The following is a 54,804-nucleotide window of genomic DNA, read 5'->3' as shown; positions in this document are numbered from 1 at the left end:
GTGTACCCGGCGACCGAGAACCTCTCGATCGCCGTCGACACCGAGCGCGGGCTGCTCACGCCGGTCCTGCGCGACGCGGCGTCGAAGAACATCGCCGAGATCGCTCACGAGATCGCCGACCTCGCCGCGCGCACGCGCGACAACAAGCTGAAGCCGGATGAGCTCGCGGGCGGAACGTTCACGCTGACCAACACCGGTTCGCGCGGCGCTCTGTTCGACACCCCCGTGGTCTTCCTCCCGCAGTCCGCGATCCTCGGCACCGGAACGGTCGTCAAGCGCCCCGGTCTCGTCAAGGTCGGCGGCACGGACGCGATCGCGGTCCGCTCGTACGTGTACCTCGCGCTCTCATACGACCACCGCATCATCGACGGTGCGGACGCGGCCCGCTTCCTCGGCGCCGTCAAGGCACGTCTCGAGTCGGCGCAGTTCGCGGCGCAGCTCGGAGCCTGACCGCACACGCATCATCATCCTGGCTGGTCCGCGACGTCGTAGGCGTCGCGGACCAGCCATTTCTCGTCCATGCGGACGAGCACCAGCATCCGGTCGTATCCGGCGACTCCCGCGCCCCCAGCGCCGGTGTCTCCGCCGCCGACACCGTCACCGCCCGCTGACAGACGCACGACGACGGCGCCACCGTAGTCGTCGACGAGAGCGATGCTCTCCTCTCCCCCGGACGGACGCACATCATCCGGTGAGCTCTGGAAGAGCTCGACGACGTGATCTGCCCCCGCGACCACCGCGCCTGCGCACGACGCGTCGTCTGCGACGGCGCAGTCGCGGATGACCGCCACCAGCCGCGCCGCCTCCTCCTCCATCACCGACGCCGGTCGGTCACCGGCTCCGTGCCCGAGCGGATGGTCCTGGTCATGCGGTTCCGGCGGCACGGCGTCGGGTGAGCTGACTGCCGCAGCCGTCGGCGAGTCCGTCGGCACGAGGGAGCGTCCGCCCCCAACGGACTCAGCCGGCGCCACCCCGCTCCCGACCGTGGGCTCATCCGCCTGCCCGCCGGGGTCCGACGGCCACAGCAGACCCGCCACAAGCACGGCGCCGGCGGCAGCCAACCCCACTGCCAGTTTCGGCATCCGACGCCGGTCACCCTCTCGAGGGCGTTGCCGGTGCGCCTCTCCCGTGCCGACAGACGCCGCGGCACGCGTCGGCAGCGGCAGCCCGCGCACCGCGACCAGGCCCCGCGCAGCGGCCGCGCGGACGACAGCCACCAGGCCCTCTCCCCTCGGCGTTCGCACCATCGGGTGACGCCGACCCCTTCGCCTCTCCTCGGCTCGCGTCACTCGGCCCTGCGGGCGATCAGTCACTGCTGCGCGCAGGGCGCCGATCTCCCGCCCGGCACTGCGCGGCGCCCCGCTCCCCTCGGGGGCATCAGCACTCACGAGCGGCCTGGGCGCGGCCACGGAGAGGAGCTCCGCCTCCCAGGCGTCGAGCTGTCCTCGTGGAACCTCGGGTCGTTCGGAGTGCCGGCGCAGCCCCTCTGCGACCGCCTCGAGCACCCGCCGTTGCACGCGGTCGGCGCTCTCGGATGCCACCGCCTCCAGAAGCACTGCCGCGGCGATACGCGCGTCCTCCCCCTCGCCGATCACGAGCACCGGGCATCCCGCATCCGTCAGCCACCACTCACCGCTGCGCGCGTCCGTGGGATCGACGCCCAGTTCGCCGATCCCACGCAGCAGGCTCACGGCCAGTGTGCTGACCTCCCCACCGGACAGCGCGCTCCCCTGCCCCGCTCGGCGTCCGAGGAACACGGCCACCTTCTCCGTGCACCACGGCAGCAGGACGTCGTGCCCGTCGACACGACGCACCACGTCCAGCGGCGCCGCGACATGCCTCGCCCCCGCGAGGGACCAGCCGCCCCACCCGGCCAGCCCCTCCGCATCCCGCAGCACCGCCATGGAGTCCCCATCCGCGACGAGCACCCCGGGGAACGGCCCTTCTCCGGCCCCCAGACGACGCACGACCCGATGCGCGCCCGGAAGCAGCGCTCTCGTCCTCCGCATGGCCGTCTCGCTCGTCGTCATGGCGTCCATCAGAGCGCATCCCGCGGCGCTGCGGAGCACGATCGAGGGGTTGTGGACGGATCCGGCCACGCCCCGCGGATGTGGAGGACGAGTCAGCGAATCCGCCCGACGCGAACGGCGTCATGACGGCATCCGGGAGTCGGTATCCTGGGAGCATGGCAAACCGTTCGTCCGCACCCGAGAAGCGCCCGGGGTTCTTCTCCCAGATCAAGTCGCTCTTCCGGTTCACCCGTGAGGTGTACCCCTGGCTTCCCTGGGCCCAGATCGCGATCCTGATCGCCGGTGTGCTGGTCGGCCTCATCGCCGGCTTCCTGATCCCGCCGTTCCAGGTGTGGACCTTGATCCTCTGGGGCATCTCCGGCCTGATGCTCGGTGTCCTGGGCGCCATGTTCCTCATGACGCGACTCTCCACCTCCGCGATGTACCAGAAGATCGACGGCATGCCCGGCGCCACCGGCCACGTGCTGAGCACGAGCCTCGGTCGCAGTTGGCAGGCCTCCGAGACCCCCGTCGGCATCAACCCCAAGACGCAGGACGCGGTCTACCGCACCGTCGGCCGCGGGGGCGTGGTCGTCGTCGGCGAGGGCTCGCGCGGACGTCTGACCCGTCTGGTCAACGACGAGCGCAGCAAGGCCGCCCGCGTCGCGCACGGCGTGCCAGTGACCGTTCTCTACGTCGGACACGGCGACGACGACGTCGCGATCGCCGACCTGTCGAAGACCATCAAGAAGCTTCCCAAGGCGATCGACAAGGCCACCATGGCCGCCGTCATCAAGCGCATCGAATCGGTGTCGCAGTCGATCTCCTCGCTGCCGATCCCGAAGGGCATCGACCCCACGAAGGTCCGCGCGCAGCGTCCGCGTTGATCCGGATCCTCTGACATACGCGAAGCGCGGCCGTCCCCTTCCGAGGACGGCCGCGCTTCGTCGTGCCGTGCGCTACTCCGAGAGCGGCTGACGAGGCAGCCGACGCACCTTGGCTCGGCGACGACGGCGCTCGGGAACCATGGAGCGCATCTCGTCGAGCTTGCCGAAACAGAAGAGCCGATCGTCCGCCTCGAGCACCACGTGCTTGCGCGGGTTCGGGATCACGGTCACACCGCGGTGCAACGTGAGCACGGTGATGTCACGCTCCCAGAGCCCGGCCTCACCGAGCGTCTTGCCGACCAGGTCCACCGCCCCGTGCACCATGAGCTCCGCCACGCCGTAGCCGGTGGAGACGGTGAGACGCTGGCGCACGTCGATCTCGGGGAACGCGACCTGCCCGGCGATGTAGTCGATGATCGCACCGGCGACGTCGAGCTTCGTGGCCGTCTCGATCCCCTGCAGGCCGGGCGAGGAGTTGACCTCCATCACCAGCGGCCCATCGTCTCCCTCGAGCATGTCGACGCCGGCGACGCGCAGTCCCATGATCTGGGCCGACCGCACGGCTGCGCGCTCGTACACGGGATCGAGCTCGATCGCCTCGACGGACCCTCCCCGATGGACGTTGGATCGGAACTCGTCGCCCGCGGCGGACCGGCGCATCGCCGCGACCACCCGGTCGCCGACGACGAGCGCGCGGATGTCCTTACCCCGGCTCTCGGAGATGAACTTCTGGATGAGCACGTTCTGCTTGGTGGAGTGCAGCGTCTCGATGATCGCCTCGGCGACCTTGACCTGCGGCGCGAGGATCACGCCGATCCCCTGGGTTCCCTCCAGCAGCTTGATGACGACCGGTGCGCCGCCGACGCGCTCGATGGCGGGGCGCACGTCGGCGCGGTTGCGGACGAACGCCGTGGGAGGCATGGCGATGTTGTGCCGCGACAGGATCTGGTTCGCGCGGAGCTTGTCGCGCGCGCTCGAGATGCCGTTGGCGGTGTTGGGCGTGTAGACGTCCATCTGCTCGAACTGGCGGACCACGGCCGTGCCGAAGTACGTGATCGAGTTGCCGATGCGGGGAAGGATCGCGTCGTAGTCGCTCAGCTGCCGACCGCGATAGTGCAGATCCGGTTCGTCGGAGGTCAGATCGATCGCGAAGCGCAGGGTGTTCAGCACCTTGACGTTGTGGCCGCGCTGGAGGGCGGCGGCACGCAGTCGTTGGGTGGAGTACGCCTGGGGCGCGCGAGAGAGCACTGCGATCTTCACGAAGGATTTCCTGCCAGGATGGTCGGGTGAGTAAGTCATCCCATTCAAACACTCTTATCGGGTGGCGAGAATGGGTGAGCCTGCCCGATCTCGGCGTCGACTGGCTCAAGGCCAAGATCGACACGGGAGCGCGCACGTCATCGCTGCACGCCTTCGACATCCACGAGTTCGAGCGCGACGGCGTGTCGTGGGTCCGCTTCCGAGTGAAGCCCTGGCAGGACAGTCAGGAGGATGCCGTCGACGTCGAGTCGCCCGTGCACGACCGCCGCGCGGTGCGGAGCTCCTCCGGCCATGCGCAGGAACGTTTCGTCGTCGAGCTGCTCATCCGGCTCTACGACCGCGAGGTGCTCGCCGAGGTCACGCTGAGCAACCGGGACGAGATGGGATTCCGGATGCTGATCGGGCGCGAGGCGCTCAAGCACGGCTACGTCGTCGATCCGTCGCGATCGTTCGTGGGCGGACGCGCGCCGCGCGAGGCGAGGCGCCGCAACCGCGGCAAGGAGTGACCCCGCTCAGGCGCGGATGAGCACCAGGCCCGCGGCCTTGTCGTGCAGACCGCGCTGATCCGTGTCCCAGATCACGGCGGGGATCACGACGACGAGCAGGAGCGTACGCACGATGGGCCGCCAGATGCCAACCCAGCCGCCGCCGAGTCGCACGACGCGCATGCCGAGGATGCGGTGTCCCGGGCTGCCACCCGCCGTGGGGATGAACAGGATCTGCAGCACGGCGAACACCGCCATGGGCGCGAACTGGGTGAGGCCGGCTTCGGACGGCAACGCGAACTGGTCGAATCCGAGGAACCCGGTGGCGATGATCGTGGCGGCGACGTAGTCGATGAGCAGCGCGCCGATGCGGCGTCCCGGACGGGCGATGCTGCCGGTCCCGGCCTGCGGCATTCCGAGTCGTTCACCGGGGTACGTGTTCACAGCATCCGTCACACATCAACCCTACCGGCGTGTAACACGCTGGAAACAAAGCGGATACCGTGGAGTAACGCCCCGGCCGTACTGTGCAGAATGGCCGTGAAGCCATCGACCCGCAATCCAGGAGCTTTTCATGTTCAAAGATTCGTCCGAGGTGCTCGCCTACATCAAGGAGAACGACGTCAAGTTCCTTGACATCCGCTTCACCGATCTCCCGGGTGTGCAGCAGCACTTCAACATCCCCGCCGCGACCGTCGACGAGGACTTCTTCACGGACGGCCAGCTGTTCGACGGCTCCTCGATCCGCGGCTTCGCGAGCATCCACGAGTCGGACATGCAGCTGATCCCCGACGTCACCACGGCCTACATCGACCCCTTCCGCGAGGCCAGCACCCTCGTGATGATCTTCGACATCTACAACCCGCGCACGGGTGAGATCTACTCGAAGGACCCGCGTCAGGTCGCCAAGAAGGCCGAGAAGTACCTCGCCTCCACCGGCATCGCCGACACCGCGTACTTCGCCCCCGAGGCCGAGTTCTACATCTTCGACGACGTCCGCTACTCGGTCACGTCGGGCGAGAGCTTCTACAAGGTCGACTCCGAGGAGGCCGCGTGGAACACCGGTCGCGAGGAGGAGGGCGGCAACCTCGCCAACAAGACCCCGTACAAGGGCGGCTACTTCCCCGTCAGCCCGGTCGACAAGACCGCCGACCTGCGCGACGACATCACGCTCAAGCTCATCGACGCGGGCTTCACGCTCGAGCGTTCGCACCACGAGGTCGGCACGGCTGGTCAGCAGGAGATCAACTACCGCTTCGACACCATGGTGCACTCGGCGGACGACATCCTGAAGTTCAAGTACATCGTCAAGAACACCGCCGAGGAGTGGGGCAAGGTCGCGACCTTCATGCCGAAGCCGCTGTACGGCGACAACGGCTCGGGCATGCACACGCACCAGTCGCTGTGGAACGACGGCAAGCCGCTGTTCTACGACGAGGCCGGCTACGGCCAGCTCAGCGACATCGCGCGCTGGTACATCGGCGGCATCCTGGCGCACGCGCCGGCGCTGCTCGCCTTCACGAACCCGACGCTGAACAGCTACCACCGTCTGGTCAAGGGCTTCGAGGCTCCGGTCAACCTGGTCTACTCGGCCGGCAACCGCTCCGCCGCGATCCGCATCCCGATCACGGGCTCCAACCCCAAGGCCAAGCGCATCGAGTTCCGCGCGCCGGACGCCTCGGGCAACCCGTACCTCGCCTTCGCCGCGCAGCTCATGGCCGGCCTCGACGGCATCAAGAACCGCATCGAGCCGCACGAGCCCGTCGACAAGGACCTCTACGAGCTCCCGCCCGAGGAGGCCAAGAACATCCCCCAGGTCCCGAACTCGCTGCTGGACTCGCTCGAGGCCCTGCGCGAGGACCACGCCTTCCTCCTCGAGGGCGGCGTGTTCACCGAGGAGCTCATCGAGACCTGGATCTCCTACAAGTACGAGAACGAGATCCTTCCGATGGCTCAGCGCCCGCACCCGTTCGAGTACGAGCTGTACTTCGGCGTCTGATCCCGACGCGGCCCGCGGACTCGATCCGCAGGACCACACAGAGCGCCCTCCCGGCCGTGGCCAGGAGGGCGCTCTGCGCGTCCGGCACGTCCGCCGTCACCGAGTCGCGCGTGACCTCGTGCGGAACGCATGAAGATCGAGGTCCCCACTGAGGATCTCGCTCGCCCGGTGTCCACGGACGCTCGTCCCCTGATCGTCGAGCGGGGGACTGATCACGGCCGCACCGAGAACACCGGGCGAGGAGAGGACTATCGTCCCGGACACGCCGGACTTCGCAGGTACGCCGACCTGGCGCATCCACCGGCCGGAGCCGTCGTACACCCCGCACGTCGCCATCACCGAGATCACGTCACGGGCGACCCCCGCGCTCACGACCTCGGTGCCGGTCACCGGATTGCGCCCACCCGCCGCGAGCGTCGCGCCCATCAGCGCCAGGTCCCGGGCGTCGACCAGCGTCGCGCAGGCGCGGGCATAGACGGCTACGGTGTCGTCGACGTCGAGTTCGAGCGTCCCCTCAGAGCGCATGAGATGAGCCAAGGCGTGATTGCGATCGCCGAGGAGGTGCTCGTTGCGGGCGATCTCGTCGTCGACGGCGAGCTCACGGCCCGCGAACGCCGAGAGTCCCACGAGGATGCGCTCGCTGCGAGCAGCCGCATCGTGCCCGTCGACGAGCGACGCCGTCAGGAGCGCGCCGGCGTTGACCATCGGGTTCGGCGGTCGCCCCGTGCCGCTCTCGAGCTTGATCGCGTCGAAGGCCTCCCCTGTCGGCTCGATGCCGACCTGGTCCAGCGCGTCGCCACCCGTGTCCTGGAGAGCGAGCGCGAACAGGAACGGCTTCACCGCGGACTGGATGCTGAGCTCGGCGTCCGCGCACACGCTGGAGTTCACGACGCCGTCGACCGTGACGAGCGCGAGAGCGACGAGATCAGGATCGGCGCGCGCGAGCTGAGGGATGCTGCGATCGACCGTGCCCTCCGCTTCGGTCAGGATCCGGGCGCGCAGTGCGTCCAGGTCGTATGTGCGTGGATCGGCGACGGAGTCCATACCGCCAAGCCTCCCACGGGCGCGATCGCGCTCAGGCGCTCAGCTCGAGGGCCCACTCGTTGACCGCGAGCTCCGCACCGCGGAACTGCTCTTCGAACGAGCCGACGAGCGCGAAGCCGTTGCGGCGGCAGACGCCGTTGGAGGCGGCGTTGTCGACACCGGGGAACGCCACCAGGTGCCGACGGTCGCCGCGATGCTCCCGTGCGATATCGATCAGCAGCGCCAGGGCCGCAGACGCCACGCCCCTGCCCTGCGCCTCCGGCAGCACGAACCACCCCGTCTCGAACGCCGGCTCGCCGCGCCAGTCCTCCGTCCAGTAACCGATCGCACCGAGCGCCCGGCCCTGTCCGTCGTCGATCACCAGCATCCGCGCCTCGGACGGGTCGGTGAGGCCCAGATAGCGCGCGTGGCGCTCGTCGACCTGCTGCGCGCTCTCCGGACCGTTCAGGTGAGCGGTCATCGCCGCACTGTTCGCTGCACGCAGCATCGGCAGATCTTCGTCGGTCCATGCGCGCAGCGTCAGCGTCTCCATGCGCCGAGCCTGGCACACACCACCGACATCCCCGCGCACGGCCTAGCACCCGCAGACCTGTCGCCGCCACCCCGGCGTGCCCTGCTTGACCGTGGCCTACGCCGGTGGTCAACTGAGAGGTCGGAAAGATCCAGAGGGGGCATCATGCGTCGGAAGACGATCAAGGCGCGGGTGGCGGCGGAGACGCAGCAGAACCAGCCGAAGACCGCGGCAGCGGCGATCGCCCGCATCAACCCGTTCATGTTCGGCCTCCTCGGAGCTCTCGGCGTGCTCGTAGCGCTCGTGATCGGTGGGATCGTCGATCAGCTCGCCACCGTGCTCGTGTACATCGGGGTCGCGATCTTCCTGGCGCTCGGGCTCGACCCGATCGTCACCTGGATCGAGAAGAAGCTTCCCCGCGGGGCCGCCGTGGCGATCGTCGTCGCCGTCGTGGTGCTCGCCTTCGCCGGCATCCTGCTCGCGATCGTCCCGATCCTCGTCGAGCAGATCACCAATCTCGTGAAGGACGGACCCAAGATGGTCCAGGACTTCATGAACAGCGCCTGGTTCAAGGACGTGAGCGATCAGTTCGGCTCGACCTTCGAGGACGCGGCACAGGGCGTGCTGAGCTTCATCCAGGACCCCGGCAACATCCTCAACATCAGCGGCGGCGTCTTCGCGGTCGGCGCGGGTATCGCCGGTGGATTCACGGGCGTCACGATCGTGCTGATCCTCACGCTGTACTTCATGGCTTCGCTGCGCGGCATGAAGAAGGTCGCCACCCGCTTCGTCCCCGCCTACCAGCGCGAGACGTTCAGCGGTCTTCTGGAGGACGTATCGGGTGCTGTGGGCCGCTACGTCATGGGGCAGGCGAGCCTCGCCGCCATCAACGGCATCCTCAGTCTCATCATGCTGAGCATCATCGGGGCTCCCGTTCCCGCGCTGCTCGCGCTCATCGCCTTCATCGGCTCGATGATCCCGCTCGTCGGAACACTCACGGCCTCGATCATCAACTCCCTGATCTGCCTGATCGTCAGCCCGATCACCGCGCTGATCGCCTTCATCTACTACCTCGTGTACATGCAGATCGAGGCATACGTGCTCTCGCCGCGCATCATGAACAAGGCCGTGGCCGTACCGGGAGCACTGGTCGTGATCGCGGCTGTCGCGGGCGGTGCGCTGGGCGGGATCCTCGGCGCCCTGGTGGCGATCCCGGTCGCGGCGAGCATCATCATCATCGTGCAGAAGGTCGTCTTCCCGTCGCAGGACAGCAAGGTCGTCCCACCGGGAACGCTCAGCGCACGATGAGCGCGGCGGGCTGGACCCGCACCGCGAACTCGGACACCTCGCCCACCTCTTCGCCGTCGATCTCGAAAGTCTGTGGCGACGACAGGGCGACCGCGATGCGCTCCGCGGCGACATGCGTCGTGGAGTCCGTGCTCACGGCCTGGTCGACCGCGCCGAAGATCCGACGGATGCCGTTCTCCCACACCACCGACCGGACCGTGTCGAGCCACTGCAACGGTCCGTCCGCGCTCACGAGCAGCATGTCGAGCTGGCCGTCGTCGATCACCGCGTCGGGCAGCAGGCGGATGCCGCCCTGCAGCATGCCGCAGTTGCCGATCAGCATCGTGTGACCGCGCAGCTCCTGCGCCTCGCCGTCGTCGAGCGTCATCGAGATATCCGTCATCTCGGTGCCCGCGACCGCGCGCCCCATGGCCTCGACGTACGCCAGCCAGCCGGCCTTGCTCTTGAGGTCGTCGTCGGTCTCGACGAGCATCTGGGCGTCGATCCCGAAGCCCACCATCACGACGAAGGCATGCTCTTCGCCGTCGCGCTCGACCCAGCCGATGTCGATCGTGCGGGGTTCGCCGTCGCGCACGCGTCGCAGCGCCGCCGCGACGTCGTTCAGGGGCACCTCGAGGTTGCGTGCCAGGAGGTTGCCCGTGCCCTTCGGGACGATCCCCAGCGCGACGTCCGTCCCGGCGAGACCTTCGGCGACCGCGCGCACGGTGCCGTCACCGCCCGCCGCGATCACCACCTCGCACCCCGCCGCAACAGCCTGCGCGGCCATCCCGTGTCCCGGGTCCTCCGGCGTGGTATCCCACCACTGGACGTCGGGCGCACCGGCATCCGTCTCGAAGACCTCGGCGACGGCCGACTTCAGCTCGTCCCCTCCGGGCTTGGACGGGTTCCAGATCACACCGAGCTTCGAGATCGTCATGAGGTCAGCCTGTTCCAATCCCGTCCGCTTGGCAACTCGACACGGTGCCCCTTGCTTCTCCGGCAGCTCAGCCGTAGAACAGCTGCTCGAACGCGCGCCGCGCGCGCCGCGTGACGCCGAGGTAGTCGTCCTCCAGCACGCTCGCCGAGCGGTCGGGATACCCCAGCAGCCGCCCGATCGCATCGAGGTCGCGCGGGTCGGTGGGCAGGACGTCGCTCGTGCGCCCCGTGTAGAGCGTGATCGCCGAACGCAGGCGGCTCGACAGCAGCCAGGCGGCACGCAGCAGGTCGGCGGAGTCCGCCGGCACCAGGCCCGCTTCGACGGCCGCGTCGAGCGCGGCGATCGTCGACGTGGTGCGCAGATCCGGCACACGATGCGCGTGCTGGAGCTGGATCAGCTGGACGAGCCACTCGACATCGCTGAGCGTCCCCGGACCGAGCTTGAGATGCCGCCGCGGATCGACCCCCTGCGGGAGCCGCTCCCCCTCGACCCGGGCCTTGATGCGCTTGATCTCCCGGGTGCCCTGCAGATCGATCGACGCCGGATAGCGGATGCTGTCGGCGAGTTCCGTGAACGACGCGATGAGCTTCGCGCTGCCCGCCACCCCGCGCGCACGGAGCAGGGCCTGCGCCTCCCACGACAGCGACCAGCGACGGTAGTACTCGGCGTAGGCCTGCAACGTCCGCACGAGCGGTCCGTTGCGTCCTTCCGGGCGCAGATCCGCGTCGAGATCGAGAGGGACCCGATGGTCCGTGAGGTGCTCGCGGAGACCCGCGACCATCCTCGTCGCGAGCGTCTGCGCGCGCTGCGGGTCGATGCCGTTCGCGTCGTACACGTAGAGGATGTCGGCATCCGACCCGAATCCCAGCTCGGCGCCGCCGTAGCGCCCCATGCCGATCACGGCAAAGTCGAACGCGTCGTCCTCGTCGGGCACGATCTCGCGTCGCACAGCGCGAAGCGCCGCCTGGATCGCCGCGTCCGTGATCTCGGTGAGGGAGGTCGCGACCTGCTCGATGGTGAGCACGTCGAGGACCCCGCCCATCGCGGTGCGCAACAGCTCCCGACGACGCAGCGCACGCACGGCCTGGAGCGCGTCGGAGATGCTCGCGTGCCGGGTCTGGATGGCCCGCGCCTCCTCGTCGAGCGCGGCGCCGCTGCGCGGACGGAGGAGGTCACTGCTGTCGAGCCACGCGACCGACTCGGGGATCCACTCCATCAGCTCGCCCACGTACCGCGAAGACGACAGCAGCCGGGTGAGACTCTCCGCCGCGCCGGAGGAGTCCCGCAGCATCCGGAGGAACCAGGGGGTGTTGCCGAGCCGTTCACTGATGCGCCGGAACGCGAGCAGCGCATAGTCGGGGTCGCTGCCGTCGGCGAACCACTTGACCATGACGGGCATGAGGTGTCGCTGGATCGTCGCCTTGCGGCTGAGCCCGATCGTGAGCGCGCCGATGTGGCGCAGGGCGCCGGCGGGGTCGCGGAATCCGATCGCCATGAGACGGTCGTGCGCCTGTGCGGTCGACAGCGTCCGCTCCCCCTCCGGGAGCGCAGCGACGGCGCTGAGCAGAGGACGGTAGAACAGGCGTGTGTGGATGTCGCGCACCTCGCGCCGCACGCCCTCCCATCGCGCCCAGACGCCCTCTCCGGAGTCGGCGAGACCCGTGCTGCGCGCGAGCACCCGCAACCCGGCCGGTGTACGGGGCATCAGGTGCGTGCGACTCAGCTCGCGCAGCTGCAGACGGTGCTCCATGAGACGGAGGATCCGATAGTCATCGGCGAAAGTTCCCGCCTCGGCGCGCCCGATATACCCGCCCTCCACGAGGGCGTCGATGCTCTCCAGCGTCCCGCGGGTGCGCAGGCGCTCGTCAGTGAGCCCGTGCACGAGCTGCAGCAGCTGCACTGTGAACTCGATGTCGCGCAGTCCGCCAGCGCCGAGCTTGATCTGGTACGGCACGTCCTCGGGGTCGATGTACTCCATCACCCGCTCGCGCATGCGCTGCACGCTGTCGACGAAGTTCTCGCGCGCCGCACTCGAGAACACCTTGGGCTGCAGAGCGGCGATGTACTCCGCGCCGAGCTCCGCATCGCCCGCGAGCGGTCGGGCCTTGAGCAGCGCCTGGAACTCCCAGCTCTTGGCCCACCGGTCGTAGTACGCGACGTGCGAGGCGAGGGAGCGCACGAGGGCGCCCTGTTTACCCTCGGGGCGCAGGGCCGCATCCACCTCCCACAGCGGCGGCTCGACCTCGATCCCACTGAGACCGCGCATCGTCTCGCGCGCGAGACGGGTGGCGATGTCGATCGCCCGCGGCTCGTCCACCACATCGTCGTCGAGCGTCCCGCCGACGAAGATCACGTCGACGTCGCTCACGTAGTTGAGTTCCCGCGCACCCGACTTGCCCATGCCGATGATCGCGAGCCGGGTGGCGGCGACCTGCTCTTCGCGCATCGTCTGCGCGAGCCGCCGTCGAGCGACCGCCAGCGACGCCTCGAGCGCCGCCCCGGCGATGTCGGCGAGAGCGGCGGCGACATCCGCCACGATCATCACGGGGTTGTGCGCGCTGAGATCGAACGCGGCGATCGCGGCGAGGCCGCGCCGATAGGCGACGCGCAACGCCACGATCGCGTCGTCGTCACCGGAGGCGGCGAAACCGTCGCGCGCGTCCACCGCGCCCAACAGGAGCGCGTCGAGCTCGGATGCCGTCGGCAGAGCGTCGCGCGGCTCACCCAGCACCGAGAGCTCCTCGGGATGCCGCAGGAAGAAGTCCGCAAGCCCCTCGGACGCGCCGAACACCCGCCACACGCGCCTGCGCGCCTCCTCCTCGCGGAACAGTGCGACGAGCGGAGCCGCGTCGCGCCGTGCGACGCGCAGCATCCCTTCCACCGCGGCGTCGGGATCGGCCGCGGTCGCGCCCGCGACGAGCACACCGCGGTCGAGTCCGAGGATGCCGGCGAGCTCGGTCAGGTTCGCCGAGGCCTCACTGAGTTCGGCGAACCCGAGCCTGGCCAGAGCGGAGAGGGAGACGGAGTCGTCCGAACGGGCCATGCGCGACGCTCAGAGCAGCTCGAGGTTGTTCTTCAGCTCCAGCGGCGTGACCTGTCCGCGGTAGGCCTCCCACTCCTTGCGCTTGTTCAGCAGCACGTAGTTGAAGACCGACTCGCCCAGGGTCTCGGCGACGAGCTCCGAGCCCTCCATGTACTCGAGGGCATGGTCGAGGCTCGCGGGCAGCGCCGCGTAGCCCAGCGCGCGACGCTCGGCGTCGCTGAGCGACCACACGTTGTCCTCGGCCTCGGGCGGGAGCTCGTACTCCTCCTCGATGCCCTTGAGTCCGGCGGCGAGCATGAGCGCGTACGCGAGATACGGATTCGCCGCCGAGTCGAGGGCGCGGTACTCGACCCGCGAGGAGCCGCCCTTGTTCGGCTTGTACATCGGCACCCGCACGAGAGCGGAGCGGTTGTTGTGACCCCAGGTCACGAAGCTCGGGGCCTCGTCGCCGCCCCAGAGTCGCTTGTACGAGTTCACGAACTGGTTCGTGACCGCGGCGATCTCGTTCGCGTGCTTGAGGAGGCCGGCGATGAAGTGCCGGCCCGTCTTGGAGAGCTGGTACTTCGCGCCCTCCTCGTAGAACGCGTTACGCTCCCCCTCGAACAGCGACATGTGAGTGTGCATGCCGCTTCCGGGGTGACCGCTGAGCGGCTTCGGCATGAACGTCGCGTACACGCCCTGCTCGATCGCGACCTCCTTGATGACCGTGCGGAACGTCATCACGTTGTCGGCCATCGTGAGCGCGTCCGCGTAGCGCAGATCGATCTCGTTCTGCCCTGGTCCGCCCTCGTGGTGGCTGAACTCGACCGAGATGCCGAGGTCCTCCAGCATCCGCACCGAGCGCCGACGGAAGTCGTGCGCCGTTCCGCCGGGCACGTTGTCGAAGTAGCCGGCGGAGTCCACCGGCACCGGCCCCTCCGGGCCGAACGACGAGGACTTCAGCAGGTAGAACTCGATCTCGGGGTGCGTGTAGAACGTGAACCCCGCATCCGCCGCCTTCGCGAGCGTGCGCTTGAGCACGTGACGGGGATCGGAGACCGCGGGACGACCGTCCGGCGTCGTGATGTCGCAGAACATCCGCGCGGTGGGGTCGATCTCGCCGCGCCACGGCAGGGTCTGGAAGGTCGTGGGGTCAGGCTGCGCCAGCAGGTCCGACTCATAGCTGCGGGTGAGGCCCTCGATCGCGGAGCCGTCGAATCCGATGCCCTCCGCGAACGCGCCCTCGACCTCCGCGGGCGCGATCGCGACCGACTTGAGCGTGCCGATCACATCCGTGAACCACAGCCGCACGAACTTGACGCCGCGCTCCTCGATCGTCCGGAGGACGAAATCCCTCTGCTTGTCCACGGTTATTCGGAGTCCTTCGCGATGCCGACGTCCCAGCCGTCCTCGGCGGCGTCCTCGTCAGCCCAGGCGCGAGCGCGCTCCTGCAGCTTCTCGGGCGCGTGAGCGGCCTCGGCCTCGGTGTCGAAGGGCCCGACACGATCCGCCGAGGGCGAGATCATGCCGAACTCGACCTGCTTGGTGTTCACGTTGTACCAGTACTTATCGTCGCCGTTCGACATGGCCGACCCCCTTCATCACGTGGTGTCATCGATCCTATCGGCGCGAAGCTCGGTCGCTAAGCTATCGAGCATGGCAAAAGCGATCGGCGTCGACATCGGCGGCACGGGAATCAAGGCAGGCATCGTCGACCTCGAGCACGGCACCATGGCCTCCGACAGGGTTCGGGTCCCCACTCCCGAGGGCGCGTCCCCGCAGGACGTGCTGCAGGCCGTCAAGACCGTCCTCAAGACCCTCGACGTGCACGAGTCGAATCTCCCCCTCGGCGTCGCGTTCCCCGCGATCGTCAAGCGCGGCAAGACGCTCTCCGCCGCCAACGTGTCGAAGGAGTGGATCGGCTTCGACGCCGAGCGCTTCTTCCGCGACGGGCTCGGCCGCAACATCGTCTTCGTGAACGACGCGGATGCCGCGGGAGTCGCGGAGGCCCGCCACGGTGCGGCCCGCGACGTGGTCGGCTTCACCCTTCTCACGACACTCGGCACGGGGATCGGGTCGGCCTTCCTGTACGACGGCGTCCTCGTGCCGAACACGGAGCTCGGGCACCTGAACTTCCGCGAGTACGAGTCCGTCGAGACCTATGCTGCGACGTCGGCGCGCGAGCGCGAGAACCTCAGCTGGGCCGAGTGGGCCGAGCGTCTGCAGGACTTCTACACGCACATCGAGTTCCTGTTCAGCCCCGATCTGTTCGTGGTCGGCGGCGGCGTGTCCAAGAACGCGGGCGACTTCCTGCCGCTTCTCGACCTGAAGACGCCGATCGTCCCGGCAATCCACCGCAACAACTCGGGCATCATCGGCGCCGCATCTCTCGCCGGCGACTGACACCTCGAGACAACAGCCCGAAGGCCCCGTCGGATACGGCGGGGCCTTCGTCGTCCTTCCGGGCTCGGTGTTCCGGGTCAGGCCGAGCGAGCGGAGCGCACGCGGAACCACAGGGTGAGCTCCGACAGCGCGCGCAGCGCCGTCTGACGGTCGGAGTCGGCGTCGAGATCGGCGAACGAGTCCCGGTACCCCGCCGGTGCGAGTCCGGGGTCGCCGTGGAAGGCGCGGTACCCCATGGTCCAGTCCGCGAAGCGACGGCCCTCGACAGTCTCCTCCACCAGGATCCGCATGTCGTGGTGTCGCGCATCGTGGCGGATGCGCTCGACGAGTGCGTGCACGGTGTCGGGGTCGCCCTCCAGCACCTGAATGAAACGGCCGGAGCGGTACAGCAGCATACCCGTGACCTCGCGTTCGGCGTTGAGCCGACGACACTCGACGAGGAGCTGCTCGAGCGCGGTCTCACGGAAGGGGTGGGAGGCGGTGCTCGTGTAGACGAGGGACAGCAGACCGTCGGGCGCGCTCACCGGACCGTCCCCTGCAGACCCTCGGTCGACGGCGCGTCGTCGTCCGGCACGCTCGCGGCGACGGCGGCGGTCGCCTCAGCGAGAGTCGGGTGATCGCCTATCATGCTCGATCGGGCATCGAACGCGCGATACGCCCCGTCCGGCTGCCGATCGACGTAGCCGAGGAAGTCGCCGCCACGGCTGCCCACGTGGAACCCCTCTTCGACGCACGCCCAGAGAACGTGTGCGGACTCGGGTCGGTTGTCGTGCATGGGCGCTCCCGTCGGGAGAAAGAAGAGGTTCCGGTCCCCCGAACCCGATTTCGAGGGACCGGACAGTCGGGAGGGAGTCCGTCGAGGACTCCGCCGCTGCCGAGCAATGTCCACGGAACCGAGAGAATCCGCGTGCGCCGCCGGGCCGACTGACGAAGGGCGGCACAGGAGCGGCCCGTTGTGCTCCCAGCCTAGGTTCCGGTCGTCATCCGGCGCCTCCCATTGACGGACGACGCGGCCTGCTGGTAGGCGCGGTTCGACGCTTCGACGGCGGGCGGGGCGAATGGGCCGACCTGTACGCCGGGTTCTGTTCCGGGGTTCTTCGCCCCTTCGACGGTCATCTCTCTCGGCGACACGTTGCCGTGGCACTCTAGCGATCTACCCGAGGACTCGGCGAGCCGCGTCATCATCCTCTGTCTGATCTTGCTCCGGACGAGGTTTACCTGGCGGGCCATGTCACCATGGCCCCCGGTGGTCTCTTACACCACCCTTTCACCCTTACCCCTTGCGGGGCGGTCTGCTCTCTGTGGCACTGTCTCGCGGATTGCTCCGGGTGGGCGTTACCCACCGTCCTGCCCTGTGGAGCCCGGACGTTCCTCGGTGCGGTCTCCCGCCACGCGACCGTCCAGTCGACCCATTCGCACGTCCAGTCTACGGGGACCTACTTCTCGGCGGACTCCGCGATGCGAAGGTCGAGCGGCACATCGATCGGGAAGTCGCCGAACAGGCGTCGGGTCGCCACCGCCGCGGCATCGCGCACCGCCTCGGCGGCCGCCTCGGCCTGCTCTGCCGGGGCGTGCAGCACGACCTCGTCGTGCAGGAAGAAAGCGAGGTGCGCGCGTGCTGCGAACGGGCCGGATGCCGGGGCGCGATGCTCCGCCTCCGGCAGCTGCGCCAGGCGATGGCGGATCTCGGCGAGCCAGATCAGCGACCATTCGGCAGCGGTTCCCTGGACGACGAAGTTCCGTGTGAAGCGGCCCCAGTCCCGTGCCCGTCGCCGTGCCACCGCGACCTCGGCGGGATCCGCGTCGGCGTCCGTCGCGCGCGCCTGCATCCGCTCCCACTCGGCGGAGGGACGGGGCGAGGAACGGCCCAGCCACGTGGACACCACGCCGCCGTCCTCGCCGATCCGCGCAGCGCGGTCGACCAGCGCCATGGCGCGTGGGTACACCTTGCGCAGCCGCGGCACGAGACGCCCGCTGTCGCCCGTGGTCGCGCCGTACATGGCGCCGAGCACGGCGTATTTGGCCTCTTCCCGCGTCGAGACGGCTCCCGACTCGACGACGCCCGCATACAGGTCGGCTCCCTGCGCGGCGCGAGCCATGGCTCGGTCGCCGGCCATCGCAGCGAGCATGCGCGGTTCGAGCTGAGCCACGTCGGCGACGACGAGCCGCCAGCCCTCGTCGGCACGCACCGCTGCGCGGAGGTTCCGCGGGATCTGCAGTGCACCGCCGCCCGCCGACGCCCAGCGACCCGTGACCACTCCGCCGGGGATGTAGACGGGGCGGAACCGACCGTCTCGCACCCACTCGGAGAGCCACCCCCAGCCGTTCGCGCTCAGTAGACGGGCGAGCTTCTTGTAGGCGGTGAGCGGCCCGATCACGGGGTGGTCGTGCTGCGCGAGCTCCCAGCGTCCGGTCGACTCGACCGGCACACCCACCCGGTGCAGTGCGCGCAGCAGCTTGGGCTGACTGTCGAGATTGAGTCCCGGATCCCCGAGGATCGACCGCACACGCTCCGCCTCGGCGACCATGCGGCTCGGCATCCCGCCCGCGATCGGACGCGCTCCGAGGATCTCGGTGAGGATGCCGTCGTGGATCCGCTCGTCCCAGGGGAGCCCGGCGGCGCGCATCTCCTCCGCGACCAGCCCGCCCGCGGATTCGGCAGACGTGAGCAGCGCGAGGCGTCCGTCCGCGCCGTCGTCGATCACGCGACGCTGGAGTCGGAACTGCGCGAGCACGTCCTCGACCGGGTCGGTGTCGTCCTCGCGCTCGAAGACGTCGAACAACGACGGCGCCTCGTCGACGACCTCGGTGCGCACCCAGTCGGCGGAGGGAGCGAGCGGACGAGCGACCGCGTCCGTGTCGCGGAGGATCGCATGACACAGGATGAGGTCGTGCGTGCGCCCGAGGCGCACACCCGCGGCGAGGAGCGGCGGATACACCTCGCGAGCGCTGCGGATGATCCACCGCGGAGCGTTCTCGCTCTCCTGCGCCGTCACCCAGTCCGGGAGTCCGGCAGCGCTCAGCCGTTCACGACCGCGCTCCGCCCCTGCGGAATCGAGCTCGACGGCCGTCCAGTCCCCGGAGCGGTCGGCCACCAGGGCGATCCATCGCTCCGGAGTCCGCCGCGAGCTCACCGCCGGCGCGCTCGCGGCGCGCAGATCACAGCCCGGACTCCTCGGTGCGGACGAGGATGCAGCCGCACTCGGGGCACGAGACGACCGCGTCTTCTGCGGCCCGGCGGATCTCGGCGATGTCGGTACCGGGCAACAGGATGCGGCAGCCCTCGCAGGTGCCGCGCGTGAGGAGAGCGGCACCGGCGCTGTTGGCGGCTCGGCGCGTGTACTCCGCCAGGAGCGGGGCGGGGATCGTCGCGGTGACAGCCTCGCGGTCGCGGGCGAGCTGCGCGCCGAGGTCGGTGGCCGCGGCCACGTCCGCCTTGGCCTGCGCGGTGAGCGCACTGCCCTCGCTGGTCGTGGTGTCGAGGAGCGCCTGCTGCGCCGCGACTGCGGCGTCGGCATCCTCCATCCGCCCCATGACGTCGAGCTGCGCGTCCTCCAGATCGCTCTGCCGGCGGATCAGGCTGGCGATCTCGTGCTCGAGCGCCTGCGCCTCCTTCGGGTTGGTCGCCGCGGCGAGGCGGTCGGCGTCGCGCGCACGGCGCTGTTCGACGAGGGCCACGTCGGACTCGAGCCGCGTCAGCTCGGTGCGCACGTCGTCGCGTGTCCCGGTGAGAGCCGTGAGCTCGCGCAGCTGCTCCTGGCGGATCGCGACGAGCTCGGTGATGCGGGCGGCCTGGCTCGGCTTGGTGCGCGCGCGCTCCGCCTGCGCGATGCGGCGGTCCAGGTCGGCGACGTCGAGAAGGATGCGCTGGTGTTCCGGGCTGGCGTTCACGCTCTCAAACCTACTCGCTCAGGCGACATCGCCGTCGACGTAGAACCACGAGCGGCCTTCGCGCACGAATCGGCTGCGCTCCCGGAGCACCCCTCTCTCACCCTGCTGCTCCCAGGTGGCGGCGAACTCCACCACCCCTTCGCGGTCGAAGGGGCCGCCGGCCACACGGTCGACGATCAGCAGGCGCCGCCACCGCAGGCTCGAATCGAGGTCGAGGGAGTCCGGGCGCGTCGTCGGGTGCCAGGTCGCGAGCAGGTGGTCGACGTCTCCGAGCGAGAACGCCGTGAACCGCGAGCGCATCAGCCGCTCGGCCGTCGAGGCGGGCACTCCGTCGAGCACCGGACCGCAGCACCTTGCGAACACGTCGCCCGAGCCGCACGGGCACCGGTGCGAATCCTGCCCGTTCCCGTCCGCCGACGCCATGGTCTCCGCCTCCGTCACGGGTCCAGCGTACGCTGACGGCATGACCGCTCTTCCTCGCTTCACCGCCCACAACGGCTTCGAACTCCCCGCCCTCGGACTCGGCACCTACGCCTTGAACGGCGACGCCGGAGCGGATGCCGTGGCCACAGCGATCGGCGCGGGCTACCGCCTGCTCGACTCGGCATTCAACTACGAGAACGAGGGTTCCGTCGGACGCGGAGTCCGCGCCGCCGACGTCGACCGCTCGGAGATCATCGTGACGACCAAGCTGCCCGGCCGTCACCACCCGCGGGCGAAGGCGACGACGAGCATCGAGGAGAGCCGTTCCCGCCTCGGTGTCGACGTCACCGACCTGCACCTGATCCACTGGCCGAACCCCAGCCAGGACGAGTACGTGCAGGCCTGGGAGGCCCTGGTCGACGCGCAGCAGCGCGGAGTCGTGGGCCAGATCGGCGTGTCGAACTTCCTGCCGGAGCACCTCGAGCGCATCGAGCGCGAGACCGGTGTGCGGCCCGTGGTCAACCAGATCGAGGTGCACCCCTTCTTCCCGCAGAGCGAGCAGCTCGCGTATCACCGCGAGCACGGCATCCTCACCGAGGCCTGGAGTCCCCTCGGACGCGCCAAGGAGCTGCTGGACGAGGCCGTGATCGGCGAAGTGGCCGATGCGCACGGCATCTCCCGCGCCCAGACCGTGCTCGCCTGGCATGTCGCACGCGAGACGGTGGCGATCCCCAAGGCCTCGTCCGTCGAGCATCAGGTCTCGAACCTCGAGGCGGGTGCGGTGCGCCTCTCCGACGACGAGGTCGCCGCGATCACGGCCCTCGGTCGCGAGGACGGACGACTCTTCGGCGCGGATCCGCGCACGCACGAGGAGTCCTGACCCGCTCGGGGCGCAGCCGTCAGACGCGTTGCGTCCCGAGGACCCGGACGAGTTCGAGCTTGCTCGCAGCCTCGCTCCCGGGTGCAGCGGTGAGCACCACGAGGGCCTGCGACTCGTCCTCGGTGAGAAGCGCCTGGCAGTCGACCTCGATCTCCCCCACTGCGGGATGCACCAGCACCTTGTGGTCGTCGAAGCGGCGACGCACCTCGTGCACCTGCCAGAGCGCGGCGAACTCCTCCGAGCGCCCGGTCAGCTCCCGCACGATCTCTCCGGCCCGGGACCGTTCCCCCAGAGCGCCGTACGCCGAGCGCAGCGAGGCGACGAGAACGCGGCTGCGCTGCGGGTGATCCGCGTCCGGGTAGTGATGCCGCTCCCCCGCAGGGTCGGCGAACCAGCGGTAGATCCCACTGCGCTCCAGACCCTCGAACCCGCTCGCGTCTCCGAGCAGGGCCTTGGCGGCGTCGTTCTGGACCAGCACCTCGTCCAGCACCGACACGATGAACGCGGGGCTGTCGTCGAGCCGGTCCAGGATGCGGAGCATGCCCGGATGCACGTAGTCCGTGAATGCCGTGCGGTCGGGGGCGCTGTGCCCGCTGACCCGGTGCAGGTAGTCCCGCTCGTCGGGCGTGAGCCGCAGCGCACGCGCGAGCGAGGCCAGGATCTGCACGCTCGGCTGAGGCCCTCGCCGCTGCTCGAGTCGTGCGTAGTAGTCCGTCGACATCGCGGCGAGCTGCGCGACCTCTTCACGGCGGAGCCCCGGAGTCCGCCGTCGTACCCCGGCGCCGAGCCCCACATCCGCCGGGCGCAGCTGCTCCCTCCGCCTCACGAGGAACTCCGCCAGTGCATCTCTGTCCACCTCAGCAGTATCCCCCGCGCGCGGACGCCGATCCAGGGACCGCGGATCCCTGGATGAGCCGTCCCTGGAGGGACGACCACGGACGTCGGAGAGTGGGGTCATGAACATCAGCGGAAACACCATCTTCATCCCCGGGGCGACGAGCGGCATCGGCCTCGCCCTCGCCCAGCGACTCGCCGAGCGCGGCAACACCGTGATCGTCGGCGGGCGGCGCACCGCGCTTCTCGAGCGGATCGCCGCCGAGAACCCCGGCATCCACGCCGTCCGCATCGACACCGCGGATGCGGACAGCATCCGGGATGCCGCACGCGACGTCATCGCGGCTCATCCCGACCTCAACGTCGTCGTGGCGATGGCGGGCATCATGCGCGCCGAGGACTGGACGACCCCGTCCGGTTTCCTCGAGACGGCCGAGGCGACCGTCACGACGAACCTCCTCGGCCCGATCCGGCTCATCGCCGCGTTCATCGAGCACCTGCAGGCCCAGGACGACGCGACCATCGTGACGGTCTCCTCGGGACTCGCGTTCGCTCCGCTGCGGGCCACGCCGACGTACAACGCCACGAAGGCCGCGATCCACATGCTCAGCGAGTCCCTGCGCCTGCAGCTCGCGGGGACCAGCGTGTCGGTGCAGGAGCTCGAACCGCCGGCCGTGCGCACCGAGCTCATGCCCGGCCACGAGACGAGCGAGAACGCCATGCCCCTGGACGACTTCGTCTCGGAGGTCATGGGGCTCATCGAGTCGCAGCCCGACGCGACCGAGATCCAGGTCGAGCGCGTGAAGTTCCTCCGCTACGGCGAGGCACGGGGCGACTACCCGCAGGTCGTCGAGGCGCTCAACGCCGCAGATCCGCACAACCGCTGAGGTCCGATCGGCGGCTGACCGGTCGGCGCGGCGCGTCTCACAGCGCCGCGTCGACCGCCTGCTGCACCGTGGTGTGGGTGAACGAGAAGCCCGAGTCGAGCAGTATCCGCGGGCGCACGTCGGCATCCGATAGGAGCAGCGACTCCGCGGCGTCGCCGAGGGCGAGGCGCAACGCCCACGCAGGTGCAGGCAGCCAGAACGGCCGATGCATCCGACGGGCGACAGCGCGCCCGAGATCGTCCGCCGTCGCCGGGGCCGGTCCCGTGAGGTTGACCGGTCCGTCGAGTCCCGAGTCGATCACATGACGGATGCCGCGCACCTCATCCTCCAACGAGATCCACGGCCACATCTGCGTCCCCGGCCCGAGGGGACCTGCGAGACCGAACCGCGTCAGCTGGATGAGCGGCTTCAGCACACCCCGCCGATGCACGATGGGCGCCGTGCGCAGCAGCGCCACCCGCGCATGATCGCCTGCGCGCCGGGCCTCGTCCTCCCAGCGGACGCAGAGTCGCGCGAGGAACGTATCGCCCGCGGGGGCGTCCTCGGCCAGCACCTCTCCGGGGGCAGAGCCGTAGAAGCCGACAGCGGAGGCCGACACGAACATCGGCGCGTCTGCGCCGAGCGCTCTGACCGCAGTGGCGATCGTGCGGGTCGTCACGATCCGCGACTCGACGAGAGTGCGGCGATAGCCGCGCGTCCAGGGCAGACGCCCGACGCTCGCGCCGCCCAGCGCGACGACGGCATCCGCTCCGGAGAGCACGTCCGGATCGAGCTCGCGCTCGCCGGGACGCCACTGCACCTCGTCGTTGCTCGCCGGAGGTCGGCGGACGAGGCGCGTCACCTCCGCGCCGTCCGCGCGGATCGACTCGACGAGCGCCGTCCCGACGAGTCCCGATGCGCCGCTGATCACGATCCGCTGTGCCATGTCCGCTCCCGTCCTCTGTGCGTCCGGGGAGGTCCCCTCCCGCGAGTCTGGCACGCGCAGCATCCCTCGAGGCCGATCTGCGGCCTCTCTGGTCGATTCGTGCGTCCCGCACCTTACGGCTGCCGCAAACCGGTCGATAAATACGTCGGGGTAGAAAGAGGACGAGGATCCGTGACGACAACGTACATCGAGACCGGTGGCCACGTACGGGTGTACGACGACGCCGTTCGCACGCACGAGGTGTTCCCGCTGGGCACGTATCGGGTGCACTTCACGTCGAAGGAGGGCTTCAGCCTGATCAAGGTCGATGACCTCTCCGTCGGCTCCGAGCGCGTGTACGGCGGGCTCGAGCGCAAGGTCGACAAGGTCTTCCGCTCCTACGCCCTCTCCGATCGCAGTCTCGGCGTGATGCTGTCGGGCGACAAGGGCATCGGCAAGACTCTCTTCCTGCGGATGGTCGCCGAGGAGGCTCGTGATCAGGCGCTGCCGGTCGTGATCGTGTCGGAGGACAACGAGGGCATCGTCGAGTTCCTCGACAGCCTGGACGAGTGCCTCATCGTCTTCGACGAGTTCGAGAAGACGTTCCCCATGACCCGACGCGGCGGCGGCGACGGCGCCAACCGTCAGAACCAGTTCCTCTCCCTGTTCGACGGCCTGTCCTCGGTCAAGCGCATCTACTGCCTGACCGTCAACGACATCAACGACGTGAGCGCATACATCGTCAATCGTCCCGGTCGCTTCCACTACCACATGCGCTTCGAGTACCCCGGGCCCGAGGAGGTGCGGCAGTACCTGCGCGACCAGGCTCCGCACGCCGACCCGGTGGAGATCGAGAACGTCGCGCTCTTCTCCCGTCGCGCTCGCCTCAACTACGACCACCTCCGTGCGATCGCGTTCGAGCTCGCCCAGCCCGACACTCTGTTCGCGGAGATCGTCGAGGACCTCAACATCAAGGCGATCGAGCCGAGCACGTACCGCATCGAGGCACGGTTCCCTGATGGCACGATCTGGTCGGAGGAGGCGGAGATGAACCTGTTCGAGCGGGGCGATGCGCTCCGCACCTACGAGCTGCGTCACTCGACGCGCTCGATCTTCGCGTCTTTCCGACCGCGCGACCTCGTGTTCGAGGCCGACGGCACGATCGTCGTCCCGATCGACCGGCTCGACCTGGTGGACGACGACGACGAGGAGCCGGAGGTCTACCCGGCCAGCATGAGCCTGACGCTCGTGGGCCAGGCGAACTACGGGTTCGGCCTCTGACCCCGCCCGCCCCGCTCCCGGGCGCTCAGACGCCTATCGTCTGGCGCAAGAAGGCCCGTGCGTAGCGGTGCCCGCTCGACGTCGCGAGGCGATCGAAGTACGAGTCCAGGGCGGATGCGGAGGACTTCGACGTTCGCGTCGGCGAGGTCGCAGCGTTCTCGGCGTAATGCCGGTCGAGGGCGTCGCGCAGCATCCGGACGGCCTCGGCGCGCTGCTGCGAGATCGCGGCGTGCGAGACCCCGAGCTCGTCCGCCAGCTCCTTCACGGTGCGGTCCTCGAAGTAGATCGCACGCACGATGAGTCTCTTGCGGTCCGGGAGCGCCTCCACCGCGTGATGCAGGAGTTCCTCACGCTCTGCCGCGATCGCCATCTCCTCCGGGAGGTAGCCCGACCAGAGGACCTCGTGCGGGTCCAGCACGTCGAGGCTCGTGACGGTGCGCTCGGCGTCCGCCAGACGCTCGCGCACGATTCCCGCATCCAGTCCCATCGCGTCCGCGATCTCGCGCAGTGTGGGGATTCGCCCCAGGGCGCCGGCGAGGGCGTCGCGGACGCGGGTGGTCTCCTTTGCCCGCGCGCGGACGTCGCGGGGAGCCCAGTCCATCGATCGCAACTCGTCCATCAGCGCCCAGTTGATGCGTTCACGGGCGAAGGCTCCGAACGGCACGCCGAGTGACGCATCGAACCTCTCCGCGGCACGCACGAGCGCGTACGCGCCGGCGGAGGCGAGATCCTCGCGAGAGACCTGCGTCAGGCGCGCGGCGATGCTCGCCGTCGCGGAGCCCACGATGTGGAGGTGGTCGACGACGAGCTGATTCCGCGCACGCATCGGCATAGGGTTCCGCCTTCTCTCACTGTCAGTGCAAGCTCCCCAGCGCGCCACAGCACACGTCATCAGATGACGACGCGGACAACCGTCCGACTACATGCTAGAGCCGCCGGTCAGGCGGAGATGCACCGAGAGGCGGTTCCCTCGGAAATTCTCGTTTACGTTTAGATCACGATTGCTAATCGTTCACCTTGACACGCTTGTTGACCTCGCGCGTCGCAGAGAACTTCAGCACCGTGTAGTCGTCGACCTCGCCGGATCCCTCGTCCTTCGAGAACTGCACCCGGTGCCCCTTGTGGGTCTGCGGGTAGAACTTCCCGAAGTTCGTGAGGGTCACCGTGTTGCCGCGACTCACGAGATCGACCAGCTCGTCGATCATCGCGTTGTATGCGGTCTGCGCGGCCCCGACCGAGATCCCGCCGCGTCGCGCGAACCGCTGTACGAACTCCCTCTTGCTCACCCGATTCGTATCGAGCGTCCTGGATGTGCTCATTTTTCCGTCCAATGGAAAAGTGCTCGTCACCGAGCGTCTTGCGCTGTACCCCACCAGCGGCATTCGCGACGCGCCCGCAGGTCCCAATCTCCTGCGCCTACGCCGGAATCTGCCAGTACCCCAGCCTGTGCACTTCAGAGGATACTCGTTCTTCCTTGGTATATGCGGTGAATATCGGAATCCTCTGACTCCCGAAATCTCGCGATCGACAGAGGGTGCTCAGCCATCCAGCCGCACCCGGATGGGATGGGACTCGTCGTCGAGGATCACCTGCGCGGCCCGCGCGGTGACGGGGTGCAGCACGATCGGTGCACGCAGGTTGATGTACACGCCGTCCTCGGCGGGGTTCGCGACCACCAGCACCCGCAGAGCGGTGTCGTCGTCCGCCCCGAGCTGCGCGCGGATCTCGGTCGGGATGCGCGGCTCGTATCCGTAGTCGCTGAAGTCCGGGTCGAGGAGGAACAACCGGACCTCGGCTCCGACGGCCCGAAGAGCGTAGAGTCCCTCTGCACCCGGGATCGGCTCGAGGGCGAAGTCGGTGTACGGGCTCAGACCCGGCATCGGGAAGGCGAACTCGACGGCGGTAGCGGATGCGTCAGCCGTGATCGTGGTCATCGCAGGAACTCCAAGAGGTTGGTCTGCAGCGAACGGGCGGTCACCTGCAGGGCGGACTGGAAGACGAGTTCGGCGGACTGCAGCCGCACGAGCACCTCGAGACTGTCGACGTTCTCCACCTCGACGCGCCTCGCCTCGAGATCGGTCGAGACCGACAGGTTCTGCGACATGGCGCGCTCGATCTGCACCTGGCGGGCTCCGGTCGTCCCCCGCGCGGACACGACCTCCTTGAGCCGGTCGTCGATGTCGCCGAGCCGGGCGCCGACGTTCGCGCCGCTGCGCAGGTCGGCGGCGATGTCGTTCAGCATCGCGAACGCACTGTTCGCTCCCGTTCCGAACGCCTGGGCTCCGTCGAAGTCGACCCGCACGGTCTCGTTGTCGCTGATGCGTCGCTGCACGCCGCCCCCCGCGGTGCCGTTGAACGTGAAGGTGCCCGAATCGAAGGCGACGGCGGCGTCACTCGTCCCGGCGAAGACACTGCGCCCGAGGACCGTCGTGTTCGCGCGGGCGAGCAGCTCGGCGCTGATGGTCTCGAGCTCCTGCGCGATGGACTCGCGGGCGCTCGCGCTCAGCGCGCCGGAGTTCGCCCCCTGCGCGGTGAGGTCGCGCGCCCGGTTCAGCAGGTCCGCGCTGGCACCCAGCGCGGTGTCGACGGTCGTGACCCACGCCATCCCGTCGCTGAGGTTGCGCGCGTACTGTGCTGCCCGGGACTGCTCGCCGTGCACGCCGAGCGTCGTCGCCGCCGCGGCAGGGTCTTCGCTGGGCGTGCGGAAAGCCCGCTGCGAGGTCGCCTGGTTCTGCAGCCGCTCGCGGTCGACGAGGGTCGTCTGCAGGGTGCGCAGCGACTGCTGCGTCATGGTGCTGCTCGTGATGCGCCCGATCATGTGTCCTCCGGGGATCAGCGGCCCACCAGGCCGGTGCGGTTGATGAGCAGGTCCAGAGCCTCGTCGACCGCGGTGAGCACACGCGCGGCCGCCTGATACGCGGTCTGGTAGGTCAGCAGGTTGATGGTCTCCTCGTCGCCGTCGACCGAGGCGTTCGACTGCTGCGCGGTGACGGCGGCGACGGCGCCCATGTCCGCGATGTCGGCGCGCTGCCGGTCGCCGGCGACCGTGACCGCGAACCCGGTCACGAAGCTCGACCAGACCTTGCTGGGACCGGTCGCCGCAGCGCCGAGCGCGCTGATGCGGTCGGCGATCGTGGTGTCCTTCGCACCGGCACCCGGCGCGGCGAGGGCGAGGTCGGCGAGTCCGGTCGGGATCACGCGGAGACCGAGCGCGGCCGGGCCGCTCGGGTCGAGGGCGAAGAAGTCGCCGCCTGGCGCGCCCGTCGGCGTCGCACCGGTGCGGTGCACGTCGTTCACGGCGGTCGCCAACGCGATCGCCGTCTCGTTATAGGCGGCCGCGACGCCGGCGAGCGTGCCACCGGCGGAGGCCGGAGCCAGCGTGCTGATCGTGCCGCCGATCGTGCCGCCCGTGACGCTGACCGGCGTACCGGGGCGATCGGCCCAGGCGACCGTGATGCTGCCGCCGTCGGCGATCTCGCGCGGGCCGCTCACCACGAGCGATCGGCTCGTGTCGCCGGAGACGAGGGCGTTGCCGTCGACGCGCATCGTGAGAGTGCCGTCCGTCTCGACGACGCCCGTGGCGCCGACCGCTGAGGACAGCTGCTGCGCGAGCACGCCGCGCTGGTCGATCAGCTCGTTCGCGTTGCGCCCCGAGAGGAGCGCGTCGCGGATCTGTCCGTTGAGGGTCGCGACCTGGCCGGCGACCGCGTTGACGTCGGCGATCTGACGATCGACCTGGCCGCGCAGATCCGTCCACTGCCCTGCGACCGTCTGGTAGCCCGCAGCCACCTGGCCGATGAGGACCTGTGCGTTCGTGAGCACGACCTGGGCCGCCGCGGCATCCGGCGTGTTGGCGAGATCGGACCAGCCGGCCCAGAAGCGGTTGAGGTTCGCGGCGAGTCCGTCCGCTGTGGGTTCGGCCATGGCTGCTTCGGCCTGCCCGGCGGCCGTGGCGCGCGCGACCCAGAACCCCGAGGCGCCGAGCGCATCCCGCACCCGCGCATCGAGGAGATTGTCGCCGAGACGCGCGACGCCCGTCACGTCCACGCCCGATCCGATCGCGAACTTCGTCGGCCACAGCCCCGACTGTCCGGGAGCAGCCGATGGCGTCTGCTCCAGACGCTGTCGCGTGTAACCGGCCGTGGTCTGGTTCGCGATGTTCTGACCCGTGACGGTCATACCCGCGCGTGCCGCCGCGAGGGCGGATTCGGCGAGCCGGAGTCCGGCGAAGGAGGACATCCGCGTCACACCCTCGTGTCGAGGAGGCGGGCGTCGCCGTCGCGGAGGACGTCTCCCGAGGGGTCGTACTCCCCCGTCGGCGTGCCGAGCCCGGCGATGGTCTCCTGCGTGACGCGGATCGCCGTGCGCAGGCGCTGCTCGTTGACCTTCTTCATCTCTCCGATCTCATCGGCGAGAGTCGTCATGGCGTCGAGGTGGCCGGACATGACGTCGCGCCAGGCGTCGGTGGGCGCGGCGTCGATCAGCTCGCGCAGCGTCGTCGCCTCGGGCACGCCCCACTCGTCCGCCACCGCGACGACCAGTGTGTCCCGCGAGAGGGCGACGGTCGGCATCGCCGCGAGAACGCGATCGACCTCGTTCGCGGCGTGGTGGATCCAGCGGTTCCGCCCGGTCGCCAGCAGCATCTGCTGCTCGTCGAGCTTGAAGAGCAGCACCTCGAGCAGATCGCGCTCTCGCATCAGCTGCATGCTCAGGTCATGAGCGGCCACGGTGGTCACCTCGTCAGATCAATGGTCCGTGACGGGTCCCCGCCCGTCACATTCACGACTATCGCGACAACGGGATACGGGGTAACTCGGGCAGCATGGGGAGAACTCCCCATTGACAGGATCAGGGAGTCGTGCCGATGCGCGCGAGCGCGCCCAGCAGCGCGGACTCCGCGGCCTCGTCGGACGAGGCCTGGACGGCCTCCTGGTTGGCGTCGCCGATCGCGAGGACGATCTCAGCGCGGTTGATCCGCTTGTCCCGCGGGGCGTCGATGCCCACCCGCACTCCCCCGGGCGTGACCGCGAGGATCGTCACCGTGATGTCGTCGCCGATGAGGATGCTCTCGTTCGCGCGCCTCGTGAGTACCAGCATGCCGTCCGCCTTCCATGGCTGGCGCACCGACGCGCGCCCGCACACCAAACTAGCGCACGATCCCCTGGTAAATGAGAAGACCAGCGTCAAAGCCGAATGGCCTGAGCGAGCACCTCCGGCCGAAGGACCGTGCTGGCCGACAAGATCTCCATACCGATCACGTGACCCTCGGCATCGAAATCGAGGATGCGCGGTATGCGCGCTCAGTTCGCGATCGGGAGCGCAGACGACGCGATCCGGACCACGCCGACCACGTCGGTCGCGAATCCACCGGCGCCCGCCTCGTCGTACGACAGCACCGGCAGACCGCGCACCTGGGCGGCGACCATCCGGCGCACCGCGGCCCGCAGGGAAGGAGCGCATACGAGCACTGGCTCGGCTCCGGGCGGATCGATCTCCGTCACGGTACGGCGGATGCTCTCGATCAGCTGCATGGTCGCCTCGGGCGCGAGCACGATCTGCGGCTGCCCGTCGACGACCCGCATCCCTTCCAGCATCTGCTGCTCCAACATCGGATCGAACATCACGACGCGCAGGCGACCATCGTCCGCGAACCGCGCCGCGATGGCCGGCCCGAGAGCAGCGCGAGCCGCCTCGATCAGCCCCGGGGTGTCGGTCGCGGTCTTGGCGCGCAGCGCGAGCGCCTCATAGATCCGCGCGAGGTCGTTGATCGCCACTCGCTCCGCCAGCAATCCGGCCAGCACCCGCTGGATCGCGGCGAGCGACAGCATTGCGGGCGTGAGTTCCTCGACGGTCGCGGGGCTCGACTGCTTGAGGTGCTCGGTGAGCTGGCGCACGTCCTCCAGGGAGAGCAGTCGGTCGGCCTGGCTCTGCACCACGTCCGACAGGTGCGTGATGATGACGCTCGCGCGGTCGATCACGGTCGCTCCGGCCATGTCCGCTGCGTGCGACATCTCCGCAGGGACCCACTTGCCCTCCAGCCCGAACACCGGATCCGTCACCGCGGTTCCCGGCAACTGCTCGAGCCCCGCCCCGATCGCGAGCACATGCCCGCGCGGAACGGTTCCCCGGCCGACCTCGACCCCGGCGATCAGCAGCGCGTAGGTCTGCGCGGGGAGGTCGATGTTGTCGCGCGTGCGCACCGGCGGCATGAGGATGCCGATCTCGAGCGCCAGCTTGCGACGCAGCGACTTCACGCGCGTGAGCAGATCACCGGGCCCGCCGGAGGCGAGGTCGACGATGTCGGGCGAGAGCGAGATCTCCAGCGCGTGCACACGCATCCGGTCCATGAGGTCCTCGGGACCTTCGGCCGCGGCCTCCGCGGCCTCCAGCTGCTGGGCATCGGTGACGAGGGCGGCCTCGCGGGCCTCATTGGCGCGCACCCGTGAGGCCGCGAACAGCAGGACGGCGCCGATCGCGAGGAACACCAGCAGCGGCATCCCGGGGATGAAGCCCATGGCGCACGCGGCCAGTCCAGTGATCAGCAGCGCGTTCCGCGACTGCAGGAGCTGGCGTCCGGCGGCCTGGCCCATCTCGGCCTCGACGTTCTCACGGGTCACGATCATGCCGGTGGACACCGCCATGAGCAGGGCCGGGATCTGGGTGACCAGACCGTCGCCGATCGTGAGGATGCTGTACGTCTCGAGCGCGTCGCCCATCTCCATGCCGTGCTGCGCCATGCCGATGATGATGCCGCCGACGAAGTTGATCACCACGATCACGATGCCGGCGATCGCGTCGCCCTTCACGAACTTCGATGCACCGTCCATCGCTCCGTAGAAGTCCGCCTCGGCGGCGACCTCCGCGCGGCGCCTGCGCGCCTCTGCTTCGGTGATGAGGCCGGCGTTGAGGTCGGCATCGATCGCCATCTGCTTGCCCGGCATCGCGTCGAGCGTGAAGCGCGCTCCCACCTCGGCGACGCGCTCCGCGCCCTTCGTGACCACGACGAACTGGATCACGGTGAGAATGAGGAAGATCACGGCGCCGATCACGAGAGAGCCGGCGATCGTGATCTGGCCGAAGGCCTGGATCACCTGCCCCGCGTGCGCCTCGCTCAACACGAGTCGCGTGGATGCGACGTTGAGGCCGAGGCGGAACAGTGTCGCGACGAGCAGCAGGCTCGGGAACACCGAGAACTCGAGCGGCTTCTTGACGAACATCGCCGTGAGCAGGATCAGCAGCGCGAAGGAGATGTTCACGACGATGAGCACGTCGAGCAGCGGCGTGGGGATCGGGACGATGAGCAGCAGGATGATGCCGACCACGCCGACGGGCACTGCGGCCTTGGACAGGACCTGACCGATCATTCTTCTCTCGTTCTCTCGTGCGTGTGCGGTGCCGACCGGAGTCAGAGCCCGCGCTCTCTGGTGTTCGCGAAGGGCATGGTGTGGGTGCCGCGTGCGGTACCGCGGCGCTTCAGGTGCTCGATGAAGGCCAGCACCTGGGCGACGGCCGTGAAGAGCTCCTCAGGGATCTCGCGGCCGATGTCGCACGCGGCATGCAGCGCGCGTGCGAGCGGGACGTCGCGCACCATCGGCACGCCGGTCTCCTCCGCCTTCTCGCGGATCTTCTGCGCGACGACTCCCGCCCCCTTCGCGACGACCCGCGGTGCGGACGTTCCGGGCTCGTAGCGCAGCGCGACCGCGACGTGGGTCGGGTTCACGAGCACGACGTCGCTGTCGCCCACGGCGGCGATCATCCGATTCCGGCTCAGGGCGATCTGACGCGAGCGTCGCTGGGAGCGCACGAGCGGGTCGCCTTCGGTCTTCTTGTGCTCGTCCTTCGCCTCCTTCTTCGTCATGTGCGTGTGCTTGCGGTTGCGACGCATGACGACGGCGACGTCGATCGCGGCGAGGAGGATGCCGACGACCACGGCGACCTGGAGGAGCGCGACCGCGCCTCCGGCGGCCTGCTCCAGGAGCCAGGTGATGTTGTGGCTGCCGCTGGCCATCAGCACGGGCACGAGCCCCGACACCACGATCCACAGCGCCAGTCCGATCGCGACGGTCTTCAGCAGCGCCTTGACGCCCTCCCACAGCGCCTGCTGGCCGAAGACCCGCTTGAGCCCCGACACGACGTTGAACTGCTCGGCGCGCATGGTCACGCCGCGCAGATGGATACCCCCCTGGGCGACAGCCGTCGCGGTGGTCGCGAGCAGCACCACGACGAGCATCGGCAGCAGGATGCCGCCGAGCGAGGAGATCGCGGCATCCAGGGCGTCGAGCGCCGCGGCATCCGTCGGGTACTGCGCCACCTGGGCGACCCGCAGGAAGAGCTCGGTGGCGACCTGTGTGCCCGTCGCGAGGGTCGGCACCATCATGACTGCGGCGGCCGCGATGCACACCCAGGCGGTGAAGTCCTGGCTCCGGCCGATCTGCCCCTTGCGCCGGGCCTCCTTGAGACGCTGCTCGGTCGCCTTCTCGGTGCGTTCCCCGGTGTCGGCGGTGCTCATCGGATCACCCCCAGGATGGTGCGGACCGCGTCCTCGGCGATCGCGCCCACCACGCCGGGGAGCGCCGCGTACACGAAGCCGACGAGCACGAGGGTCAGGGCGATCTTGACGGGGAAGCCCATCGCGAACGCGTTCAGCGCGGGCGCGACCCGCGTGATGAGACCGAGGCCCACGTCGGCGAGGAACAGCACGATCAGCAGCGGGCCGGCGATCTGCACCGCGCTGAGCATCATCTGCCCGGCCGCGCCGACCAGAGCCTCGGCCGGGGAGGCGAGGTCGATCGCGCCACTCACCGACACGGCGTCGAACGAGCGGAACAACCCGCCGAGCACGAGCTGGTACCCGTCCGAGGCGAACAGCAGCAGGATCGCCGTCATCTGGAAGAGCCGCGTGAACTGCGCGCCGTTGATCGCCATGCCGGGGTCGAAGGCCTGCGCCATCTGGAAGCCGCCGAACGTGTCGACCAGGTGCCCCGCCCCCTGGATCGCGCTGAACAGGATCATCACGAGGAAGCCGAGCAGGGCGCCCGTGAGCGTCTGGCCCGCGAGCGCCAGGAGGAACGCCCCGGTGTCGAGGCGCTCGTACCCGACGGTCACGACCGGGGACACCGCGAGCGCGAGTCCGACGCCGAGCATCGCCTTGATGCGCATCGGAATCGTGCCGTGGCTGAACGGCGGTGCGATCACGAGGAACGCCGTGATGCGCACGCACGCGAGCGAGGTCGCCTCGAGCCAGGTGAAATCGATCGGGATGTCCATCAGCCGCCGTTCAGCAGCCCGGGGATGCGCGCGAACATCTCGTTCGAGAACGCGATGAGCTCGGCGATCATCCAGTGCCCGCTCACGAGCAGCGCGATGCCGACCGCCACGAGCTTGGGCACGAAGGAGATCGTCATCTCCTGCACCTGGGTGATCGACTGCAGCAGGGAGATCGCGAACCCGACCACGAGAGCCGTGATGAGCAGGGGCGCGCAGAGCTTCGCGCCGAGGATCAGCGCCGCCTGCCCGATGTCGATGACCGCCTCGGGGTTCATCCGCCACCTCCGCTGTACGACTGCACGAGCGCCGTGATGACCATGCCCCAGCCGTCGATCAGGAGGAACAGGAGGATCTTGAACGGCAGCGAGATCATGACCGGCGGGAGCATCATCATGCCCATCGACATCAGCGCGCTCGCGACCACGAGATCGATCACGAGGAACGGCACGAAGATCACGAAGCCGATGAGGAACGCCGCCCGAAGCTCGCTGAGCATGAACGCGGGCACGAGGGTCTGCAGACCGATCGCGGAGACGTCCGCGGGGTTGTCCATCTGTGCCGCGCGGTGCATCAGCGCGATGTCCTCCTCACGCGTGTAGGCGAGCATCCACTGCCTCAGCGGTTCCTGCGCCAGTTCGAAGGCGCGCCCGAAGTCGATGTCACCCGCGGTGAAAGGGCTCACCGCGACCGCGTTGATGTCGGTGAGCACGGGCCACATGATGAACAGCGTCAGGAAGAGGCTGAGGCCGGCCAGGACCTGGTTGGGCGGGATGGAAGGCAGCGACAGCGCGTTGCGGGTCAGCGCGAGCACCACGAAGATCTTGGTGAAGCTCGACATCATGAGCAGCAGCGCGGGGGCCACACTGAGCACCGTGATGCCCAGCAGCGTCATGATGCTGTCCGACGGCGTGCCGTTGATGCCGTTGATCGTCACGCCGCCGCCGGTGCCGTCACCCGAGTCCGTCGGGTCCGTGGTCGCCGCATGCGCCCCAACTGTGGTGAACAGCACCCACAGCATCGCGACGCCCAGCGCGATCGCGACGACGATCGCGGCACGTGGCAGACGTCGTTCGCGCGCAGACGGCGCGGAGACGGACGCGGCAGGGGGCACGGCGGCACTCCGGAGAAGGGTGTCGTGGCCGATCCGTAGCCGAGGGGGCGAGCGATCCGTGCTCGTGGACGACTATCGCGACATCGCGTGTCTCCGGTAACCGCGGCGAGGGCGGTTCACGCCACCGAACGGAGAGCGCGGTCGACGATGTCGTTCGGCGGCTCGATCTCGGCCGTCGTCTCCTCGACGCCGACCTCCTCGACGGGCGGGGCCTCCTGCGTGTCGACGACGCTCACTCCGCTCTCGGTCACCCCGAGAACATAGCGGATGCCGCCGAACTCGGCGACGACGAGCTGCGTCTTGCCGCCGAGCCCCGTGCGTGCGACGACCGTGATCTTCTCCGGCCGCGGCTTCACCCGCTCGCGCGGACGGGATGCCGGGCGGCCACGCGTCGCGGACGTCGGCCGCGACGGCAGTCTCGCCGCGAGCGAGCCGAGTCCCTTCGGAAGCAGGCCGGACAGGGGACTCTCCCCCCGCGCCTGGCTCTTCTGCAGCCGTCGGCTGAGGAACAGCAGCAAGCCGAGCACCGCGGCCAGGGCGACCACCGCGCGCAGAGCGACGAGCAGGTCGTCCATGGGTCAGACGACCTCGGCGCCGTCGAGGATCCGCTCGACGCGGATCGCGAAGTCGCCTTCGGCCACGACCACCGTGCCGTGACCGATCAGTCGGCCGTTGAGCTTGATGTCTGCGGGCGAGCCGGCGGCCCTGTCCAGCTCCACCACGCGTCCCGGCTCGAGCGACAGCACGTCGCGCACCGGCATCCGCGTCCGTCCGATCTCGACGACGAGCTCCATCTCCACACCGGCGATCCTGCTCAGCCGCTGAGGGCCGGCGGGGGACGCCTGGGTACCCTCGACGCGCACAGCCGCGCGCGCCACGACAGTTCCTGCGGCGTCGACCATGTCGAAGACCTGCGTCCCCGCTTCCGCGAACACGGATGCCGCGGGCATTTCCTCCCCCGCAGCGAGCGTGCCGGTGCCGAGCACCGCGACCGCTGCCTCGAGGATCGGGTGCAGCCGGTCGGCGAGCGGCGCGGACGGCGATCCGTCCTCGAGCTGGGACGGGTCCAGCACCTGGATCGCGATCCTCGCACCCGGGGTGCCCGTGAACGTCGCGACGATCGCGGAGCCCACGGCCCCGGGATCCGTCGACGGCGCGGGGATCACCGGATAGCCGAACGGCAGCCTGCCGGCGATCGCCGCGGCGACGGCCGTCTCGTGGAAGGTGCTCATCAGTGGGTCTCCTCAGAGGTGGTCGAGATCAGGCAGGTCAGTCGCGAACCGCGGCTGCCGGGAGTCGCGAGCGCGATCCTCGTGTTCCCGGCGACGAGTTCGAAGGGGGAGGTCTCGGGATGCGGCAGTCGGAGCAGATCTCCCGGGGCGAGGTCGAGGATCTCCCCCGCGCCGATCGTGAGCGGCGCGAGCCGGAGGGTCACCTCGAGCGGCGTGCTGCGCACCTGCTCCACGGTGTGCGCCGGGGTGTGCGCCGCCGCGGCATCCAATCCGCTGGCGGCGAGGCGGTCGGCGACCGCAGACGCCGGGATCATGACGGTGGCGGTGGTCTCGGCGTCGCCCAGGCGCATCGAGTACCGGGCGACGATCACGGCAGCCGCAGCGGAGATCACCTGCATGTACTGGGGGTTGTAGTGCACGGCGGAGAAGCGCGGCTCCCCCGGCAGCAGACCGTCGAGCCCGGCGTGCAGGTGCTCGAAGGTGTCCTCCATGAGGTGGCGCACGAGTGCGAGTTCGATCGGGGTGAACGTGCGGGCCTCGGGCAGCGAGGTGCTGCGCCCGCCCATCATCTGCACGACCCACAGCAGAGCGCTGTCGAGCCCGAACTGCACCACGCACGGTTCTTCGCGCCCGACCAGCGAGCCGACGACCATGGCCGTCGTGAGCGGGAGCGTCTCGGCGTACTCCTCGTACGACACGAGCTCCACGCGTTCGAGCGCGAGGTGCGCGCGGACCCGGACCTTCGCTGTCAGCTGCGCCGACCACAGGCGGGCGAAGGCCTCGAAGCCCGCCTCGAGGTGGCGGATGCTCTCACGATCCAGCTGTGCGGGACGGCTGAAGTCGTACGCGGGGTACTGGTCCGCCGCGTATTCGCGCACGGACCCGGCGGTCGGCGCGGCGGCCACGGCGGTCTCGTCGACGGTGATGGTCACAGGTCTCTCATTTCGCTGCGGCTCCCTGGACGATGGCGGGGATGAGGGCACGCACCTGCTCCTCCTCGTTCGACTCGACGACGATGTCGACGCGCCGGTTGCTGGCCAGCGCCTCCGGCGAGTCCCCCTGCACGATCGGGCGCGTGTCCGAGTACGCGGTGGCCTTGACCCGCGGCCCCGCGATGCCCTCGTGCTCGACGAGGAAACGTGCGACCTGCGTCGCCCGACCGCCCGAGAGCTCCCAGTTCGTCGGGAACGGGTATGCCGACACCCGATGGTCCGCGTGCCCCTCGATGCTCACCTGGTTGTCGACGGTTCCCAGCACGTCCCCGATCGAGTCGAGCACCGCATCCGCTGTGCCCGACAGGTCGGTGCTGTTGTCGCCGAAGAACGTCTCGGCGCCGATCAGTCCCACACTGAGACCGCGGTCGTCGATCACGAAGTCGACCGTGTTCTGCAATCCCTGGGTGGTCAGGGCCGCGAGCATCCGCTCCTTGAGCTCCTCGAGCGACTCGACCTCCGCCGTCGCGCGGGCGGTCAGGTCGGCGGGCGTGGTCAGGTCGACCACGCCGTCCTCGTCCCGCATCTCGGGCGGCACGACGACGCCCTCCGCCGTGTCCGCCCCGCCCGAGTGTGTCTCCTCCTGCCCGAACCCCGAGGCGAGGCTGTTCGCGAGGAGCTGGAACTTGGTCGCGTCGACGCTCGAGATGGCGAACAGCACGATGAACAGGCACATCAGCACCGTCACCATGTCGGCGTAGGAGACGGCCCAGCGCTCGTCCGGCTCGTCGTGCGAGTCGTCGCCGTGGCCGCGACCCCGTGCCCGCCGCGCGGTGCTCACGCCGCATCCTCGCTCGCGGACGCCTTGGCCTTCTTGGCCTTGGGCCGGACGGTGGACAGGGCCTCGAGGCGCTCCTGCAGCAGGTGCGGGGCGCTTCCGGCCTGGATCGCGAGCATGCCCTCGGCGACCAGCGTCATGCGCTCGAGCTCCACCGCGCCGATGCGGTTCAGTCGTCCGGCGATCGGGTTCCAGATGAAGTTGGCGGACAGCAGGCCCCACAGCGTCGCGACGAACGCCGCGGCGATCATCGGACCGAGGTGGTCGGGTTCGTCGAGCTTCTCGAGCACGTGGGTCAGGGACACCACCGTGCCGACGATACCGATCGTGGGCGCGTAGCCGCCGAGCGAGGCGAAGAACTTCGCCGCGACGCGGTTGCGGGACGAGGCCGCCTCGATCTCGTCGTCCATGACGGTCCGCAGGTCCTCCGCGTCGGTGCCGTCCGCCAGTGCCTGCAGCGCCTGTCGTGTGAAGTCGTCCGGCGCGCCGTCGAGCTCCTGCTCGAGCGACAGCAGACCCTCGCCGCGGGCCTTCTCGGCGTAGCCGACCAGGAACGGGATCACCGCCTCCGGGGTCATGCGGGGACCGCGCACCATGCGGCCGAGGCTCTGCACCGCGAGCTTGGTGTCGCGCAGCGTATGGCTCGCGATGCCGACGCCGATCGTCGAGCCGATCACGAGGATCATGGGCGCCGGGATGAACAGGGCCTGGAAGCTTGCCCCTTCCATCGTGATCATGGCGACGAGCGCGCCGAAGGCGAGGACGACGCCGATGAGGAATGCGGGATCCACGATCAGACCTCGGTCCGGGCGGCCGGTGCGTGGGACGTCAGGGCCTGCGCCGCGCCGAGCACGCGCGCGCGGTAGTCGACGACGAGCGCGATCACGGCATCCATGTCCTCGCGCACCACGTAGACGTGGCCATCCACCATGTGCAGAGTCGTGTCCGGCGACTCCTGGATACGCTCGATCAGGTCGGGGTTGACCGCGAACCTCGTGCTGTCGAGGCGGGTGACGGTGATCATCGGGCGTTCTCCGGAGTTCGGATGGAGGGAGTCTGCCCCGACTATCGCGACGCGGCCCGCCCCGGGTAACCAGGACGGGCCGTGTGCGTGGAGGCGTGGACGAGGATCAGCGCTTGAGCTGCGTGAGCTCCTGCAGCACCTCGTCGCTCGTCGTGATGATGCGGGCGTTCGCCTGGAAGCCGCGCTGCGCGACGATGAGGTTCGTGAACTCCTGCGACAGGTCGACGTTGCTCATCTCGAGAGCGCCCGAGACGAGGTTGCCGAAGCCGGCCTGTCCGGGCTCGCCCATGCGGACGGCCCCCGAGTTGACCGACACCCGGTACGCGGTGCCGCCGGCCTTCTCGAGTCCCTCCGGGTTGCCGAAGGTCGCCATCGCGATCTTGGCGAGGGTCTGCGTGGCGCCGTTGCTGAAGGTCCCGACGATCGACCCGTCGCCCGTGATGCTGTAGGACTTCAGCGTGCCGGCGGCAGCGCCGTTCTGCTCGGTGACGGCGACGGTCGAGAGGCTGGCGTAGCCGGTCACGGCCGTGAGGTCGACCGAGACGGCGCCGGCGGTGAGCGTGAGTCCCGCGCCGGTCTGCTTCCCGTCCGTGAACGCGAGCGCTCCGGCGGCGCCGCTGACGGGCTCGGTGACGCTCCAACCGGTGGCGGTCTTCGTGAACGTGAGGCTCAGCGTCGAGGGCGTCCCCTGCGCGTCGTACACCGTCACGTCGCGGACCAGCTCGTCGCCGACCGCGGCCGTCGAGGGCAGGTTGCCGGTCACGCCCGCGGTGGTCGTCGCCCGCGCCGGGGAGACCGCGTCGAGCGGGAGCACGATGTTGCCGACGGCCTGACCCGTGTTCACGGCGCCGTTCTGCGCCGACCAGCCCTGCACGATCGCGCCGTCGGCGGTGACCATCTTTCCCGTGGGGTCGAACGTGAAGCCGCCGGCACGGGTGTAGAGCGTCTCGCCGCCGGAGCGCACCGCGAAAAATCCGTCGCCGGAGATCATGAGGTCTCCCCCACGACCCGTCGCCTGCGCGGAGCCCTGCGCGAAGTTGGTGCGGACGCCGGCCACCTGCACGCCGAGGCCGACCTGGGCGGGGTTGCGTCCACCGACCTGATCGTCGGGGATACCGGGGTTGCCGATGAGCTGCGACAGCGAGTCCTGGAACAGCACCGAGGAGCCCTTGAAGCCGGCGGTGTTCACGTTGGCGATGTTGTTGCCGGTCACGTCGAGCATCGTCTGGTGCGAGCGGAGCCCGGAGATCCCGGAGTAGAGCGAGCGAAGCATGAGGTTCTCTCTTCCTGTGTGGAGCGGGGGTCAGGCGGCCGGGGCGGCCGGAGTGGTCGTGGAGGTGACGCCGGTGATGGCGTCGAGGGCGACGGTCTTGTCGCCGATGGTGACCTGCGGGACGGGGCCGTCGAACGACACCTTGGTAACGATCCCGGTGACGGTCTTCCCGTCGGCATCCTTGTAGCCGGCCTCCTGGCCGATCAACGCGGTCGCGGCCTGCCGCATGTTGAGCGCGAACGCCTCGGAGCCGCTGTCGGCGAGCGACGTGAGCTGCTCCATCATGGCGAGCTGGGTGGTCTGCGCGATCATCTCGTTGGTGTCCATCGGACTCGACGGATCCTGGTGCGTGAGCTGGGTCACGAGGAGTTTGAGGAACACCTCGCCGTCGAGCACCTGCTTGCGGGATGCGGGGTCCGTCGTGCTGCCGGTGTACATCGAGCTCGACGCGTCGATCGGCGTGTTCGCGGTGATGGGGATCGTCATGTGATCGTCCTCTCAGGCCAGGATGTCCAGGCCGGAGCCGGGGATGGATGCGATGGTCGTGGCGGGGCTCTGCGGCGCGTGGTCGCGTGTGTCGGCGGTGACAGGAGCGCCGTGCGCGTCACGGCCGGAGTCGCGCCCCGTGGAGCCCTGCTCCCCCGCGCCGCCCGCAGACGTCTGTCCGCCGCGATCGGCTCCGGCGTCGGCACCCGTGCCCTGCGCGATGCTCAGCGTGGCGTGCGGCATGGCTCCGGCGAGGTCGCGGCGCAGGTCGGTCACGATGGCGCGCAGCGCGTCACGTCCGGCATCCGTCGCCCCGAAGAGCTCGACGCGCACGTCGCCGCCCTGTCCGATGTGGGCGCGGATCGTCACCGGTCCGAGAGAGTCCGGGTTCACGGTCATCGTGAGCTGGTGCACGCCGCTCGGGCGTTGGGCGATGCTGACGACCACCGGGGACACCTGCGCCGTCACGGCGCGCGCGACGGGCGATGCGGGTGCCGCGCCGTCGAGGGGCGCTGCGGTGACCGTGGGCGTCGCCGGAACCGCGGCCGCTATCGAGGGCGTCGGCGGCGCGGATGCCGGGGCTCCGCCCTCCGCAGGCGACGCCGCCCCTGCGGAGGCGGTGGAGGTCGGCGCGGGTGAGGCGACCCCGGCCGATGCCATGGGGAGGGACACGACGGGAGCGCTGCTCGCACGGGACGCGGAGGCGCTCGCGGCAGCGCCCGCTGTCGCGGCAGGGGGCGGCACGCCGTCGGTCGACACGGTCGCGCCGTCCGCGAGATCCGGCTGGACGGAGACGCCCGGAGCGCCACCCGCGACGAGCGCCGCGGGTGTGCCCGTCGGGGACACCATGCCCGCCGACGTCGCGACCGTCGCCCGCGCGGTCGGTTTGTGCGGCAGGCCGCGCTCGGCGGAAGGCTCCGCCTCGCCGTCCACGGGCGTCGCCGGCGAGTCGGTCAGGGCGACGGGCGGGACCGGAACCGACATCCCGTGGACAGGGAGCGTCGTCCCGGCGGTCGACGGGATGAGGTGCCCCGTCTCCGAGGTTCCCGCCTCCGCGGTTCCGGGATCCGCGGTTCCGGGCTCCAAGCCTCCGGCCTCCGCGGCAGACGCGCCCTCAGTTCCCGTCTCCGCCGCCACGGCATCCGCGGCGGCCGTCGACTCCGAACCCGCGATCGTGGGCATCAGCGCGAGAGACGTCGCAGCGAGCAGAGAGGATGCGTCATCGCCATGCACTGCTCTGAGGCCGTCGACTCCTTGCGTCGATGCGTCATCCGATCTCGGAACCGTCTCCGCGATCACGTCGACACCCGCCGCCGTCAGCACCTCCGCGAAGCGCGTCCCCGGGTCACGTCCGGGTCGCGCGGCGGAGGCCTGCCCCCGCGGCGCGGCGTGCAGGACATCCGCCACGCCGACCGCGCTCACGCGGCGCTCCCCTCGGGCCGACGGCCACGCACGGTCACGATCTCGTCCAGCGCCGCCTGCTCCGTCGCGAGCTCCTGCCGCATCTCGTCGACGCGATGCGCCTCCTCGAGGCGCTCCAGCCCCTTGAGGTCGCGGCGCGCCTCGACATGAGCGGCCTTCGCCTCGCCCTCGCTGACACGCCGCATCTCGACGAGGGCCTGCAGGTCGCTGAGCGTGCTCCGCCCGGCGGCACGGGCGGCGGCCATCGCGAGCAGGGTCGCGGAGTCGTCGATCCGGTCGCTGATCTCCGCGAGGCTCGTGACCGCCGACTGCTCCGCCGCCTCGGCGCGGGCGCGCTCCGCGCTCGCGCGGGAAAGGTCCTCCGCGGCCACGCGCTCCTGGGCGCCGCGCACGCGAAGCAGCCCGGACAGGGTGAAGGTCATGGTGTCAGTCCTCCGAACTCGTCGGTGAGAGCAGCGAGCCGCTGCCAGGAATCGTCGGATGCGGTGAGATCGTCCATCCGCTGGGTCAGGAACCGGGAGATCTCGCCGTCGTGCGCGATCGCGGCATCGACCAGCGGGTTCGCACCCTGCCGATACGCGCCGATGTCGATCAGATCGTTCGCGGAGCGACGAGCGGCGAGCACACTGCGCAGCGCCACAGCGGCGGCGCGCTGATCGGGGGTCGTGATCTTCGAGACGACGCGCGACACCGAGCCGAGCACATCCACCGCCGGGAAGTGCCCCCGAACCGCGAGCGCACGGTCGAGCACGACGTGCCCGTCGAGGATGCCGCGCGCCGCATCCGCGATCGGCTCGTTATGATCGTCGCCGTCCACGAGGACCGTGTACAGACCGGTGATCGAGCCGGTGATGCCGGTACCCGCCCGCTCGAGAAGGCGGGCGAGGACGGAGAAGGTGGACGGCGGGTAGCCGCGCGTGGCCGGAGGCTCCCCCGCGCTCAGCCCGATCTCGCGCTGCGCCATCGCCACACGGGTGAGCGAGTCCATCATGAGCACGACGTCGAGTCCGTCGTCGCGGAAGTGCTCGGCGATGCGCGTCGCCACGAACGCCGACCTCATACGCGCCATCGCCGGCTGATCCGAAGTCGCGACGATGACGACGGACCGTGCAAGGCCGTCCGGTCCCAGGTCGTCCTCGATGAACTCCCTGACCTCGCGGCCGCGCTCGCCGACCAGGGCGATCACCGTGACGTCGGCGCTCGACCCGCGGGCGATCATCGACATGAGCGAGGACTTGCCGACGCCCGATCCTGCGAACAGCCCGAGTCGCTGGCCGGTGCCGACCGGGGTCATGGTGTCGAGCACGCGCACGCCGAGGCCCAGCTGACGATCGATCCGTCGACGATGCAAGATGCTCGGAGGCGCCTGGTCGAGCGCGACGCGCCCGGCTCCCGCGTCGATCGGGCCTCTGCCGTCGATCGGCCGCCCCAGACCATCGAGCACCCGTCCGAGCAGGGCACGCCCTGTCGGCACCTGCAGCGGCGCGCCCGCGTGGCGCACGCGGGCCCGTGCGGTGATGCCGCCGAGACGTCCGAGAGGCATGCACCGGGCGGTCCCGCCATCGACCGCGACGATCTCGGCGTCGACCGGATCGCCGTCGAGCACGTCGATGCGCACGCGGTCGCCGACGGCCGCGTCGATGCCGCGCACCTCAACCCCGAGACCCATGACGGAGCGCACGGTGCCCGAGCGTTCCGGACGCGCGGCACCCAGCGCACGATCCCAGGAGGCCGTGACGGTCATCGTGAGCCACCGCCCTGCTCGTCGCCGCGGAGCTCGTCCCCGCCCGGCTCGTCGTCCACGCCCGGCTCGTCGTCACCGCGCAGAGCGGCGCGCACGCGCGCGAAAGCAGCCTCGATGCGCGCGTCGACCGCGCCGTCGTCGATCTCCACGACCGATCCGCCGTCGTCGACCGCGTCGGAGGCGACGAGCTCGACCTCGCCGATGGTGGCCATCGCCTCGCCGTCCGCACGCAGCGTGCGGGCGTCGCGCGGGCTGAACGACACACGCGTCCACCGACCCACCGGCATCTCGTCGAGGGCTCGGCGCAACGCGTGCGCGGCGGAGCGGGCAGGATCCGAGAGCTCCGCGCCCACGATCGCGGACGCGAGTTCGACCGCGAGGTGCTCGATGCGATCGGCGTCCAGGTGGGCGACGTCCGTCACGCGCTGCTCCAGTGCCGCACGCGCGCTGCGCACAGCATCCAGCGCCGCCTGCGCCCGCTCGACGAACGCCGCCTGCATCTCCTGCATCCTGAGTGCCTGCTCGGTCTGCTCGACCTGCGCCCTGTCCAGAGCGATGCGGCGTCCCTCGGCGAACCCCTCGGCGTAACCGCGCGTGCGGGCTCGGTCCGTCTCGCCGCGCAGGTCGATCGGCGTCTCGCCCACGCGCGGCACCACCAGGGGGGTGAAGACGGGATCGAGCACGGTGCGCACCTCGGATGTCGATGAGGGGGCCAGTCCATGGTCCGGAGGTCGAGCTATCCGTGCTCGCTGCCCACTATCGCGACGCTCCGACGACGCCGTAACCGTCGACCGCTCACTCGACGAGTTCATCCTCGTCCTCACGGGAGATGGTGATCTCCTCGGCCGCCTCCAGCTCGCGGATGACGCGGACGATCTCTGCACGCGCCTCGTCGACCTGACGCATGCGCACCGGCCCGAGCACCCGGGTCTCCTCGGCGAGGTTCTCCTTGTTGCGCTCGGTCATGTTCGTGCTGACCTTCTCGACGATCTGCTCGTCCGCACCCTTGAGCGCGAGCGCGAGGATGCGCAGATCGAGGCCTCGCAGCACCCGCTGCGTGTCGCGGTCCTCGAGACGTGCGATGTCGGCGAACGTCACCATGCGACTGCGGATGTCCTCCGCGAGGGCGAGATCCCGCCCCTCCAGGCTCGCGAGGAGCGACTTCTCGAGCGCGGTGTCCGAGCGATTGATGATCTCGACAAGTGGCTGCACGCCGCCGATCGCCTCGTGGTTGTCGCGCATCGCGAAGACCCCGGTCCGCGACCGCAGCGAGTCCGCGACGATCGAGATCGCCTCCTGGGTCGCTGTGCCCATCGTCGCGATCGCCTGGGCGACGTCGGTGCGGAGAGGATCCTGCAGGGCGGCGAGCACCGCGGCGGCCCGATCGGCCCGGAGATTGGCGAGCACGACGGCGACGGTCGTCGGAAGCTCCCCCTCGATCACGGTCGCGAGCTGCGCGGGGTCGGCCGCGTTGAGGAAGTCGAACGACACAGTGCCCTGCGACATCACCCGGCCGACCATGCCGACGGCTTTCTCTCGCCCGAAGGCCGTCTCCAGCAGACCCGTCGCGAGTTCCTGACCGCCGCGCGAGGGCACGGAGCCACCGGTCGCGATGCGTCGGAACTCCGCGAGCGCACGGGCCGTCGACGCGACATCGACACCGCCGAGCTGGGTGAGCTCGGCCGCGAGCATCTCCGAACGCTCCTCGCCGAGGTGCCGCAGCACCTCCGCGCTCGCTGCCCTGTCCATGTTCATCAGCACGATCGCGGCCTTGCGCAGCCCCGTCATCTCCGCCGCGGGCGCGGTCGCCGTCTCCGCGGTCGTCACCTCGACCGTGTCGGCCTGTGCGTCGAGGATCTCGGTCAGCCCGCTCATACCCTCGCCTCGTCCATCAGATCGGCCAGAGCGCCGGCGGTCGCCTGCGGCTCGCGCTTCGCGAGGTCGTCGATCTCCCGGCGACGTCGCTCCACGAGCACCTTGTCGGGCTCCGGCTCGTCATCGACGTCGACGGCCGCCGAGGGCAGCAGCCTGGTCGGGCCGGGCAGCGGAATCGCGTCGGGGTCCTTGAGGTCGCGCAGCGAGCGCAGCTTCTGCTCCTCGTCCTCGGTGACGGTGGCGAAGTACTCGATCGGCCCGTCGTCGGTGTACATCACTCGCCGCTTCATACGTCGACGCACGGCGAGGAACACCACGAGGATGACGACCGCCAGCAGGATCGACCCGCCGATGATCGCCGAGCGGATCAGCTCCTGCTGCATCTCCGCCGCGCGCTCGGCCTCGGCCGCCTGCAGGGCGGTCTGCGCCGCCGTCGCTCCGGAGGTCGCGAAGTCGACGAACTCGACGGCGATCTCGTCGCCGCGGTCGACGTCGATGCCGGCGGCGGAGGCCACGAGAGCCTCGATCTGGTTCGCCGTCACGCCCGTGACCTCTCCGCGGTTCACGGCGATGCTCACGGTCTGGCGCGTGACCTCGCCGGCCGGGGTGATCGTCTTCTCGGTCGTCTTGTTGACGGCGTTGCTGCGCGAGGTCTCCTCGAACTCGTACTCTCCGTCGCCGGTGGCCCCGTTCGGCACCGCGATGTTGTCGGGACCCAGGACGCCGGCGTTCCCACCGGGTCCGGCGCCGCCCGTGTAGGTCTCGGTCTTCGTCTGTTCCGAGGGGCTGAGCGCATCGTCCGGCGCGGTGTAGGTCTCGTCGAGACGCTCGGACGTCGAGTTCGCGACATCCGCCGAGACCGTCACCGTTGCGTTGCCCGGGCCGACGATCGTGTCGAGCATGCTGCTCACGGATGCCGCGACCTTGGCCTCGTGCTCGGTGGCCTGCTTCGACGAGTTGCCGCTGATCCCCGCGCCGACGGCCGAGAGCACGCGGCCGTTCTGATCGGTGACGGCGACGTCCTCCGGCGTCATCCCGGGCACCGCCGCGCTCGTGAGGTGCACGATCGCCTCGATCTTCTCGTCGCTCAGGGTCGATCCGTTGCGCGTCTTCACGAACACCGAGGCGGTCGGGCTCTGCTTCTCCGAGACGAACACGCTCTCCTCGGGGATCGCGAGCTGGACCGAAGCCGTGGAGATGCCGTCCATCGCGCCGATCGTGCCCGCGAGCTCGCCCTCGATCGCGCGCTTGTACGTCACGGACTGCTGGAACTCGCTCGCCGTCACGCCCATCTTGTCGAGCAGCGTGTAGCCCTCGCTCGTGTCGCCGGGAAGGCCCGCGGATGCCGCGGCGAGACGCTGCGCGTACACCTGGTCGTCGGGCACGAGGATCGTCGCCCCGCCCTCGGTGAGCTCGTAGCCGACGCCGGCCGACTTGAGCTGCTCGACGACGGCCGACGCATCCCCAGCGCTGAGGCCTGTGAAGAGCGGACTCATCTGCGGACGCGTGAGCCACGCGCCCAGCGCGACTGCTCCCATCACGAGCAGGGCGACGCCGATCACGGCGATCGTGCGCTGCGCGACGGTGAAGCCCGACACGACCTGTTTGGCGCGGCCGTAGTAGGTGGTGAGCACGGTGGGCATCGTCAGGCCTGCATCCTCATGATGTCGTTGAACGCGGCGACGCTGCGGTCGCGCACAGCGACGACGAGGTCGAGGGTCACCGAGGCGCGTGCCGAGGCGATCATCGCCTGGTGGATGTCCTGCAGGTCGCCCGTGACGGCCTGCACCGCGAGTTCGTTCGAGGTGGACTGCAACTGCTGGAGGTTCTCGACTGCGCCTGTGAGCGAGGTCGCGAACGAGCCGGAGGACGCCGGGGCCGTGGCATCCGCTCCCCCCGTCTCGAAGCTCAACGCCGGCAGCGGGCTGACGCCCACGGCCGACACGGGACCGATCGGCATGCTCATCAGCTGCGTCCGATCTGCAGTGCGGCCTCGTACGTCGTCTTGGCACGGTCGACCACGGCGGCGTTCGCCTCGTAGCCGCGCTGCGCGATGATGAGCATGCTCATCTGGTCGCCGAGGTCGACGTTCGGATACTGCACGTAGCCGTCCTCGTTCGCATAGGGGTGCTCGGGGTCGTAGACGAGCTTGGGCGTCGCCTCGGACTCCACGACGCCCGCGACGTACACCCCGGGGCTCTGCGTGCCGGCCTGCACCGTGACGAGCTTCTCGCGGAAGGCCTCCTGACCGGGAGGCGTGGCGGTGTTGACGTTGGCGATGTTGTCGCTCAGCGCATCCAGCCACTTGCGGTGCGCGGTGAGCCCGGTGCCGGCGATGCCGATCGCGTCGAAGGTCATGCCGAGGCCTGGCCGATCGCCTTCGAGATCGATGCGGCCTGACCGCCGATCGCCTGGCTCGCGAACTGGAAACGCAGCACGGTGTCGATGTTCGAGAGGGTCTCGGTGTCGAGGTTGACGTTGTTGCCGTTCAGCCGCGTGGGTTCGAGCGAGCGCTGGACGGTCGGCGAGACGGTGCCGGACCCGTCGGCCACGGCCGCGCGCAGCTCGTCCTCGAAGCGGACCCGCTTCGCGTGGTAGTCGGGCGTGTTGACGTTCGCGATGTTCTCGGCGATCGATCGCTGGCGCAGCGCCAGACCGTCGAGAGCGCTGATGAGCGCGGAGGAGGTGACGGATTCGAGCACGGGGGCACTCCGGGACGTGGTGGGAGAGGCCGATCCCTGGCCAATCGTCGAGCGATCCGTGCTCGATGCCCACTATCGCGACAGCCCGACCGCCGCGTAACCGATTCAGCCCTGGACGTCCAGATAGGCCGGTGCGTCGGATGCCGAGGTCGGCACGCGCCGCAGCGCGGCGAGCTCGCGTGCGACGTGCGCTCGCGACATCGCGAGGCTGTCGAGCATCATCTTCTGTCGCGCGAGAATCGCCTCCGCGCGCTCTCGGAGGTGCTCCGGCACTGGTCCGGCCGGCGTCTCGAAGCGCTCGTCGAGCTGCTCGTCGGCGGCGTCGAGCGCCCGCTCGAACCGGTCGAGCACCGCGAGCCACTCGCCGAGGTTCTCACTCACGGTCGTTCAGGCGATCGCCGAGACCGCGACCGCGGGCGTCGTGGCGACGGAGGCCGCGGCCTGATGCCAGGCATCGCGGAGCGGAGCGACGATCTCACGGCACTCCGCCGTCACGTCACGGTCGTGCGAGAGGTTGGCGGTGAGGAGCTGCGACGTCAGGTACGTGTACACGGCACGGAGCTGCTCGGCACCGTCCCAGGCGTCGGTCAGGGTCGCGCTGAGCTCCGCGACGATCCACTGCGCATGCGTGAGGTGCGTGCCTGCTGCGGGCCAGTCGGCGGCCTCCTGAGCGACGGCGGCGCGGTCGATGTCGACGAGCAGCCGGTCGTAGAGGAGGACGAGCAGGCGCTCGGGCGAGGCCGATGCGACCTGCTGCTCGAGGTACTGCTGCTTGGCGCGAGCGAGGGATGCGGTCGTGGACATGCGTGGGATCTCCGAGGGTCAGAGGCGGCGATCAGGAGGACTTGGGGGTGAGGCCGGCCAGCTGCGACTCCAGCCACGAGGACTGCGACTGCATCTTGGAGAGCTGCACCTCGAGCTGCGCGTAGGTGCGCTCGAGCGTCGCGCGGCGCTGCTCGAGGCGGATGTCCCAGCGCTCGACCTGCGTCTTGAGCGTCTTGACCTCGGTCTCCTGCCCGGTGATCCGCTGCGTGAGCAGTCCGTCGTACTTGTCCGAGTACTGGTCGGTGACGCCTTCGAGGCGGGCGCCGACGGCCGAGAACACCTTCTGCGTGGCCTGCGGGTCGTCGGCCAGGGCCTTGGCGAACTTGTCGGCGTCGAAGGCGAGCACGCCCTTGTCGTCGATCGAGATGCCGATGGTGGACGGCGAGACGCCGTCGACGGGATGCTGCACGGCGTTGGCGAGTGCGGTGCGCAGGGTCCGCACGGCGCTGTCGCCCGTGAACACGCCGAGCGTCGTGGTCTCCCCGACCTTGCCGACCGTGGCCTTGGAGCCGTTGTCGATGCGGGTGAGGAGCGTCGCGACCTCCTTGATGAAGGCGGCGGCTGTGGTGGACTGCGCCTTCGCGTCGAGCGCGACGTTCACCGTCACGGGGTCGGCGCTGACCTGGGACACGGTGACGGAGATGTCCTCGCCGACCGCGATCGTGTTGCTCGCGCTCGTGAGGGTCTGCTCGGCGGAGGTTCCGGCGAACAGGCGGATGCGGGCGTCGCTGCCCTGGCTGATGATCGCCGCCCCGGTCTGGGTCGACAGGTCCGTGGACACTCCGGCATCCACGTCCTCGGCCGTGCCGCGGTGCAGCGTGAAGCGGGCGTCCTCTCCCGTCTCGGTCGAGGTGAGCTGGATGCGCGACAGGGGCTTGCCGTCGCCGTCGACGCCGGCCGGGACGACGGTCGCGGACACTCCCGCGTTGGCGGCGTTGATCGCCTTGGCAAGTTCCTGGGGGCCGGTGCCGACAGGCGTGATCTCGGTCTGCTCCCCGTCCGCGGCGACAAGGGTGAAGGGCCCGCCCCAGGCCGTGGCGCCGCCGGTGGCGGTGACGATCGAGTGGGAGCGGGCGACCGCGTCGACCACGACGCCGGTCGAGAACGCGCTGGCCTTCGGGCCTGCGGTGACCGTCACGCTCTCCGCGGAGGAGGTCGCGGTGAACGCCGCGAGCGAGGATGCACCGCCCGCGGTCTTCGCCTTCTCCATGAGGTCCTGCAGCGACTTGTTGAGCGACTGCAGGTTCGTGATGATCGAGTTGCGGTCGGTGATCTTCGCGGTGATCTGTGTCTTCGGGATCGCCGAGACGTTCATGAGGGCGTCGATGAGCTCTGCGGTCTTGAGACCGGAGACCAGGCCGTCCAGCTTCATCCTCGTGCGCCTTCCGTGCGTGCGGGTGCGGGTTCCTCGGGGAAGGCGCCCGAGCGGAGGGAAGTCCGCCCGGGCGCCCGTGCTCTGTCAGTGCGGGCGCCAGGAGCGCCGCGACTCAGCGGAGCAGCTGCAGAACGCCCTGGCCCGACTGGTTCGCCTGCGCGAGCATGGCGGTGCCGGCCTGCTGCAGGATGTTCGAGGCGGTGTACTTGACCATCTCGGCGGCCATGTCGGTGTCCGCGATGCGGCTCTTCGCGGCGGAGAGGTTCTCTGCCGAGACCTGCAGCGAGTTGATCGTCGACTCGAAGCGGTTCTGCACGGCACCGAAGCCGGCGCGAGCCGTCGAGACGTTGGTGATCTGCGTGTCGATCGCGGCGATCGTGGTGAGCGAGTTCGCCGCGGTGTCGACGGTGAGGGCCTTGACGGCGGCACCCAGACCCGAGAAGTCCGTGAGGGTGACGTCGATCTGGTCCTCGGCGGCCGTGGAGCCCGCGCCCACCTGGAACGTCAGCGTGTCACCGCTGTTCAGCAGCTTGATGCCGTTGAAGTTCGTGCTGGCGGCCACGCGGGTGAGCTCGTCGCCGAGGGCGTCGATCTCCGTCTTGATGGCCGTGCGGGAGTCGGCGTTGTTCGAGTCGCTACCGGCCTGCACCGCGAGGTCGCGGACGCGCTGCAGGATGGAGTGGACCTCGGTCAGGGCGCCTTCCGCGGTCTGGATGACCGAGATGCCGTCCTGGGCGTTGCGGGCAGCGACATTCAGGCCGTTGACCTGCGAGCGCAGGCCCTCGGAGATGGCGAGGCCTGCGGCGTCGTCAGCAGCACGGTTGATGCGCAGACCGCTCGAGAGCTTCTCGAGCGACTTCGACACGTCGTTCTGGTTGACCGACAGGTTGCGGTAGGCGTTGAGGGCGCCGACGTTGGTTGCGATCTGAAGACCCATGTTGTTCCTCCGTGGTTATGGGATCGAATGCGGGTCCGTCCGTGGACCTGCATACCCCACATTCGCGACATGCTCGGTTCGCGTAACCACCGGTGCCGACGAGTTTCATGGAACGTCAGCCCGCGGCGAGGAGAAGGGGCGCTCGGACGTCGTCCGCCGCGCGCACGGCACCGAACAGCGCCTCGAAGAAGTCCGCCTTCGCCTTCGTCGAGCGATCGCCGGTCGTCCCGCTCTCCCAGGCCTCCATGGCCTCGCGCATGAGGGCGAGTCCGCGCGTGCGCAGCTTCGACACGTAGGCGTGGCTGACCGCGAGCTCCTCGGCGATGTCTTTGACCATGCGGTCGTCCATGTAGATCCCGCGGATCACCTGCCGCATCGCGGCGGGAAGCGCATCCACGACCTTCGCGAGCATGTCGCGCATCTCGTTCTGCTCGACGGCGTGCTCGGGCAGGATCAGCGAGTCGGTGAGGTCGGCCGCCTGGCGTCCGGTCTCGGCGTCGAAGTGCTCCTCGAAACTGGTGGCGCCGCGGACCATCTCGTCGAGCTGCATCATCTCGACGACGGCCTCGACATCGAGGCCCGACTCACGCGCGACCTCGGCGACGGATGCGGCGCGTCCGGTGCGGGCGAGCACGACCTCGCGCGCGGCGCGCACGCGTTCGATCTTGTCCCGTCCCCGCTCTCCGGCGGGGTCGGCGCGGCGCATCTCCGACAGCATGGCCCAGTTGATCTGACTGCTCGCGAAGGAGCCGAAGGGGATGCCGCGGGACGCGTCGAACGTCATGGCTGCGCGGGCGAGCCCCAGGCGGGCGGCGGAGAGGAGGTCGTCGAGATCGACGTGCGCCGCCGTCCGCGCCTTCTCGACGGCCAGGAACGTCGCCAGCGGCATGTTGTCGCGCGCGAGTTGCTCGGCGGACATCGGCGATTCGGGGACGGAGACGGAATCAGTAGAAAGTGCAGAATGACTCAGCAATGTGACTCCGTAGCTCTATCGACTGGTTTATCAGTGAAAATAGCACGAAGATCACGTAATCAAAGAAAAAGTTTGCACGCCAGACAATCCGCTCCACGAGCGGGATCGCGCGGGAACCGGAGTCAGGCGCGCGAGTCGCGCAGCTCGCCGCCCGCGAGCACGAGCGAGAGCCCCCGGCGGCCGCGGGTGAACGGCACCGAGATCACGGCGATCGCCACGACGAGAGCACTGACGATCCCGATGACGCCGACGATGGTCTGGGTCGAATCGGCGACGGGTTCCGGGAGCTGGCCGAGCACGGTCGCCGCGGTGTAGGGCACGCCGACGACGGCAGCTCTGGCGAGCCGTCGTCCGAGCGCCCGGCCGCCGTCCGGCCACTCCGGGGCGAGCCACACGAGGCGCTGTCCGATCGAGGCCCCCGTCGACACGATCGCCGGGATCACGACGACGAGGAGCAGGGCGCCGACGCCGATCACCGCGACCTCCGCGAGGTTCTCCGGCACGCCGGGACCCGAACCTCCCGAGAGGATCAGCTTCGGCACGAGCAGTGCCAGCGAGACGACGGTGACGGCGATCTGCACCGCGATCGCGTCGAGGATCATCCCGAACCAGCGCCGCCACACCGTGACCGGGCGCGGCGTGCGGCGCTCCGCCCGCAGCTTCTTCGCACTCGGCATCCATGCCAGGACGACCGGAGCGATCAGCACGCCGATCGCGGCGCCCGCGGTGTTCGCGATCAGGTCGTCGACGTCGGCGACGCGGTAGGCGCATTCGAAGAGGCCCCAGACACCCGTGAGCTGCGTCGTCTCGATCGCTAACGACAGCAGCGCGCCGAGCAGGATCGAGACGACAGGACCGCGATTCCAGTAACGCCGCGCGATGATACCGAACGGCACGAAGAGCGCGACGTTCAGGACGACCTGCAGCGTGGCACGGCTCGTCAGCGTGCGCAGCAGTGACAGCCCCTCGGTCTCGCGGAGGATGTCTCCGATGGAGTGGCCGGGAACGAGCTCGAGTCCGCCGCCGCCGGCGCCGCAGTTGGCCCGCAGCTCGGGTATCGGCAGCAGCGTATAGGCCACGAGCGCGACCGCGTACACGCTGACCGCCGCTGCACCCAGCAGACGACGGAACGATAGAGCACCGTAGCGACGCGTCTGCACCAGCAGCATGGGGACCAGGACCGCCGAGAACAGCAGCGCGCCGCCGATCAGCCCGAACCACGCCTGCCACGTCCATCCCGCCACCCCATAATCCTATGAGAGACGAGCGGAAACGAGTTTTCGACGGGGTTCGAAGGAGCGAGAAAAACCAGGTCGGAGGGCTTTTCTCGCGGTCACAATAGATGCTCACACGGTCGGAGTCAACGCCTCGGACGAATTTCGCCGATTATCGAATTAACCCAATCCGAACGCGGGCACGCATCCGAACCCCCTGCATGACGCTCTCCCCCTCCGCGCCATTCGCTTCGCTGTCTCGCATCGCCTCCGCGGTGCGGGCAGCCGTGCCCCAGCTCGCCACCTTCGGCGGCGTGGGACTGATCGCCTTCGTCGTCGACGTCGGCGGATACAACCTGCTCCGCGCCACCGTGATGCCCGATCAGGTCATCTGGGCGAAGGTCGTGTCGGTCGTCGTGGCGACCGGCGTCGCCTGGCTCGGGCATCGATACGTGACGTTCCGTTCGACGCGTCGTCCCACGGTCGCGAAGGAGCTGCTCCTGTTCCTCCTGGCGAACGGCGGCGGACTGCTCATCGCCTCCGCATGCCTCTTCGTGTCCCACTACGTGCTCGGCTTCACCTCCGCGCTCGCCGACAACATCGCGGGCAACCTCGTCGGGCTCGTGCTCG

General features: G+C 69.6%; 62 protein-coding genes and 1 other RNA gene (1 of these 63 only partly in view). 10 read left to right on the top strand and 53 right to left on the bottom strand.

Annotated elements, in window-relative coordinates; genetic code table 11:
- A protein-coding gene (gene sucB, locus MRBLMX7_RS00315) for a 2-oxoglutarate dehydrogenase, E2 component, dihydrolipoamide succinyltransferase (RefSeq protein ID WP_363365713.1) crosses the window boundary here: on the top strand, positions 1 to 450 show its final stretch. It extends 1,341 nt beyond the left edge of the window; the window shows 450 of its 1,791 coding nt (coding positions 1,342–1,791); its start codon lies beyond the left edge, outside the window; the stop codon is at positions 448 to 450.
- A 14-nt stretch (positions 451 to 464) separates the two neighbouring features.
- Here sucB and MRBLMX7_RS00310 read toward each other — a convergent pair whose 3' ends face one another.
- Positions 465 to 2,099, bottom strand: coding sequence for a hypothetical protein (locus MRBLMX7_RS00310; protein ID WP_363365712.1), 1,635 nt, complete (start codon positions 2,097 to 2,099; stop codon positions 465 to 467).
- Between the two features lie 86 nt (positions 2,100 to 2,185).
- Between MRBLMX7_RS00310 and MRBLMX7_RS00305 the strand changes: the two genes are divergently transcribed.
- On the top strand, positions 2,186 to 2,896 hold the full coding sequence (locus MRBLMX7_RS00305; protein ID WP_050720857.1) for a DUF4191 family protein: 711 nt from the start codon (positions 2,186 to 2,188) through the stop codon (positions 2,894 to 2,896).
- A 72-nt stretch (positions 2,897 to 2,968) separates the two neighbouring features.
- Here MRBLMX7_RS00305 and MRBLMX7_RS00300 read toward each other — a convergent pair whose 3' ends face one another.
- Positions 2,969 to 4,156 carry a RimK family alpha-L-glutamate ligase gene (locus MRBLMX7_RS00300; protein WP_363365711.1) on the bottom strand — a complete coding sequence of 396 codons (1,188 nt, stop codon included), beginning with the start codon at positions 4,154 to 4,156 and terminating at the stop codon, positions 2,969 to 2,971.
- Positions 4,157 to 4,182: 26 nt separating this feature from the next.
- Between MRBLMX7_RS00300 and MRBLMX7_RS00295 the strand changes: the two genes are divergently transcribed.
- Positions 4,183 to 4,662, top strand: a complete 480-nt coding sequence (locus tag MRBLMX7_RS00295; RefSeq protein ID WP_363365709.1) for an ATP-dependent zinc protease — start codon at positions 4,183 to 4,185, stop codon at positions 4,660 to 4,662.
- A gap of 6 nt (positions 4,663 to 4,668) precedes the next feature.
- Here MRBLMX7_RS00295 and MRBLMX7_RS00290 read toward each other — a convergent pair whose 3' ends face one another.
- Positions 4,669 to 5,055 carry an RDD family protein gene (locus tag MRBLMX7_RS00290; RefSeq protein WP_363370749.1) on the bottom strand — a complete coding sequence of 129 codons (387 nt, stop codon included), beginning with the start codon at positions 5,053 to 5,055 and terminating at the stop codon, positions 4,669 to 4,671.
- A 160-nt stretch (positions 5,056 to 5,215) separates the two neighbouring features.
- Here MRBLMX7_RS00290 and glnA (MRBLMX7_RS00285) point away from each other — a divergent pair, with 160 nt between their 5' ends.
- Positions 5,216 to 6,640 (top strand): type I glutamate--ammonia ligase, encoded by a 1,425-nt coding sequence (glnA, locus tag MRBLMX7_RS00285; protein WP_050720853.1) that lies wholly within the window; start codon positions 5,216 to 5,218, stop codon positions 6,638 to 6,640.
- Between the two features lie 96 nt (positions 6,641 to 6,736).
- Here the strand turns inward: glnA (MRBLMX7_RS00285) and glsA are convergent, their stop codons facing one another.
- Positions 6,737 to 7,684, bottom strand: a complete 948-nt coding sequence (gene glsA / locus MRBLMX7_RS00280) for a glutaminase A (protein ID WP_363365708.1) — start codon at positions 7,682 to 7,684, stop codon at positions 6,737 to 6,739.
- Between the two features lie 31 nt (positions 7,685 to 7,715).
- Positions 7,716 to 8,216, bottom strand: a complete 501-nt coding sequence (locus MRBLMX7_RS00275) for a GNAT family N-acetyltransferase (protein WP_363365707.1) — start codon at positions 8,214 to 8,216, stop codon at positions 7,716 to 7,718.
- 144 nt (positions 8,217 to 8,360) lie between these two features.
- On the opposite strand from MRBLMX7_RS00275, the gene MRBLMX7_RS00270 reads away from it, so the two are divergent.
- A complete protein-coding gene (locus MRBLMX7_RS00270) occupies positions 8,361 to 9,503 on the top strand; it encodes an AI-2E family transporter (RefSeq protein ID WP_363365706.1) in 1,143 nt (380 codons plus the stop codon).
- Here MRBLMX7_RS00270 and MRBLMX7_RS00265 read toward each other — a convergent pair.
- The 4 genes from MRBLMX7_RS00265 to MRBLMX7_RS00250 all read right to left on the bottom strand — a co-directional run bounded on the left by MRBLMX7_RS00265 (position 9,490) and on the right by MRBLMX7_RS00250 (position 15,027).
- Positions 9,490 to 10,419: a diacylglycerol/lipid kinase family protein gene (locus tag MRBLMX7_RS00265; protein WP_363365705.1), complete on the bottom strand. Its 930-nt coding sequence runs from the start codon at positions 10,417 to 10,419 to the stop codon at positions 9,490 to 9,492. The two genes, MRBLMX7_RS00270 and MRBLMX7_RS00265, sit on opposite strands and share 14 nt — an antisense overlap.
- 67 nt (positions 10,420 to 10,486) lie before the next feature.
- Positions 10,487 to 13,462 (bottom strand): bifunctional [glutamine synthetase] adenylyltransferase/[glutamine synthetase]-adenylyl-L-tyrosine phosphorylase, encoded by a 2,976-nt coding sequence (locus tag MRBLMX7_RS00260; protein WP_363365704.1) that lies wholly within the window; start codon positions 13,460 to 13,462, stop codon positions 10,487 to 10,489.
- 9 nt (positions 13,463 to 13,471) lie between these two features.
- A complete protein-coding gene (glnA, locus tag MRBLMX7_RS00255; protein ID WP_050720847.1) occupies positions 13,472 to 14,809 on the bottom strand; it encodes a type I glutamate--ammonia ligase in 1,338 nt (445 codons plus the stop codon).
- A gap of 2 nt (positions 14,810 to 14,811) precedes the next feature.
- Positions 14,812 to 15,027, bottom strand: coding sequence for an SPOR domain-containing protein (locus MRBLMX7_RS00250; RefSeq protein WP_363365703.1), 216 nt, complete (start codon positions 15,025 to 15,027; stop codon positions 14,812 to 14,814).
- 70 nt (positions 15,028 to 15,097) lie between these two features.
- Here MRBLMX7_RS00250 and ppgK point away from each other — a divergent pair, with 70 nt between their 5' ends.
- The gene (gene ppgK, locus MRBLMX7_RS00245) at positions 15,098 to 15,844 is read left to right on the top strand and encodes a polyphosphate--glucose phosphotransferase (RefSeq protein WP_050720845.1); all 747 of its coding nucleotides are present in this window, start codon (positions 15,098 to 15,100) and stop codon (positions 15,842 to 15,844) included.
- 77 nt (positions 15,845 to 15,921) lie between these two features.
- Here ppgK and MRBLMX7_RS00240 read toward each other — a convergent pair whose 3' ends face one another.
- The 6 genes from MRBLMX7_RS00240 to MRBLMX7_RS00215 form a co-directional block, all read right to left on the bottom strand.
- Positions 15,922 to 16,368 carry a BLUF domain-containing protein gene (locus MRBLMX7_RS00240; protein ID WP_363365702.1) on the bottom strand — a complete coding sequence of 149 codons (447 nt, stop codon included), beginning with the start codon at positions 16,366 to 16,368 and terminating at the stop codon, positions 15,922 to 15,924.
- Positions 16,365 to 16,619, bottom strand: coding sequence for a hypothetical protein (locus tag MRBLMX7_RS00235; RefSeq protein WP_363365701.1), 255 nt, complete (start codon positions 16,617 to 16,619; stop codon positions 16,365 to 16,367). The genes MRBLMX7_RS00240 and MRBLMX7_RS00235 overlap by 4 nt, the downstream gene beginning before the upstream one ends.
- Before the next feature lie 280 nt (positions 16,620 to 16,899).
- An RNA gene (rnpB, locus tag MRBLMX7_RS00230) (RNase P RNA component class A) lies at positions 16,900 to 17,256 on the bottom strand.
- 24 nt (positions 17,257 to 17,280) lie between these two features.
- Positions 17,281 to 18,939, bottom strand: coding sequence for a bifunctional 3'-5' exonuclease/DNA polymerase (locus tag MRBLMX7_RS00225; protein WP_363365700.1), 1,659 nt, complete (start codon positions 18,937 to 18,939; stop codon positions 17,281 to 17,283).
- A gap of 64 nt (positions 18,940 to 19,003) precedes the next feature.
- Positions 19,004 to 19,735, bottom strand: coding sequence for a zinc ribbon domain-containing protein (locus MRBLMX7_RS00220; RefSeq protein WP_363365699.1), 732 nt, complete (start codon positions 19,733 to 19,735; stop codon positions 19,004 to 19,006).
- 18 nt (positions 19,736 to 19,753) lie between these two features.
- Positions 19,754 to 20,158, bottom strand: coding sequence for a YchJ family protein (locus MRBLMX7_RS00215; protein ID WP_363370748.1), 405 nt, complete (start codon positions 20,156 to 20,158; stop codon positions 19,754 to 19,756).
- Positions 20,159 to 20,198: 40 nt separating this feature from the next.
- Here MRBLMX7_RS00215 and MRBLMX7_RS00210 point away from each other — a divergent pair, with 40 nt between their 5' ends.
- Entirely contained in the window at positions 20,199 to 21,038 is an 840-nt protein-coding gene (locus MRBLMX7_RS00210; protein ID WP_363365698.1) for an aldo/keto reductase, read from the top strand.
- Positions 21,039 to 21,057: 19 nt separating this feature from the next.
- Here the strand turns inward: MRBLMX7_RS00210 and MRBLMX7_RS00205 are convergent, their stop codons facing one another.
- Entirely contained in the window at positions 21,058 to 21,894 is an 837-nt protein-coding gene (locus MRBLMX7_RS00205; protein WP_363365697.1) for a helix-turn-helix transcriptional regulator, read from the bottom strand.
- A gap of 100 nt (positions 21,895 to 21,994) precedes the next feature.
- Here MRBLMX7_RS00205 and MRBLMX7_RS00200 point away from each other — a divergent pair, with 100 nt between their 5' ends.
- Positions 21,995 to 22,759, top strand: a complete 765-nt coding sequence (locus MRBLMX7_RS00200) for an SDR family oxidoreductase (RefSeq protein WP_363365696.1) — start codon at positions 21,995 to 21,997, stop codon at positions 22,757 to 22,759.
- 37 nt (positions 22,760 to 22,796) lie between these two features.
- Here the strand turns inward: MRBLMX7_RS00200 and MRBLMX7_RS00195 are convergent, their stop codons facing one another.
- On the bottom strand, positions 22,797 to 23,684 hold the full coding sequence (locus MRBLMX7_RS00195) for a TIGR01777 family oxidoreductase (RefSeq protein ID WP_363365694.1): 888 nt from the start codon (positions 23,682 to 23,684) through the stop codon (positions 22,797 to 22,799).
- Between the two features lie 171 nt (positions 23,685 to 23,855).
- Between MRBLMX7_RS00195 and MRBLMX7_RS00190 the strand changes: the two genes are divergently transcribed.
- Positions 23,856 to 24,944 (top strand): AAA family ATPase, encoded by a 1,089-nt coding sequence (locus tag MRBLMX7_RS00190; RefSeq protein ID WP_363365693.1) that lies wholly within the window; start codon positions 23,856 to 23,858, stop codon positions 24,942 to 24,944.
- Between the two features lie 25 nt (positions 24,945 to 24,969).
- Here the strand turns inward: MRBLMX7_RS00190 and MRBLMX7_RS00185 are convergent, their stop codons facing one another.
- From MRBLMX7_RS00185 to MRBLMX7_RS00010, 36 genes are all read right to left on the bottom strand, one after another.
- The gene (locus MRBLMX7_RS00185; protein WP_363365692.1) at positions 24,970 to 25,770 is read right to left on the bottom strand and encodes a sigma-70 family RNA polymerase sigma factor; all 801 of its coding nucleotides are present in this window, start codon (positions 25,768 to 25,770) and stop codon (positions 24,970 to 24,972) included.
- 178 nt (positions 25,771 to 25,948) lie between these two features.
- Complete coding sequence (locus MRBLMX7_RS00180) at positions 25,949 to 26,263, bottom strand: HU family DNA-binding protein (RefSeq protein ID WP_161804369.1); 315 nt, start codon at positions 26,261 to 26,263, stop codon at positions 25,949 to 25,951.
- Between the two features lie 219 nt (positions 26,264 to 26,482).
- Complete coding sequence (locus MRBLMX7_RS00175; protein ID WP_363365691.1) at positions 26,483 to 26,878, bottom strand: flagellar assembly protein FliW; 396 nt, start codon at positions 26,876 to 26,878, stop codon at positions 26,483 to 26,485.
- On the bottom strand, positions 26,875 to 27,762 hold the full coding sequence (locus tag MRBLMX7_RS00170; RefSeq protein WP_363365690.1) for a flagellin: 888 nt from the start codon (positions 27,760 to 27,762) through the stop codon (positions 26,875 to 26,877). Before MRBLMX7_RS00170 ends, MRBLMX7_RS00175 begins: the two co-directional genes overlap by 4 nt.
- Positions 27,763 to 27,776: 14 nt before the next feature.
- Positions 27,777 to 29,183 (bottom strand): flagellar hook-associated protein FlgK, encoded by a 1,407-nt coding sequence (flgK, locus tag MRBLMX7_RS00165; protein WP_363365689.1) that lies wholly within the window; start codon positions 29,181 to 29,183, stop codon positions 27,777 to 27,779.
- Positions 29,184 to 29,188: 5 nt separating this feature from the next.
- On the bottom strand, positions 29,189 to 29,671 hold the full coding sequence (gene flgN, locus MRBLMX7_RS00160; protein ID WP_363365688.1) for a flagellar export chaperone FlgN: 483 nt from the start codon (positions 29,669 to 29,671) through the stop codon (positions 29,189 to 29,191).
- A gap of 121 nt (positions 29,672 to 29,792) precedes the next feature.
- Positions 29,793 to 30,041 carry a carbon storage regulator CsrA gene (csrA, locus tag MRBLMX7_RS00155; protein WP_363365687.1) on the bottom strand — a complete coding sequence of 83 codons (249 nt, stop codon included), beginning with the start codon at positions 30,039 to 30,041 and terminating at the stop codon, positions 29,793 to 29,795.
- An 86-nt stretch (positions 30,042 to 30,127) separates the two neighbouring features.
- A complete protein-coding gene (locus MRBLMX7_RS00150; RefSeq protein ID WP_363370746.1) occupies positions 30,128 to 30,229 on the bottom strand; it encodes a DUF2283 domain-containing protein in 102 nt (33 codons plus the stop codon).
- A 15-nt stretch (positions 30,230 to 30,244) separates the two neighbouring features.
- Positions 30,245 to 32,308, bottom strand: a complete 2,064-nt coding sequence (locus tag MRBLMX7_RS00145) for a flagellar biosynthesis protein FlhA (protein WP_363365686.1) — start codon at positions 32,306 to 32,308, stop codon at positions 30,245 to 30,247.
- A gap of 41 nt (positions 32,309 to 32,349) precedes the next feature.
- Entirely contained in the window at positions 32,350 to 33,453 is a 1,104-nt protein-coding gene (locus tag MRBLMX7_RS00140) for an EscU/YscU/HrcU family type III secretion system export apparatus switch protein (protein ID WP_363365685.1), read from the bottom strand.
- The gene (locus MRBLMX7_RS00135; protein WP_050720825.1) at positions 33,450 to 34,211 is read right to left on the bottom strand and encodes a flagellar biosynthetic protein FliR; all 762 of its coding nucleotides are present in this window, start codon (positions 34,209 to 34,211) and stop codon (positions 33,450 to 33,452) included. Before MRBLMX7_RS00135 ends, MRBLMX7_RS00140 begins: the two co-directional genes overlap by 4 nt.
- Entirely contained in the window at positions 34,211 to 34,486 is a 276-nt protein-coding gene (gene fliQ, locus MRBLMX7_RS00130) for a flagellar biosynthesis protein FliQ (protein ID WP_363365684.1), read from the bottom strand. Before fliQ ends, MRBLMX7_RS00135 begins: the two co-directional genes overlap by 1 nt.
- The gene (gene fliP / locus MRBLMX7_RS00125; protein ID WP_082297457.1) at positions 34,483 to 35,229 is read right to left on the bottom strand and encodes a flagellar type III secretion system pore protein FliP; all 747 of its coding nucleotides are present in this window, start codon (positions 35,227 to 35,229) and stop codon (positions 34,483 to 34,485) included. Before fliP ends, fliQ begins: the two co-directional genes overlap by 4 nt.
- Before the next feature lie 209 nt (positions 35,230 to 35,438).
- Complete coding sequence (locus MRBLMX7_RS00120) at positions 35,439 to 35,897, bottom strand: flagellar biosynthetic protein FliO (RefSeq protein WP_363365683.1); 459 nt, start codon at positions 35,895 to 35,897, stop codon at positions 35,439 to 35,441.
- Positions 35,898 to 35,900: 3 nt separating this feature from the next.
- Positions 35,901 to 36,554: a FliM/FliN family flagellar motor switch protein gene (locus MRBLMX7_RS00115; RefSeq protein WP_363365682.1), complete on the bottom strand. Its 654-nt coding sequence runs from the start codon at positions 36,552 to 36,554 to the stop codon at positions 35,901 to 35,903.
- Complete coding sequence (locus tag MRBLMX7_RS00110; RefSeq protein ID WP_363365681.1) at positions 36,554 to 37,486, bottom strand: flagellar motor switch protein FliM; 933 nt, start codon at positions 37,484 to 37,486, stop codon at positions 36,554 to 36,556. Before MRBLMX7_RS00110 ends, MRBLMX7_RS00115 begins: the two co-directional genes overlap by 1 nt.
- A gap of 7 nt (positions 37,487 to 37,493) precedes the next feature.
- Complete coding sequence (locus MRBLMX7_RS00105) at positions 37,494 to 38,327, bottom strand: OmpA/MotB family protein (RefSeq protein WP_363365680.1); 834 nt, start codon at positions 38,325 to 38,327, stop codon at positions 37,494 to 37,496.
- Complete coding sequence (locus MRBLMX7_RS00100; protein WP_050720818.1) at positions 38,324 to 39,115, bottom strand: motility protein A; 792 nt, start codon at positions 39,113 to 39,115, stop codon at positions 38,324 to 38,326. Before MRBLMX7_RS00100 ends, MRBLMX7_RS00105 begins: the two co-directional genes overlap by 4 nt.
- A 2-nt stretch (positions 39,116 to 39,117) precedes the next feature.
- Positions 39,118 to 39,348 carry a flagellar FlbD family protein gene (locus MRBLMX7_RS00095; RefSeq protein WP_050720817.1) on the bottom strand — a complete coding sequence of 77 codons (231 nt, stop codon included), beginning with the start codon at positions 39,346 to 39,348 and terminating at the stop codon, positions 39,118 to 39,120.
- 106 nt (positions 39,349 to 39,454) lie between these two features.
- Entirely contained in the window at positions 39,455 to 40,621 is a 1,167-nt protein-coding gene (locus MRBLMX7_RS00090; RefSeq protein ID WP_363365678.1) for a flagellar hook protein FlgE, read from the bottom strand.
- A gap of 30 nt (positions 40,622 to 40,651) precedes the next feature.
- On the bottom strand, positions 40,652 to 41,107 hold the full coding sequence (locus tag MRBLMX7_RS00085) for a flagellar hook capping FlgD N-terminal domain-containing protein (RefSeq protein ID WP_363365677.1): 456 nt from the start codon (positions 41,105 to 41,107) through the stop codon (positions 40,652 to 40,654).
- A 12-nt stretch (positions 41,108 to 41,119) separates the two neighbouring features.
- Entirely contained in the window at positions 41,120 to 42,529 is a 1,410-nt protein-coding gene (locus MRBLMX7_RS00080; RefSeq protein WP_363365676.1) for a hypothetical protein, read from the bottom strand.
- Positions 42,526 to 42,951, bottom strand: a complete 426-nt coding sequence (locus MRBLMX7_RS00075) for a hypothetical protein (protein WP_363365675.1) — start codon at positions 42,949 to 42,951, stop codon at positions 42,526 to 42,528. The genes MRBLMX7_RS00080 and MRBLMX7_RS00075 overlap by 4 nt, the downstream gene beginning before the upstream one ends.
- Positions 42,948 to 44,273, bottom strand: a complete 1,326-nt coding sequence (locus tag MRBLMX7_RS00070; RefSeq protein WP_363365673.1) for a FliI/YscN family ATPase — start codon at positions 44,271 to 44,273, stop codon at positions 42,948 to 42,950. Before MRBLMX7_RS00070 ends, MRBLMX7_RS00075 begins: the two co-directional genes overlap by 4 nt.
- Positions 44,270 to 44,956: a FliH/SctL family protein gene (locus tag MRBLMX7_RS00065; RefSeq protein WP_363365672.1), complete on the bottom strand. Its 687-nt coding sequence runs from the start codon at positions 44,954 to 44,956 to the stop codon at positions 44,270 to 44,272. The genes MRBLMX7_RS00070 and MRBLMX7_RS00065 overlap by 4 nt, the downstream gene beginning before the upstream one ends.
- Before the next feature lie 112 nt (positions 44,957 to 45,068).
- The gene (gene fliG, locus MRBLMX7_RS00060) at positions 45,069 to 46,148 is read right to left on the bottom strand and encodes a flagellar motor switch protein FliG (RefSeq protein WP_363365671.1); all 1,080 of its coding nucleotides are present in this window, start codon (positions 46,146 to 46,148) and stop codon (positions 45,069 to 45,071) included.
- Complete coding sequence (fliF, locus tag MRBLMX7_RS00055; RefSeq protein WP_363365670.1) at positions 46,145 to 47,791, bottom strand: flagellar basal-body MS-ring/collar protein FliF; 1,647 nt, start codon at positions 47,789 to 47,791, stop codon at positions 46,145 to 46,147. The genes fliG and fliF overlap by 4 nt, the downstream gene beginning before the upstream one ends.
- Positions 47,792 to 47,793: 2 nt before the next feature.
- Positions 47,794 to 48,114: a flagellar hook-basal body complex protein FliE gene (gene fliE / locus MRBLMX7_RS00050; RefSeq protein ID WP_363365669.1), complete on the bottom strand. Its 321-nt coding sequence runs from the start codon at positions 48,112 to 48,114 to the stop codon at positions 47,794 to 47,796.
- The gene (gene flgC / locus MRBLMX7_RS00045) at positions 48,114 to 48,506 is read right to left on the bottom strand and encodes a flagellar basal body rod protein FlgC (protein ID WP_050720808.1); all 393 of its coding nucleotides are present in this window, start codon (positions 48,504 to 48,506) and stop codon (positions 48,114 to 48,116) included. Before flgC ends, fliE begins: the two co-directional genes overlap by 1 nt.
- Entirely contained in the window at positions 48,503 to 48,850 is a 348-nt protein-coding gene (locus tag MRBLMX7_RS00040) for a flagellar basal body rod protein FlgB (protein ID WP_050720807.1), read from the bottom strand. Before MRBLMX7_RS00040 ends, flgC begins: the two co-directional genes overlap by 4 nt.
- A 105-nt stretch (positions 48,851 to 48,955) precedes the next feature.
- Entirely contained in the window at positions 48,956 to 49,231 is a 276-nt protein-coding gene (locus MRBLMX7_RS00035) for a hypothetical protein (RefSeq protein WP_363365668.1), read from the bottom strand.
- Between the two features lie 6 nt (positions 49,232 to 49,237).
- Positions 49,238 to 49,654: a flagellar export chaperone FliS gene (gene fliS, locus MRBLMX7_RS00030; RefSeq protein WP_363365667.1), complete on the bottom strand. Its 417-nt coding sequence runs from the start codon at positions 49,652 to 49,654 to the stop codon at positions 49,238 to 49,240.
- A gap of 31 nt (positions 49,655 to 49,685) precedes the next feature.
- Positions 49,686 to 51,047 (bottom strand): flagellar filament capping protein FliD, encoded by a 1,362-nt coding sequence (gene fliD / locus MRBLMX7_RS00025; protein WP_363365666.1) that lies wholly within the window; start codon positions 51,045 to 51,047, stop codon positions 49,686 to 49,688.
- Between the two features lie 115 nt (positions 51,048 to 51,162).
- Positions 51,163 to 51,987 (bottom strand): flagellin, encoded by an 825-nt coding sequence (locus tag MRBLMX7_RS00020; RefSeq protein ID WP_363365665.1) that lies wholly within the window; start codon positions 51,985 to 51,987, stop codon positions 51,163 to 51,165.
- A gap of 115 nt (positions 51,988 to 52,102) precedes the next feature.
- A complete protein-coding gene (locus MRBLMX7_RS00015) occupies positions 52,103 to 52,906 on the bottom strand; it encodes a sigma-70 family RNA polymerase sigma factor (protein ID WP_363365663.1) in 804 nt (267 codons plus the stop codon).
- 176 nt (positions 52,907 to 53,082) lie between these two features.
- Complete coding sequence (locus MRBLMX7_RS00010; protein WP_363365662.1) at positions 53,083 to 54,204, bottom strand: VanZ family protein; 1,122 nt, start codon at positions 54,202 to 54,204, stop codon at positions 53,083 to 53,085.
- A gap of 191 nt (positions 54,205 to 54,395) precedes the next feature.
- Between MRBLMX7_RS00010 and MRBLMX7_RS00005 the strand changes: the two genes are divergently transcribed.
- A partial coding sequence (locus tag MRBLMX7_RS00005) for a GtrA family protein (protein ID WP_363365661.1) occupies positions 54,396 to 54,804 on the top strand: 409 nt, incomplete at its 3' end.

It is taken from the genome of Microbacterium sp. LMX7-1.2 (assembly GCF_040675935.1).
In the GTDB taxonomy this organism is placed as follows: domain Bacteria; phylum Actinomycetota; class Actinomycetes; order Actinomycetales; family Microbacteriaceae; genus Microbacterium.
Note: the sequence above shows the minus strand (reverse complement) of the source record. Positions and strands in the feature narration are given on the sequence as shown.

Coding starts and splice junctions, on each gene's coding strand:
- MRBLMX7_RS00305 (WP_050720857.1), top strand. CDS start 2,186: ATGGCAAACCGTTCGTCCGCACCCGAGAAGCGCCCGGGGTTCTTCTCC.
- MRBLMX7_RS00290 (WP_363370749.1), bottom strand. CDS start 5,055: ATGCCGCAGGCCGGGACCGGCAGCATCGCCCGTCCGGGACGCCGCATC.
- glnA (WP_050720853.1), top strand. CDS start 5,216: ATGTTCAAAGATTCGTCCGAGGTGCTCGCCTACATCAAGGAGAACGAC.
- glsA (WP_363365708.1), bottom strand. CDS start 7,684: ATGGACTCCGTCGCCGATCCACGCACATACGACCTGGACGCACTGCGC.
- MRBLMX7_RS00275 (WP_363365707.1), bottom strand. CDS start 8,216: ATGGAGACGCTGACGCTGCGCGCATGGACCGACGAAGATCTGCCGATG.
- MRBLMX7_RS00270 (WP_363365706.1), top strand. CDS start 8,361: ATGCGTCGGAAGACGATCAAGGCGCGGGTGGCGGCGGAGACGCAGCAG.
- MRBLMX7_RS00265 (WP_363365705.1), bottom strand. CDS start 10,419: ATGACGATCTCGAAGCTCGGTGTGATCTGGAACCCGTCCAAGCCCGGA.
- MRBLMX7_RS00260 (WP_363365704.1), bottom strand. CDS start 13,462: ATGGCCCGTTCGGACGACTCCGTCTCCCTCTCCGCTCTGGCCAGGCTC.
- MRBLMX7_RS00250 (WP_363365703.1), bottom strand. CDS start 15,027: ATGTCGAACGGCGACGATAAGTACTGGTACAACGTGAACACCAAGCAG.
- ppgK (WP_050720845.1), top strand. CDS start 15,098: ATGGCAAAAGCGATCGGCGTCGACATCGGCGGCACGGGAATCAAGGCA.
- MRBLMX7_RS00235 (WP_363365701.1), bottom strand. CDS start 16,619: ATGCACGACAACCGACCCGAGTCCGCACACGTTCTCTGGGCGTGCGTC.
- MRBLMX7_RS00215 (WP_363370748.1), bottom strand. CDS start 20,158: ATGGCGTCGGCGGACGGGAACGGGCAGGATTCGCACCGGTGCCCGTGC.
- MRBLMX7_RS00210 (WP_363365698.1), top strand. CDS start 20,199: ATGACCGCTCTTCCTCGCTTCACCGCCCACAACGGCTTCGAACTCCCC.
- MRBLMX7_RS00200 (WP_363365696.1), top strand. CDS start 21,995: ATGAACATCAGCGGAAACACCATCTTCATCCCCGGGGCGACGAGCGGC.
- MRBLMX7_RS00195 (WP_363365694.1), bottom strand. CDS start 23,684: ATGGCACAGCGGATCGTGATCAGCGGCGCATCGGGACTCGTCGGGACG.
- MRBLMX7_RS00185 (WP_363365692.1), bottom strand. CDS start 25,770: ATGCGTGCGCGGAATCAGCTCGTCGTCGACCACCTCCACATCGTGGGC.
- MRBLMX7_RS00180 (WP_161804369.1), bottom strand. CDS start 26,263: ATGAGCACATCCAGGACGCTCGATACGAATCGGGTGAGCAAGAGGGAG.
- MRBLMX7_RS00175 (WP_363365691.1), bottom strand. CDS start 26,878: ATGACCACGATCACGGCTGACGCATCCGCTACCGCCGTCGAGTTCGCC.
- MRBLMX7_RS00170 (WP_363365690.1), bottom strand. CDS start 27,762: ATGATCGGGCGCATCACGAGCAGCACCATGACGCAGCAGTCGCTGCGC.
- flgK (WP_363365689.1), bottom strand. CDS start 29,183: ATGTCCTCCTTCGCCGGACTCCGGCTCGCCGAATCCGCCCTCGCGGCG.
- csrA (WP_363365687.1), bottom strand. CDS start 30,041: ATGCTGGTACTCACGAGGCGCGCGAACGAGAGCATCCTCATCGGCGAC.
- MRBLMX7_RS00145 (WP_363365686.1), bottom strand. CDS start 32,308: ATGATCGGTCAGGTCCTGTCCAAGGCCGCAGTGCCCGTCGGCGTGGTC.
- MRBLMX7_RS00140 (WP_363365685.1), bottom strand. CDS start 33,453: ATGAGCACCGCCGACACCGGGGAACGCACCGAGAAGGCGACCGAGCAG.
- MRBLMX7_RS00135 (WP_050720825.1), bottom strand. CDS start 34,211: ATGGACATCCCGATCGATTTCACCTGGCTCGAGGCGACCTCGCTCGCG.
- fliQ (WP_363365684.1), bottom strand. CDS start 34,486: ATGAACCCCGAGGCGGTCATCGACATCGGGCAGGCGGCGCTGATCCTC.
- fliP (WP_082297457.1), bottom strand. CDS start 35,229: ATGCTGTGGGTGCTGTTCACCACAGTTGGGGCGCATGCGGCGACCACG.
- MRBLMX7_RS00120 (WP_363365683.1), bottom strand. CDS start 35,897: ATGGACGACCTGCTCGTCGCTCTGCGCGCGGTGGTCGCCCTGGCCGCG.
- MRBLMX7_RS00115 (WP_363365682.1), bottom strand. CDS start 36,554: ATGAGCACCTTCCACGAGACGGCCGTCGCCGCGGCGATCGCCGGCAGG.
- MRBLMX7_RS00095 (WP_050720817.1), bottom strand. CDS start 39,348: ATGATCACCGTCACCCGCCTCGACAGCACGAGGTTCGCGGTCAACCCC.
- MRBLMX7_RS00090 (WP_363365678.1), bottom strand. CDS start 40,621: ATGCTTCGCTCGCTCTACTCCGGGATCTCCGGGCTCCGCTCGCACCAG.
- MRBLMX7_RS00085 (WP_363365677.1), bottom strand. CDS start 41,107: ATGACGATCCCCATCACCGCGAACACGCCGATCGACGCGTCGAGCTCG.
- MRBLMX7_RS00075 (WP_363365675.1), bottom strand. CDS start 42,951: ATGACCTTCACCCTGTCCGGGCTGCTTCGCGTGCGCGGCGCCCAGGAG.
- MRBLMX7_RS00070 (WP_363365673.1), bottom strand. CDS start 44,273: ATGACCGTCACGGCCTCCTGGGATCGTGCGCTGGGTGCCGCGCGTCCG.
- fliG (WP_363365671.1), bottom strand. CDS start 46,148: ATGAGCGGGCTGACCGAGATCCTCGACGCACAGGCCGACACGGTCGAG.
- fliF (WP_363365670.1), bottom strand. CDS start 47,791: ATGCCCACCGTGCTCACCACCTACTACGGCCGCGCCAAACAGGTCGTG.
- fliE (WP_363365669.1), bottom strand. CDS start 48,114: ATGAGCATGCCGATCGGTCCCGTGTCGGCCGTGGGCGTCAGCCCGCTG.
- flgC (WP_050720808.1), bottom strand. CDS start 48,506: ATGACCTTCGACGCGATCGGCATCGCCGGCACCGGGCTCACCGCGCAC.
- fliS (WP_363365667.1), bottom strand. CDS start 49,654: ATGTCCACGACCGCATCCCTCGCTCGCGCCAAGCAGCAGTACCTCGAG.
- fliD (WP_363365666.1), bottom strand. CDS start 51,047: ATGAAGCTGGACGGCCTGGTCTCCGGTCTCAAGACCGCAGAGCTCATC.
- MRBLMX7_RS00020 (WP_363365665.1), bottom strand. CDS start 51,987: ATGGGTCTTCAGATCGCAACCAACGTCGGCGCCCTCAACGCCTACCGC.
- MRBLMX7_RS00015 (WP_363365663.1), bottom strand. CDS start 52,906: ATGTCCGCCGAGCAACTCGCGCGCGACAACATGCCGCTGGCGACGTTC.